This window comes from Hyphomonas sp. (assembly GCF_041398385.1).
Lineage (GTDB): Bacteria > Pseudomonadota > Alphaproteobacteria > Caulobacterales > Hyphomonadaceae > Hyphomonas.
In genome coordinates this window covers 1-46384 of record NZ_JAWKUW010000010.1, presented here as the reverse complement: position 1 = coordinate 46384, position 46384 = coordinate 1, and the positions used below count along the sequence as shown (strand labels likewise).

Genomic DNA, 46384 nt, shown 5'->3' with positions numbered 1-46384 from the left:
GCTCTCCACCGTGCCGACGCCTTCATACAGCGCATACACGGCCTCATTGATCATCGGCACCAGGATGCGGTTCACGATGAACGCCGGATAATCCTCGGCATTGGTCGTCGTCTTTTCCAGCCGTTTGGCGAAGACGATCGTTGCCTCATAGGTTTCCTGGCTGGTCGCGAGGCCCCGGATGATCTCGACCAGCTTCATCAGCGGCACCGGGTTCATGAAGTGCATGCCGATGAACTTCTCGGGCCGGTCGGTGACCGAAGCGAGGCGGGTGATGGAAATGGAAGAGGTGTTGGTTGCGAGCAGGGTCTTGGCGGGCACGATCTCGCAGATCGAACGGAAGATCTGTTCCTTGACCTCGCGCTTCTCGGTCGCCGCCTCGATGACGAGGTCGTCCTTTTCGTGCAGCTTGATCGAGGTGGACGTCTCGATGCGCGCCAGCGCGGTCTTCATTTCATCCAGGCTGAATTGCTCCCGGGCGACCTGGCGCGCCATGTTCTTTTCGATCATTTCCATGCCGTGCTTCAGGGCATTGTCGGAAATATCGGTCATCACGACATCATAACCGGCCAGCGCGCAGACATGCGCGATACCGTTGCCCATCTGGCCGGCGCCGATCACGCCGATGGTCTGAAGAGTGGTCATCCAGTCTGGTCCTGAACCTTGCGTCAAACGAGTGACATACCCTGTTTGTGCAGTGCGTCAAAGATCAAGCGCGGACTTCATTGCCGCTGGGGTTATTGCTGGAGAGCATTGCCGGTTGTGGTTTTCGGACAACAAAAAGCCCGGCGGGGGGCCGGGCTTTCGTATTTCAATTGGCAGCTCTCGATCAGAGCGCGCCGGTGAGTTCCGGAACGGCCACGAAGAGGTCCGCCACCAGGCCATAATCGGCGACCTGGAAGATTGGGGCTTCCTCGTCCTTGTTGATGGCGACGATGACCTTGGAGTCTTTCATGCCGGCGAGGTGCTGGATGGCGCCGGAAATGCCGATGGCGACATAGAGTTCCGGGGCGACGATCTTGCCGGTCTGGCCGACCTGGTAGTCGTTGGGGGCGTAGCCTGCGTCCACGGCGGCGCGCGAGGCACCGACGGCAGCGCCGAGCTTGTCAGCGAGCGGGAAGATGACTTCCTGGAACTTCTCGGCCGAGCCGAGGGCGCGGCCACCGGAAACGACGCGCTTCGCGCCGACGAGTTCCGGGCGGTCAGACTTCACCATTTCTTCCGAGACGAATTCCGACTTGAACGGGCCGGCCGGGGGCGCGACGTCCTCGACCGATGCCGAACCGTCATTGCCGGCGGCCTCGAAGGAGGTGCCGCGCACGGTGACGACTTTCTTGGCGTCAGAGGACTTCACCGTCAGGATGGCGTTGCCGGCATAGATCGGGCGCTCGAAGGTCGAGCTGTCGATCACGGCGGTGACTTCGGAGAGCTGCATCACGTCGAGCTTGGCGGCGATACGCGGGGCGATGTTCTTGCCCGTAGTGGTCGCAGCGATGAAGACGGCGTCATAGTTCGCCATCAGCGGCACGACGAGGGCTTCCATGGCTTCGGCGGTCTGCTTGCGCAGGCCTTCGCCTTCGGCCTTCAGTACCTTGCGCACGCCGGAGACCTTGGCGGCTTCCGGGGCAACTGCGCCAGCATTCTCACCGGCGACCAGCACGTCGACATCGCCGCCGAATTTCGACGCAGCCGTTACGACCTTGTGGGTCGCATCGGACAGGGCGCCATGATGATGTTCTGCAATAACGAGGACAGCCATATCAGATCACTCCTGCAGTCTTGAGTTTCGACACGAGCGTGGCGACGTCTTCTACTTTCTCGCCAGCCTGGCGCACCGGCGGTTCGGTAACCTGAACCACGCTGAGGCGCGGGGAGATGTCGACGCCATAGTCGGCAGGCGACTTCTCGGCGATTTCCTTCTTCTTGGCCTTCATGATGTTCGGCAGGGACGCATAGCGCGGCTCGTTGAGGCGCAGGTCCACCGTCACGATGGCGGGCAGGGCGAGCTTGACGGTCTGCAGTCCGCCATCGACTTCGCGGGTGACCGTCAGGGCGTCGCCGTCCTTCTCGATCTTGTAGGCGAAGGTGCCTTGCGGCCAGTCCAGCAGGGCGGCCAGCATCTGGCCGGTCTGGTTGGAATCGTCGTCGATGGCCTGCTTGCCGACGATCACGAGGTCCGGGCTTTCTTCGGCCACGACCTTGGCGAGCAGTTTGGCCACGCCCAGCGGCTCGACGGCTTCATCGGTCTTGATCAGGATGCCGCGGTCGCCGCCCATGGCGAGGGCGGTGCGGATGGTTTCCTGGGCCTGCTGCGGGCCGATCGAGACGATGACCACTTCGGTCGCCGTGCCGGCTTCCTTCATGCGGACGGCCTCTTCGACGGAAATCTCGTCAAAGGGGTTCATCGACATTTTGACATTGGCGAGATCGACACCCGTTTTGTCCGGCTTCACACGGACTTTCACGTTATAATCGATCACGCGTTTTACGGGCACGAGGACCTTCATGAGCTGCGCTCCACACGTTTCGAGGATTGGACTAAAGTCGGCTGCGCCCGTGCCTACAGGGACTGCAAAAAATGCGCAAGGTTGACGTTGACGTAAGTGTTATACTGGTGCGCATTTTGCCGCACCCTCCCTTCCGGCCCGTTTCATGCGATAGGGGAGGCATGCGGTTCCTGATTCCCCTGATGGCGTGCCTTGCGGCGATGCCGGCGTCCGCGCAGGTGACCGCGCGCCTGATGCCCGGATCCTATATGCAGGAACTGATTGTCGACGTCGAAATCGTGTCTTCGGAAACCGGGACGATCCTCGATTCCTGGACCGATCGGGACCGTTATGCGGAATGCCGCGATGCGGATGCCGCGCTGGCCCTCACTGTCTGGCTCGATCATGACCCGCGCTGCTCCTATGAGGAAACGGCCCGGTCCGGCGGGCATGTCGAATTTGAGGTCACCTGCAACTATGAAGAGATGCTGATGACCGGGAGCGGGACGCTCGACTATCCGCGCGCCGACCTCACAGGGTTCGAGCAAGCCGTTAGCCTGTTTGGCTATTCCGGCGGTGAGGAGCGCCGGATGACCCTGCGCCAGACGGCCCGGCGCACCGGCTCTTGCCCGGCAGACCTCAACTAGGCGCTGCCGGCCTTCATCAGCGCCGCAATGTCGGACCCTTTCGGCGCCACCGTGAGAAAGTCCAGCGTGCCCTCCTGCATCAATTCCTTTGCCGCCAAGATCAGCGCTCCATAGGCCGTGTTGGAAAAGGCCGACCCCATCGACACGCGCTTGACGCCGGCGGATTCCAGTTTGGCCATCGACACAAAGCCGGAGAAGGGGCCCATCAGCACATTGACTGGCCGGTCGACAGAAGAGACGACGGACCTGATCTGGTCCATCGTCTGAAGGGCAGGCGCGTAGAGCACGTCGGCTCCAGCCTCCTGATAGGCCTGGAGGCGTGCGATCGTGTCGCCCAGATCGGGGTTGCCCCTCAGGAAATTTTCCGCCCGCGCCGTCAGCACGAAATCATGGGGCAGGGCCCGGGCAGCCTCTGCGGCGGCGCGGATCCGGTCCGCCGCTTCGGCGGCTTCATACAGTGGGTTCTGTGGGTCGGTGGTGTAATCCTCAATCGACCCGCCGACGAGGCCGGCTTCCGCGCCGAGCCGGATGGTTTCGGCGCAGTCTTCGGGCGCATGCCCGAAGCCGTTTTCGAGATCTGCCGCCAGAGGCAGGGGCGTTGCCGGAGTAAGGGTCCGGATGTGAGCCAGCTTCATCTCGCGCGTAACATGATAGTCCGCCACCCCCATTGAAGCCGCGAATCCGCTGCTGGTGGTGGCCAGTGCCTCGAAGCCGAGCCCGGCCAGCATGCGGGCAGACCCCACATCCCAGGGATTCGGAAACAGGAACATGCCGGGGCGTTCGTGGAGCTGCCTGAAGGCGTGGGCTTTGTCTGCCTGAGAGGTCATGAGGGTCTTCCTTGAAATCCGGGCATACCGAAGCCTCCCGTATTGTGGACGTCCACCCGTTTCTTGCGTATTCGCCGCCCTGGGGCCGCAGGCAGACAAAAAGCGGCAACTACGTAGTTTCCGTAATTTGCATTTGCCGTGCGGCGTCCAACATGCAGAAAAGACAACAGCATCAATCAGGGAGCCTGACTCTATGTCCCATACGCCGCACGAGCTGACCGAGGAATTTCCGGAAGCCACCGACAAGATCCATGAGTTGAAGACCTCGAATGCGCACTTCGCAAAGCTCGCCGATGAATACCATGAGCTGAACCGCGAGATTCATCGCATGGAGACCGATGTGGAGCCGGCGAGCGATGAGCACCAGACCGAACTCCGCAAGAAACGCATGGCGCTGAAGGATGAGATCTACGCGATGCTCAAGGCCTGACGGCCGGGTTAGAAGCCTGAACAGGCCGGGCGCCTCCGGGAAGGGAAGGCGCCCGGCTTTTCTGTTCAGAAGTGGGCGAACGTCACCTGATTGATCACGTCTTTGCCGAGCTGTCTTGCGAGCCGATCTTCAAGCGCGCTCATGTAAACCCCAACATCCTGGTCGGTCCTGCAATAGACGCGAAGGGCGGTCCATTCGGGCAGGTCGTCGCCATCCGGCACGCAATAGTGTCGCCCGCTTTCTTCCACGATTTCGGTGATGTCCGGCTCGGCGGCGAGCGCGCGCTCGATCGCATATAGTGCTGATGTGCCGCCCGTCTGGTGGATGGTAAAACGCTGTTCCGCCATACTGGGAATCTGCCTGAAGATGCGGCCCGCGGCAAGGCGTGACGCCGGCGGCGAAGCTGACTAGGGTGTCCTCATACAGACGGGGAGACATGCAATGAAACCGATCCTGAAGGGCCTCGCCCTTGCCGCGTTCTTCGCCCTCGCCGTGGGCAACGCCGCGGCTGACCTTCTGTTCGTCAAGACGCTGACCGGCAAGGCGATCACGCTGGAGGTCGAGGGCTCGGAGACGGTGCTTGATGTAAAGGAGCTGGTCGAGGACAAAGAAGGCATCCCCACCGAGCAGCAGCGCCTTATCTTCGCCGGCAAGCAACTGGAAGATGCCCGCGCGCTGTCCGACTACAACATCCAGAACGAGAGCACGTTGCACCTCGTCCTGCGCCTGCGCGGGAACTGAGGATGGCCCTGACACACGAAGATCTGTTGGCATCGGCCGAGGCGGAAGTCACATCCATCGAGGCGGCCGACGCAGCGCCGCTGCGCACGGATCCGGATACGGTGTTTGTCGACATCCGGGACGTCCGCGAGCTTGACCGCGACGGAATGATTCCCGGCGCGCGCCATGCCCCGCGCGGCATGCTGGAATTCTGGATCAGCAAGGCGAGCCCTTATCACAAGCCGTGGCTGGCCGAGGACAAGACCTACATCTTCTATTGCGCGTCCGGCTGGCGCTCTCTGCTCGCGGCTCAGGTGGCCCAGAAAATGGGCCTCAGATCGATGAGCCTGCGGGGCGGCTATTCCGGCTGGAAAAAATCCGGACTCGAAACCGGTGAGCGCGAGAAGACGCCGGAGCTCTGACGCGCGCTTCAGCTCCACAGTTGCGGCTGCGCCGCCTTCACGCCTTCGCGGCAACCCTCGTCCCACGGATACAGCCCGCGCAGCCAGTCGGGCCAGATCAGTTGCACGAGGCCGGGATGGCCCTTGTGCCCGCCGCGCTGCCAGAACCAGTCCGCCATGACGGCATATTTAGAAAACACGTCCGGGTGCGAGACATTGCGCGCGACGCAGGACACGTCTTCATAAAGGTTCCGCCAGTCCTGATTGTCCTTCAGCTTGCGGCCGGCCTTGATCTCCTGGAACACGGCTTCCAGCATGTCGAACATGATGTCGCGGTGCAGGCCGAAGACGATGAATTCCGGCGCGTTCAGCGTCTGCGAAAAGCCGACCGTGTAGGTGAAATTCGGCACCACCAGTTCGGGGTCGTACATGTGCACGCCATACCATCCGTATACCTCGATACTTTCGAGGATGCGGCGTTCTTCGTCGATGACTATGCCTCCAGCCATGCGCCCATTCACGCGGTGTGCCGCGCGGCGGGTCAAGCCGGAACTGCCCTGATGACGGAGATTTAACGGGCGCGGCCGGGGCCTTTGTGGCATGATCATTATGCGGAGGACCGGCCATCTCGCAGGGCCTTCCGCCTGATAGCGCTGCCCGGAAAAATCCCTCTTGCGCGGCGGCCCGGCCGGGCGTAGATCGCGCTGCCGCCGACCGCTGCGATGGGCACAAACGGGCGGTGGAGCCGTTCCGGCAAACCCCTATGTCAGACCAGTCGTTCGATTGCGTGTCGTGCGGCGCGTGCTGTTTCAGCACCAACCCCCGCTATCTTCAGCTGCTGCCCTGGGACGCTTCCCGCGCCCTGCCGCCAGAAAGCCTGTTCACCGAAAACGGCGCCACTTATGTGAAGTTCGACTGCGGACATTGCGTCCATCTCGACCTGTCGCAAGGCAAGGCCGCCTGCCAGGTCTATGAAGACCGGCCCGAGGCCTGCCGCGCCTTCCGGGCCGGCAGTTTCGAATGCGTGAAGGCACGGCGCGCCAACGGCATCATGGGCGCCAATGTGCGCCGCCGGGAAGGGGAGCCGGCCTGACCGCCAGCACGTGCGGCCGGCGCGGCGGGTGCCGTCCGGTGGGGTTTTGTGGATTGCTGCTTATTTCCCGCAGACCCCTGCGAAGCTGCCGAAGATCAGAAATCGGTCCAGTGGATCGATTTCCTGAGGCAGGGGTCCATCTCCCGCAATTGCCCCACGTGCATGAGGATGTTTCAGGAGATGGATACCTGCTTTCGCAGGTATCTGCGGAGAGTGGGATGCAGAGCGGCGACGCGCGTGCGGGCGGCAAGGCTCCGGTAAATCCTACGGTAAGGCTCCGGGAAGGCTCCGGAGGGGCGCGGGGTGCAAAGCCCCTCTCCCTCGGGAGAGGGGTTGGGGTGAGGGGACGCGGCGTTTCAGCACGTTCTGCACTTGCCGCAATGCCGTGACCCCTCATCCCCAACCCCTTCTCCCCAAGGAGAAGGGGCTCAACTGCCAGCCGTTCCCAGCGCGCCACGATGGGCGCGTCATACACATAAAGATCCTCCGCAGGCGGCGGATCGCAGAGCATGGTGATGCGGATGTTGCCGAAACAGTCGACGGCGAGCAGCGCATTGAGGCCCGTGCGCTCATGCCATCTGGCGAAGCGGACAAGGTTCCAGATCAGCCAGGGCCAGAACAGTGGCCAGACATGATCGAAATAGGGGCGAAGGCCGGGATGCATGCGGGGGAGTGTGGCACGGGCGAACGGCCTGCCGGAAAACGCGCCTCCCTGACGTTTCATCCCGGCCGGCGCGCAGCGGAGCGCCGCGGCCTTGTTCCTGTCGTGTGCGCACCAGCCACAGGGCCCCAGATATTTGCTCACGCAAATTCCGGGATGACAGGGGCGGGCGGGGATAGGGCGTCCGTCTTTCCCCTCGTTACGCCCGACGATGCCAACGCGCCCCACATCGCTTTCTGATCCCCGGCCGCTGCGCAGGGGGCATTGGGTGGCACGCCTCGCCAACACCGCAGCTCATCCTGAACGAAGTCGAAGGATGAACTGGCCTGGAGCCGCAATCACCCGGCGCCGACGCCCCTCCATCGACGTCGCTCAGGACGCCCTAATAATGCGTCCTAGTAGTGAGGAGGCGGCCGCTCCACGGGGGCGGCCTGGCCGGCGGACTGTTCGGCCTCGGCGACACGCTCGGCGAGGCGCGCAACCTGCCGCTCCAGCCGGTCGATCAGCTTCCATTGCGCCGTGACGGCCGCGTTCAGGTCCTCGATCGTCTGGTCCTGATGGACCACACGCATTTCAAGCTCGTCGAGGCGGGATGAGTCTGTCATGTAGTTTCCGTATGTGTTCGAGTGCACCCGTTTCCTCAGGGCCAGCCGTAGGGTGGGTTGAGGTAACGCCGATACCCACCATGCAGCGCTTGCCGCGAGCCCGAACGGTGGGTATCGCTCCGCTCAACCCACCCTACGCTTACTGTGGCCTCATTTCCCCACTACGAGCTTGATTTCTTGCCATTGCAGTCAGCACAAAGCGCTTGAGCGTTTTCCAGAGTCGTAGTCCCCCCTTTAACCCATGCTTTCACATGATCCGCATGCATGTCAGCCAGATCGGGAAGCGCCTTGCTGCATCCTTGATTTTGACACTGCTTCCCTGACCTGATCCAGATCACGTATCGCTCTTCGCTAGAGAACTGACGTTTTGGATCCTTGATGGAAACGTCTGGATTGTCCTGCAGAAAATAGCGTGTCAACAATGTTGACCGCTCAACCATCGACTGAAGATCATTGGTTCCTTGTTGAGTAAGTCGTCCGTACTCAATCAAATATGGGTCTCGCTCATCTTCCGGCTTTTGCAGGTTTTCAATTCGTCGGGCATGAAAATCTTCCAAAAATGACCTCAGGCGTTGGGAGATGCCGTCGCCGCTATATCGCGCTGACATTTCTTTGATCCAACCGTAATACAATTGTGGATATGACTGCTTATTCAGCAGTGGGTCGTTTTTGGAGAATACCTTATTCATTACCTTCAAGTTCTTCAGCACTCGTGATTTGAGTCCTTCCAACTCGGCTTCAGTGGTGCCCTTATTCTTCTCCACCATTTGGTCCAAAAATTTCTTCTTCAAGTCACAAAATATGCCGTGGCCGTCCTTTTCCGAAATCTCCATCTTGACGAGTTTGGCCGACACCTCGTGGAACGACATCCTCTTATCTTTGAAGGACAGGCTCTGTTTCAGCTCTGGTGATTTCGCGAGTTCACGAACGAGTTTGATCATATTCCCGCCCATTGCGTTTCGCTTTTCGGCGGCATTGAGAGGCTCTCCATTGTTGAGCCTTGAAAATAGCTCTTCGATGTCATCCTCGTCGGCGTCCAGTATTGTGACGACATCAATGGTTTGTCCTCGAAAATACTCCTTCTGCTCTTCGGAGAACTCAGAATATTTTTGATTTGGCGACGGCAACGAGCCTTCAAAGAACGACTTGTCGCCCGAAAATTCGAAGTCCGAGGCAAGAGGGAATCCATCTTCCATGAAAGCCCAGATAGAGGACAGGCGCTGCTTTCCGTCGACAACTGAATCGGAATACGGGCCTTTTTCTCCTGTCCGATCATGGAAATACAGCTTTGGCACGTCAAAGCCGTTCAGGATGCTATCCATGAACAGTTGTTGTTTGTCTTCGGACCAGATCCCCGCCTCGCGCTGATAAGGCGGATTGAGATCAATTCGGTTCTTCTTTACCCAAAGCTTGCCGATAGGTACTGCGTCGGAACTACATTTCATGGGCGGATTCCCTGCGCTCGCAATCTAACGATTATGCTACTCTTGTAGATAGATTTCACTGCCCTTGTCGACAAACTCGCGGCTCTTCTCCTCCATCCCTTTCCGCGCCTCGGCGGCCTGCTTTTCCAGGTCCAGCCGTTCGTTCTCGGACATCCCCGCCGCGTATTCCCGCACTTCGGCGGTGATCTTCATGCTGCAGAATTTGGGGCCGCACATGGAGCAGAAGTGGGCGACCTTGTGGGCTTCCTTGGGAAGGGTCTGGTCGTGGAAGTCGCGGGCGGTTTCGGGGTCGAGCGAGAGGTTGAACTGGTCTTCCCAGCGGAATTCGAACCGGGCGCGTGAGAGGGCGTCGTCGCGCACCTGCGCGGCGGGGTGGCCCTTGGCAAGGTCTGCCGCGTGGGCGGCGAGCCGGTAGGTGACGACGCCGACTTTCACATCGTCACGGTCGGGCAGGCCGAGATGTTCCTTGGGCGTCACATAGCAGAGCATGGCCGTGCCGAACCAGCCGATCATCGCCGCGCCGATGCCGGACGTGATGTGGTCATAGCCCGGCGCGATATCGGTGGTGAGCGGCCCCAGCGTATAGAAGGGGGCCTCGCCGCATTCGCGCAGCTGCTTCTCCATGTTCACCTTGATCTTGTGCATCGGCACATGGCCGGGGCCTTCGATCATTACCTGGCAGCCTTTCGCCCAGGCGATCTTCGTCAGTTCACCAAGGGTTTCCAGTTCCGCGAACTGGGCCGCGTCGTTGGCGTCTGCGATGGCGCCGGGGCGCAGGCCGTCTCCCAATGAGAAGGAGACATCATAGGCGCGCATGATGTCGCAGATGTCCTCGAAATGTGTGTACAGGAAGCTTTCCGTGTGGTGGGCCAGCATCCATTTCGCCATGATCGAGCCGCCGCGGCTGACGATGCCGCAGACACGATTGGCGGTGAGGTGGATATAGGCGAGGCGCACGCCGGCATGGATGGTGAAATAGTCGACGCCTTGTTCGGCCTGCTCGATCAGCGTGTCGCGGAAGACTTCCCAGGTGAGGTCTTCGGCGACGCCGTTCACCTTCTCCAGCGCCTGATAGATCGGCACGGTGCCGATGGGCACGGGGCTGTTGCGGATGATCCATTCGCGCGTGTTGTGGATGTTGCGGCCGGTGGAGAGGTCCATGACATTGTCGGCGCCCCAGCGGATCGCCCACACCATCTTGTCGACTTCCTCCTCCACGGAGGACGCGACGGCGGAGTTGCCGATATTGGCATTGATCTTTACAAGGAAGTTCCGCCCGATGATCTGCGGCTCCAGCTCGGCATGGTTGATGTTGGAGGGGATGATGGCGCGGCCGGCGGCGATTTCGTCACGCACGAATTCCGGCGTGATGAATTCGGGGATATGGGCGCCGAAGCTTTCGCCCTGCGCGATTCGCTCGGCGGCGCCCTCGACGGCCTTGCTGCGGCCGAGGTTTTCGCGGGTGGCGACGTAGACCATCTCTTTCGTGATGATGCCGGCCTTTGCGTATTCGTACTGGGTGACGGGGCCCGTGCCCGTGCCGCGCAGGGGGCGGTGGCGGACGGGGAATTCGCGGGCGAGGTGCTTGCCGGTGGCGCCGCCATTGTCTTCGGGCTTCACGTCGCGGCCGTCATATTCCTCGACATGGCCGCGCTCCAGCACCCAGTCGCGCCGTGTACGGGCAAGGCCTTTTTCGACGTCGACGGTGACGGAGGGGTCTGTGTAAGGGCCGGACGTGTCGTAGACCGGCACCGGCGGCTCATTGGCGGAGGGGTGCAGGTCGATCTCGCGGTGCGGCACGGCGAGATCGGGCAGGGGATGGGAATAGACCTTGCGGGACGAGGGCAGCGGCCCGGTGGTGACCTTCGGGGTTTCGAACTCGGACTGGCTGGCGGGCTTGTTCATGGCGGGTCTCCACAAGGGCAACCCGGATGATGCGGCGCGTTTCCGGCTGGCGGCGATGCCGCAGTGGTTCCGTCCCTCGCGCCGGCATGACCCGGATCAGGTTCAAAGGGTAAAGTCTCAGCCCGCCCGGCTCATTCCGGTTCAGGCACCCCTCGGATAGAGACTTGATGCCCCAAAACCGGGCGGGCCTCAATCCCGGAATGATGCAGCCTGCGGTTCAGCAGGGGCCGGGGCCCTGCCATTTGGCGCTGCCACGGAGCCGGACGATCTCGCGGCCGCCCATGCCGTCGGTGTCGATGGTGGCGCTGCCGTACCAGCTGAGGGAGGTGTCGCTCTGGCTGATGAAGAAGTCACCCTCGATCAGCTGCTGGGTGCAGGTGAAGCTGAAGGCGCCGGTGTCGGCCATGCTGCCGAAGCAGGCGGCGCCTTCGGCGGTCATCTCGGCGGCAATGGCGCCGGCCGGCTCGTCGCCGTCGCGCGGATCGAGGCAAAAGCTGGAGGTGAAGGATTGGCCGTCCGGATTGGCGTAGGAGGTCGAATAGCGCCCGGCGCGCAGGCCGTTGGCCAGAGGGGGCGGACGGTTTGCGGCAAGTCCGCGCTCGACCTCGTCCACTTCGAATTCGAAAGCGGCGATGTTGGCGATCAGGTTCTCGCGGGAAATGCCGCCGGCGACATGAATCGTGTGACGCAGCCAGAGGGTGGGCGGCGAGAATCGCTTATCGGCGGACGCGCGCAGGAAGAAGGTTTCCCTGTTCAGCCCGCGGGCAATCGAGACCGCGTTCGGTTGATCCGTCTCATATTCCAGGATGATGGCCTGGCAGTCTTCCGGCTTTCCTGCTGGCGCGCACATCGAGCCTGAAAACCGGTACACGCGCCCGTCTGCCCGGCGAAGCGTCACGGCCGGCGATTCGCTGGAATAGACGTTGAGCCAGGTCCAGCCGCGTTCCTCGATGATGTCGCGCAAGGCCGGCAGGTCGAAGCTGGAGATGAGGCGCGGGCTTTCGGGTGTGGCGTTCGGCGCCCCGAGGCAAAGCGCGGCGAAAAGAGTGGCGGCGGTACGGCCGATCATGGGGCAACCAGCCAGCGAAGGGAATCGGTGTTGGAGTCGATCCGGTCGAGCAGCGCGCTGAGATTGGCGCGCGTCACGCCGCCCGTGAAGATGATCTGGTAGTGCAGCGTATAATTCTCGCCGGTCCAGGCGGCGCTGACCGGGCCGGAATTGGAGCTCCAGTAGTCGGGCATTTCATTCGGCGCATCCGGGACGGTCTTTGGCGTGAGACGCGCGCGCACAAGGGCCTGACGGCAGGTGCCGGTCTCGCAGTCATGGCCCTGCATCATGAAGGAGATGCCGCTGGGGCCTGTGAGGCGCACACGAATTGTGCCGGACACGGCCGGGAGTGTCTCTGCGGCCCATCCCTTTTCCGCCGCGATGGCCGTGACGATGGCCGGGTCGAACCGGTCGATGAGGGCTGTTTCGGCGGACGCCGGCGCGGTCCCGCAAACGAGGAGAAGCGCTGCGGCCAGCAGGCCGGACAAACCTGGATTGTTCAGCATGATTGGGTCCTGAATGGTCATTGGGAGGCGCTGTCGGGTGGCGGTTTCGGGTCGTTTCGAAAGAGCGGATCCGGATACGCCCTGTTCTTGCAGCAGGACGCACCCGTGCCGGGCTGGGATCAGGATGGATTTCGGCGGGGGAGCGGACACGCTTCAAAGGACAGGCGGGCGAATGCCGGGACCAGAACCGGCAGGGGGGCAAGACGCATGAAATCTCCGGAAAGCAGACCGTCCCCCTTTCTCTAGACCGTTCACCGGGTTCCGGACAATCGGGTGTATACGAATATTATCGGGGATGGCGCTGTGCACCGGATACCCGCCCCAGGCGGGACAGGGGCCGGACTTGTTCAGGCTCCTCCCGCTTGACCGCTTTGTCCCAGATCCTGACCTCCTGGAACCGCTGATCGTCCCTCTCGCGCATGATGCCGGGCGGATGGGGCCGGCCGCAGGTGCCGGTGCACGCGCTCTGTCCCGGCGGGGCGCGCGACAGCGCCAAGGTGCGCGCCTTCGTGGATGCGCTGACGGATGCGTTCCCGGGCGGTCTCGCTGGCTGATTAACGAAACGCGCAGCTCCATTAACCTTCTGGCGATACGATTGGTCCAGATGTGGGGGTGAACCGGAACATTTGTACGGGAGAGATGCGCCATGGCCTTCGACGCCGCGCTTGCCTCAGCTGAGAAAACCGCGGCGACGCCCACCAAGTGGCGCCGCTTCAAGGTCGACCTCTGGGCAACGGACCTCAACACGACCGAAATCGGCATCCTGCAGCATACCCAGCACGAAGCCGCCTCCGATCAGTTCACCAAGGACATGGAGATCATCGGCCAGATCCGCGACGGCAAGGAACGCTCCGGCATCGTCGCCTATCGCAAGGAGCTGTGGAAGGACGGGGAAGGGATGAAGCGCCGCCTGGTGCTGAAGCTGTTTTCCGAGGGCATGCACTGGCGCGGCACAATGGAACTTCTGATGGGCCGCTCGCTGCAGCTTTCCATCGGCGCGAAGGGCGTGCCCGTCACCGCCTATTCGATGAACCTTGCCCGGCAGGACCAGTTGATCCAGCTCGAACGCTCGGCGCAGAAGTGGCCACTCTTCCCGGAGAAATTCTCCTTCTTCATCGAGACGTCCAAGGGCCCGCGCTTCTATCGCCTGCGCCGCAATGTGTTCGCCATCGGGGCGGATTACAGCCTCTACAATGACCGCGGCCGCAAGATCGGCTCGCTCGATCATCGCGTCATCAATCTCGGCGGCAGCTGGATGGTGAAGCTGGATGCGTCGGAATCCTATGCCAAGCTGGAAACGGTGCTGCAGATGTTCTGCACCATGTTGCGCTTCAATGGCGCCGCGCGCCGGCATGTGCGCCGTGAGCTGGAGCAGGTGCATCTGGGCAAGTCGGCCCGCGCGCTCGACAAGCAGGAACGCGACCTCTACCTCAACCCGCGCCGCCGGCGCTGAGGCTCAGTCGAGGAAGCCGAGCTCGCGCTGTAGCTTTTTGGTGAGGCCTGCGGCGACGAGCCGGTAGGAGGCTTCGAGATAGGCCTTGAGGTCTGCGTCTTTCAGCGTCTCGGCGCTGTAGCGCTGAATCCAGTTCATGCCGCGTGAGGCAAGGTAGGGCGCCGGCTGGCAGCCCGGTTGTTCCTTCAATATGTCGAAGCTCATCTCCGAGACCTTGAAGGAGCAAACCATCTCGCCGTCTTCCTCGCGGCCCATCACGAAGACCTTGCCGCCGATCTTCCAGACGTCCGCATCGCCCCACTGGCGCACATGCGTCGTATGCGGAAGGCTCTGGCAGAAGGCGTTGTAGGCTTTGAGTTTCATGAGCGGGCTCCCCTTTGCGCAGATTAGGCGTCGCGGCGAGCGCGGTCAAAGTCAGCCTTCATAGCGTGCGTTCAGCATCTCGAAGATCTGGTCGAAATTGCCGGCGGCCTCGGCAGCCCGGAGCATCTTCGCCCGCTGGACGATGACTTCATCGGGCGTGTCTTCGCGGCCGAAGCTCTCCATCGTCTCGGCGATGAAATCGGCGAGTGGCATATAGGTCTCGCGCGCCGACTGGCCGGGGGTCAGGTCTGTCTGCACACCCGGCGGGGCAAGCTCGATCACGTCGACCGATGTGTCGCGAAGCTGCCAGCGCAGCGATTGCGACCAGGCATGCATCGCCGCTTTCGAGGCACTGTAGGCCGGCGTGTGCGCGAGCGGCACGAAGGCGAGGCCCGACGTGACGTTGACGACGCGCGCCGCGGCCTGCTTGCACAGGTGCGGCAGGAAGGCTGCGGTTAGCCGGATCGGGCCGAGAATGTTGGTCGCCACCGTCGCTTCGGCCACGGCAAGGTCTACCGGGTCCGCCTTCCAGTCTTCCCTGGCCATGATCCCCGCATTGTTGAAGACGACATTGAGCGAAGGGAAGTCGGCCAGCAGCTTCGCCGCGAAGGATGCAATGTCCGCCGCATCGCTCACATCCAGTGTGCGTGCCTGCATGGCCGCGCGCCCGCCAATGGTCTCTTCCAGGGCCTCCGCGCGGCGGCCCGCGACAATCACCATATTTCCCCGCGCCTGGAATTCGCGGGCGAGTTCGCGGCCGATGCCAGACCCGCCACCGGTCATCAGGATCGTGTTTCCGGAAGTCTTCATGGCAGGTCTCCATTTTGCCTGCGGGGCTTTACGGCCCGCTCCGGACAAGATGGGCCTATGGGCGCCTGAAAGAAGAAGGCGTCGGAAAGAAATATGCCTGCGCGGGAGGACGGTGCGGTTCTAGAGCGGCTTTTCGAGGAAGAGGGCGGTGCCCATTTCCGGATCGAGCGCATAGGCGCGATAGCCGGCCGCCTCATATACGCCGCGGGCGCGCGTGTTGCCGGAAAGGACTTCCAGCGTCAGCTTGCAGCAGCCGCGCTTTCGCGCCTCGGCTTCGGCTGCATCCAGCAGCGCTTGGGCGATCCCCTTGCCGCGATGATCCGGATGGACCGAGATGTCATGTACATTGACCAGCGGCTTGCAGGCAAAGGTCGAGAAGCCTTCGAAGCCGATCAGCAGGCCGACCGGCAGCGGGCCGTCAAAGGCGAGCAGCACGATGGCGTTGGCGCGCGCGTCGAGTTCATGCGGCAGGTTGCGCCGGGCAAAGTCGCCGAGCGGCTTGCCGCCGCCCATCGGGTCGCGTGCATAGGCGTCGAGCAGGTCGATCATGGCTGCAGCGTGCAGCGGCTCTGCAAGGTCAGCGGGAAGGATGGTGAGAGACATGGCCCGGATTATTTCAGCAGGGCGCCCTGGACGTCCTTGCCCCAGCCGACATGCACGGCGCGACCGGCCTCGATCACCGGGCGCTTGATCAGCGTCGGGTATTTGATGAGCAGCTGGAACTCGCCCTGTGTGCCGACCTTTGCCTTGTCGCCATTAGTGAGGTTGCGCCAGGTGGTCGAGCTCTTGTTGACGAGTTTCTCCGGCGCCGCCTTCAGCCAGACGGGCACCTTGGCGGCAAGGTCCGTCTCGTCGCGGATGTCGACAAATTGGACCGTGTCGCCGGCCTCTTCCAGTGCACGTTTCGCCTTCTTGCAGGTGTCGCAATTCTTGAGGCCGTAGAGGACGAGTTTTTGTCCGGGCATGTTCTGTCTCCGGTGCGAAAGAGGCGAGTCCCTAAGGGCAAACCGGAAGGGGGGCAACCGGCCAAACGCGGTGCACTGCAACAAGTTTCACTTTGTTACAGAACGGCGCACGACACCGACGATGGGGCCCATATCTGCGCCACCATCGTCACGTGCAAGCTCCGGTGCATAAAGGCGCGAAACGACGCCGTCGAAATACAGCGCATCGCTGGTGCCGAGTTCATCGCGGAAGAGACGGGCGAAGGTGTGAAAGTTTACCGGCGCGTCGCTGATGGCGAACCATACGGTCCGTCCGTCGGCACTGATGCCCGCGCCATTGCGGCGCTTGCGGCTGGTGCCGTCTTCATTGAAGGAGGGATGCAGCGCGCCGCCGATCACCAGCATCGGGCCCGACTGGCTGGCATAGCGCGCGGCGGGCGACACTTCCTCATAGGCCAGCGTTTCGCTGATGTGCGCGGCGCCGTTCTCGTCGATCCAGAAGACGCCATTGGGCAGCATGCCGAAATTGCCCGGCCCCGCGCGGGTGACGAGACCGGCGGCCTGTTCGCCGTCTTCGACGTAAAGACCGACCGGGCGGCGGTCTTCATGGTACATGCCGGCATTCATGGCGAAGACAAGCGTGCCGCCTGTGCTGCTGACCTCCTCGGCTAGCCGGTCGAAATCGCCATAGGGCGCGCCGTCCGGATGGGTGTGGAAGAGGGCGAGGCCCGGATCGCCGGCATCGAAATGGCAGACGGTGAAAGGCTGGTCCTCGAACCGGATCGCGGCGCACGAGGGTTCCGCTTCCTCCCGGCATCCGGCAAGGAAAGCGACGATAATCAAGGCGAAGGCAATGCGGCGCATGGCCAAGGCTAGCGTGGCGCGGGCCGGGCCGCCAGCCGCTTCCTGCTCAGTGCGTGCCGGCCCGGCTGCGATAGGATGTGATCAGGGTACCAACGATATTGGTGTAATCGTCGGTCCAGGGCCGCTGCCCGTCTGCAGCGAGGGCGTGCCAGCGCGGATCTGCTGCAAACCGGGCGAGCGCGCCGGGCGACTTCGCGAGGATCACGACCTGGCTCGAATCCGCCCCCGTTTCGAGGCGCTGTTCGGGCGGGCCGGCATCATAGGTCTGAACCAGCATGGTCGCGCCTTCGGCTGCGCCGATCCGGGCAACGACGGGCGCAAGGTCCATGTGCCGGTTGGAGATGTGGAACACGAGGACGCCGTCTTCCGACAGGCGGGAGAGGTAGAGCGCCATGGCCTCCCGCGTCAGCAGGTGTGCCGGCACCGTGTCGGACGAGAAGGCATCGAGCAGCAGGAGATCGAACCCGCCCGCCGGTTCGGCGCCCAGCGTGATGCGGGCGTCGCCAAGAACGATGCGTTCTTCCGGCGCGCATTCGGACAGGAATGTGAACCGCGCGGGGTCCGCTGCCGTCTTCACCACGATCGGATCGATTTCGAAGAAGGTGTACGCCTGACTGTCCTGACGGTAGCAGGCGACCGAGCCGACGCCGAGGCCCACGACCCCGACGGTGCGGACGTCCGGCGCCATGGCGCTGAACACCTGGCCGATGGGGGCGTCGGAATAATAGTAGGACCGCGGCACCGGGCGGCCTGTCGTGCTGAGGCGCTGGGCGCCGTGCTTGGTCGTGCCGTGCACCATCAGGCGCAAATCCGCATCTTTTGAATCGATCACCCGCACCACGCCGAAGAAGCCGCGCTCGGTGGAGATCAACGCATCCGGCAGCGCGGTTGCGCCGATCACGAAAGCTGCGGCGAGGGCGGCGACCGGCACCAGACGCCGCGACGCAAAGACAATGGAGATGACCACCAGCAGGAGCAGGGCGACCTGGTAGGCCTTGGAATGCACCTGGACGCCGCCGGCATAGGCGAGGATCGCAGCGGCCGCGAAAGCGAAGAGGGCGCCGGCAAGAACCCGGTCGCGGGAGAGCCCCGTCTTCCAGCCATCTTTCGCCGGATACAGCAGGATGGCCGCCAGCAGCAGCACCGGGTATTCGTAGATACTGCTGAAAATGACCGGTGCCAGCAGGCCGCAGAAGGCCGAGCCGACGACACCGCCTGCCGACATGATGAGATAGTATTCGGTCAGGCGGCTCGCGTCAGGCCGCCGCGCGGCGAGTTCACCATGCAGGGCGAGCGCCACCACGAACAGCGCGAGGACGTGTCCGACAAGGCTGAGCCAGAGCGGGAAGGGTGAGGCGCCCGGATACCCGACCATGAACGCGGCAGCCGCCACGGCATACGGCATGAGCCGCAGCGCCGAACTGTGCCGGATCGCAGGTTTCGACGAGAAGACGATGATGAAGGTGGCGATATAGGCCATCAGCGGCGGCGCCCACAGGAAGGGCGCGGCAGCGACATCTGTCGAGATGTGCGAGGTCGCCGCGACGAGCAGGCCGGACGGCACTGCGGCGAGCATCAGCCAGGTGAGGCGCTGGCGCCAGATGTTGCCTTCAGGCGTTGCCGTCTCGGCCGCCACGGCCTGCGGCGCGTCGGCCCTGCCGCGCAGGCTGACAAGGCCGCTGGCGATCAGCAGCACGGCCAGCAGGACATAGCCACCGGTCCACAGCTGGGTCTGTGTGCCAAGCCGCGTGAACGGCTCCATCAGCAGCGGATACGCCGCGAGACCGATCAGGGATCCGGCATTCGAGGCGGCGTAGAGATGGTAGGGGTCGGCGGCGTCGTGGCGGCCGGACCGGGCATACCAGCTCTGGATCAGGGGCGCTGTCGCAGAGATCACGGCAAAGGGCGGTGCAATAGAGACGGCAAAGGTTGCGACCAGCCAGAGCGTCGGCCGGGTCGTGTCCGGCTGTCCGAAGAGGCCCGAAATGGACAGGGGCAGGCAGGCCGCTGCCAGCAGGAGAAGGACGGCGTGCACGCCGACCTGCACGCCAACGCGCGGGATGCGCGCCAGGAGGTGGGCATAGGCATATCCGGCAAGCAGCGCTGCCTGGAAGCAGACCAGCGACACATTCCAGACCGACGGCGAGCCGCCCAGCAGCGGCAGCGCCATCTTGGCGAACATCGGCTGGACCAGGAAGACCATGGCCGCTGACAGGAAGACCGTCGCCACATAAGGCGCCGCACTGACAGGCTTCTGAACTGGCCGTTCGCCGGCCGGCGCCCCGAAGACGCCTTCTCCCACCACGCTCATCGCAATCGCCCTTCAGGGTCTGCTGCTTCACCGCTCTCGAGTGTGGCGCAACAGGGTTAAGGCGGCCTGTCGAAATCTGCCGAACTTATTGAGGCGGAACAGGCTGCGGTTAAGCCTTCCGGCCCTTGTCATACAATTTAGATATATCGGAACTTGAATTTTCGATATATCTAATCCATATGTCGTTCAGATATATCGAAAGGAGACAAACTGATGTATCGGAACAGACATTCAAAACGCGGTGCCGGGGTGCATATCTTCGTCGATCAGGGCGAAGGCGACTTTGGCGGCCGTGGTCGCGGAGGATGGGGCATGCGTAAGGGCATGGGACGAGGACAGGGCAGGGGTCACGGGCGTGGCGAAGGCCGGGGGCGTGGACGCCGCCGTCCGCTCGACCATGGCGACCTGCGGCTCCTCATCCTGAAGCTCATCGCGGAAGCGCCGCGCCACGGCTACGACCTGATCCGCGAGATCGAGGCGCGCACGGGCGGGGCCTATGTGCCGAGCCCGGGCGTCATCTATCCGGCGCTGGAAGCCCTGCAGGATCTTGGCTGGGTCGAGGTGGAAGCCGACGGCTCGAAACGCTCCTTCCGCCTGACGGAAGACGGCGCGGCCGAACTGGAGGCGAATGCCGAGGCGCTCGACCGGATCGAGGCGCGCCTCGCGGACCTGCTCGACAGCGACCGGCCGGAAGACCCCTCCGATGTGCGCGGGGCGATGTGGCGCCTGCGCCATGCGGTGATTACGGCGGTTCGTTCGAGCCCGGACGATCCGGAGCGGCGCAAGGCCGTGGCGGACATTCTGGCCGAAGCGCAGGAAAAGATTGCCGGTCTCGGCGACGACTGATCGCAAAACGGGAAAGGGAGGCTCCGGCCTCCCTTTTTTTCGTCAGGTCAGCATTCGACCTGGTCGAACGCGGTATCCAACTGGACGTCCTGCCCGGACACATAGCCAAACTTCGGGGACAGGACAAACATCCACGGGCTGCCTTCCGACGACAGATCGCCCTGGCCGCCGAAAATCATGGACAAGGGAGTCCCGGACGGAACCGATCCGGCGGCGTCGAATGAGAGTCCCGGCCCTTTTCGAAGCGGGGTGGCGGACGTCGTACAACCGAAGACGGTGTCCAGTTCCGATTTTGCCGGTTCGACATAGCCCGCCTTAAGCATTTCCGCTGAGAAGACCAGCTGCTCCGGTGGCGACTCCGCGGCTTTCGCGGCTTCCGTGATATGGTTCCAGAAGAACCAGCCACCGGCGAAGACTAAGAGCGTTATTATAAGGAGCGCGGTCCCCGAAATCGGTGCCGACGTGCCGGAGGCGGATTGCTGGTTGCCGCCGGACCATGCCTTCGCGGCCTGGTCGTGCTGGTCCTTGCCCATTCTCCATGCGACGTACTCGTGGGGTCCGCCTCCGGAAGGCGGCGTCATGCCGCCGCGCAGGCCATGCAGATAGGGATCCTTGTCGTTGCCGCTCAAAGCCTGCCGGTCCTCTTCTGGGCGAATACTCATCCCCTGAAGTCTAGGAGACCCGTGGAAGTTTTCCAAGTCTCTTTCCCGAGCGGGTCAGTCGCCCGCGGCTTCAGCCTCACGGCGGCGTTCGGCGGCGGACTTCTTGACGCTTTCGGAGCGCAGCTGGCCGCAGGCGGCGAGGATGTCGCGGCCGCGCGGGGTGCGGATGGGGCTGGCATAGCCGGCCCGGTTCACCACCTCGGCAAAGGCTTCGATGGTTTCCCAGTCGGAGCATTCATACGGGCTGCCCGGCCAGGGATTGAACGGGATCAGATTGATCTTCGCCGGCACGCCCTTCAGCAGGCGGACGAGATCGCGCGCCTCGGCCAGCGTATCGTTGACGCCCTTCAGCATGACATATTCGAACGTCACGCGCTTGGAATTGCCAAGGTCCGGATAGGCGCGGATCGCGTCGAAGAGTTCCTTCAGATTGTACTTGCGGTTGATCGGCACGAGTTCGTTGCGCAGGTCGTCATGCGTCGCGTGCAGCGAGATCGCCAGCATCGCGCCGGTGCGTGCGCCGAGCTCCGGGATCTTCGGCGCGACCCCGGCGGTCGACACGGTGATACGGCGCCGGCCGATGGAAATGCCGTCGCCGTCGGAAATCGTGTCGATGGCTTCGGCGACATTGTCGAGATTGTAGAGCGGCTCGCCCATGCCCATGAAGACAATGTTTGTCAGCAGACGGTCTTCATTGCTGCTCGGCCATTCGGCGAGCTGGTCGCGCGCGATCAGCACCTGCGCGACGATTTCCTGTGCCGTCAGGTTGCGCACAAGTTTCTGCGTGCCGGTATGGCAGAAGGTACAGTTGAGCGTACAGCCGACCTGGCTGGAGACGCACAGGGCGCCTGCCTTGCCGACGCCCGGAATGTAGACGCTCTCGCCTTCAACGCCCGGCCCGAAGCGGGTCAGCCATTTCTGGGTGCCGTCGCGGCTGACCTGGTGATCGGAGACGTCGGGGCGCGCCAGCACGTATTTTTCGGCGAGCTGCGCGCGCAATTCCTTCGCCACATCGGTCATGTCGGCGAAGTCCTGCACGCCGAAATGGTGAATCCAGCGGCGCAGCTGTTTGGCGCGCATGTTCGCCTTTTTCGGGTCGACGCCCATCGCCTCGACCTCGGCCTTCAGCGCAGCAAGGCTCATCCCCGCCAGCGAGGGCAGGGCCGTTACCGCTGGCGATCCGGCGCCGCGGGAGAGATCGAGTTCGACTTTCATCAGGCGCGGCCTATATCACGTCGCGGGCGCGGGCGGAATTGGTGCGCGCAGCCCATTATGGTAAAGATGACAAGAGCTTAATCCGGCCGCCTTCAATTTGCCACGAGTACGGAAAACGCTCCGCCTCCCAATCACGGGCTGATCGAAATGGAGCTGAGATCATGAAACGCCTTACCCTTGCGCTGTGCGCGCTTTCGATGGCTGTGCTGCCTGCCTGTCAGGAAGGGCCCAGCCGCAATGTCTGGACGGGTGCCGCTGCGGGCGCGATCCTTGGCGCAGGTGCCGGCACGATGGCCGGCGGTGACGACAAGCGCAATGCGGCCATCGGCGCGGCTGTCGGCGCTATCGCCGGCGCGGCTGCCGGCAAGTATATGGACGAGCAGGAGCGCAAGCTGCGCGAGCAGACCGCAAACACCGGCATCGGTGTCGAGCGCGTCGGCGACCAGATTGCCCTGACCATGCCGTCGAACATCACTTTCGATGTCGACAGCGCCGCCATCAAGCCGGGCTTTTACACGGCCCTCAACGATGTCGCTGCCACGCTGGTCGAATATCCGTCCACGGCGGTCGACATCATCGGCCATGCGAGTTCCGACGGTCCGGACGATTACAACATGACCCTGTCGCAGAAGCGCGCTGCCTCGGTGCGCGACTATCTGACCGGCCAGGGCGTCGATCCGGTCCGCATGATCGCCACCGGCATGGGCGAGACCCAGCCGATTGCCGACAACGCGACCCAGGCCGGCCGTGAGGCCAACCGCCGCGTCGAGATTATCCTGACGCCGGTGACCGAAGGCGGCACCGGCTACTAGGCTTCCAGCGCGGCCCGCATGTCCGCCACAGGTTTCTGGTAGCGCCGATCCATCGCGGCGAGGAGTTTCTCGCTGGCCCTGGACGGTTGGCCGGTATCGAAAGGCGGGGCGGGATCGTATTCCACGGCCAGCTGGATCGCTTCGGCGACCGGCTGGCCGCTTGTTTCTGCGGCGATGGTGAAGGCGAAGTCGATGCCCGCCGTCACGCCGCCCCCGGTGAACACATTGCCGTCCCGCACGCACCGGCCCGGCGTATACGCCGCCCCGACCAGAGGCAGCAGGCTCGTATAGGCCCAGTGCGTCGTCGCCTTCCTGCCCTTGAGATGTCCCGCGGCCCCCAGAACGAACGCGCCGGTGCAGACCGAGGTTACATATTCCGCCTTCGCGCCCGCCTCGCGCACGAACGTCATCGTCTCCTCATCCCGGATCGCCCCGATGACACCGAACCCGCCCGGCACGACGATCATGTCGAGGGCAGGGGCCTCGGCAAAGGTGCCGGTCGGCACCAGCGACAGGCCGCAATCGCTTGGCACCGGCTCCATCGTCTTTGCAAGAATGTGCGTCTCCGCGCCCGGCAGCCGGTGCAGCACCTGAAGCGGGCCGGTAAAGTCCAGCTGCGTGACATCGGGGAACAGGACAAAGCCGATTTTCATGGAGGTATCCTCATATGGGCAAAGCGGGGCGACGGGCCGCCCCGGCCATGCTTATAGTTACGAATCGGCCACCGCCACAGAGCAGGATGGCGACAGGGAGGGGATGAGGATGCAGGCGCCTCGCGGCCGGTTTGGCCGTCCGTCAGCCTATCACGGCATATTCTCGGAAATGCTCCGGGGCGGGGCCTGGCTGTTCCTGAAAGTGAATCGCTGGCACGTCGCCGACGACTGGCCGGGCGTCAGCAAATCCGTGATCGTCGCCGCACCGCACACATCCAATCTCGATGGCCTGCTGATGCTGGCGATTGCCGCCTGGTACCGCCAGAAGCTCAGCTGGATGGGCAAGGCCTCCCTCGTGCAGGGGCCGTTCGGCGGCCTTGTGCGCCGGGCCGGCTGCGTGCCGGTCGACCGGTCGAAATCCGCCGATGTGGTCGCCCAGATGCGCGAGGCATTCGAGGCAGTGGACACGCTGCACCTCGCCGTCTCGCCCGAAGGCACGCGCAACGCCAATCCCAACTGGAAGAGCGGCTTCTGGCACATCGCCCATGGCGCAAGCGTGCCGCTGATGATGGCAGTGCTGGACTATGGCACCCGCCAGATGCGGTTTGTCGGTCCGATGCAGACCAGCGGCGATTATGAGACCGACCTTGCTGAGGTCGTCAGCCATTATCGCGACGCCAAAGGGCGTGTTCCGGAAAACTTCGTCCTACCTGTCTGAGGCTTAGCGGCAGGCGGCCGCGGCCTTGTCGATCGCAGCGGCCGAACCGCTCAGCGAGAAATGATAGGTCACCTGCGTGTTGCGCTTGGACACTGCCTCGATCCGCAGTTCAGAGCCCTTCTTCAGCGCGCTCACGATACGCGGATCATCGGCATCGTCGGCAAAGGCTTCGCGCGCCGAACTGAACAGCGACCAGCTGGAGCGCCCGACGCGCAGTTTCGGCGCAAGATCCTCGCGCAGCTCGAAGCCCACTTTCAGGCTCGGCTGGTTGCGCGCCCGGCCGGACTTCCAGTTCGTCACATAGAACCACACTTCGCCATGGTCGGCCGCTTTCGGCGCCTTGTCGGTTGCGGCCGTCGCGGCATAGCAGATCGTCTCGCCGCCGCTCGTGTCGGTGAACACGGCCCAGTCCTTGTAGCGGCCGACAGCGACCGGCTCGGCCGTTGCCGATTGAGGGGCTAGCGGCGCGGCGAAGGCGATGGCCGCCAGCAGGCCGGCAAAGCGTGTCATGTGCATGATATTCTGTCGCATGTTAAATACAGAACCCCGTGGCCCGTCGCTGCACCATATAGAATTCATAGAGTTAAGGCCAAACTTCGGCAAAGGGTGCATAAGGGCTGGATCGTGAATCTTTCAGGCCGGTTGGTTGAAAATGTGACGCCGGTGCCGATAGTAGGAGCAGGAAGTCTGGGAAAGGCCGGTCGTGACGCAGGCACTCGCGCACCTTGCTGATGGCGCGCTGCGCGCGCGGCACGCCGAATGTATGGAGGCGATTGCGCAGAATCAGTCGCGCGAAGCCTTTGCCGAACTGTTCGATTTCTTCGCCCCGCGCCTGAAAAGCTTTCTCCTGCGCCTCGGTGCCACCGATGGCGAGGCCGAAGACCTCGTGCAGGAAGTGATGGTGACGGTGTGGAAGAAGGCGGGCCTTTATGACCGCCGGCAGGCGTCCGTCTCGACCTGGATTTTCCGCGTGGCACGCAACCGGCGGATCGACCTGCAACGGCGCAGCGCCAGCCGTCCGGAGCTGGAGGCAGACGATCCGATGCTGCTGCCGCAGGCGGAGGAACAGCCTGATGAGCGCGTCGAGCGGTCTCAGATGGAAGAGTCCGTGCGGGCCGGCCTTGCACGCCTGCCGGAGGAACAGCTCGTCCTGCTGCAGGCAGCCTTCTATGAGGGCCTGTCGCATTCCGAAATCGCAGAAAAGTTCAACCTGCCGCTTGGCACGGTGAAGTCGCGCATCCGGCTTGCCTTCGGGCGCCTGCGCGGCAGCCTTGAGGAGCCAGACTGATATGGACGGAACCCGGTTCAGCGAACTCTACAGCGCCTATGCGGCCGGCCGGCTCGATCCGGCCTTCGCCCTGATGGTGGAGACGCAAGGCGCGCTGCGCGGCGATGTGCGCCGCTCTGTTGCCGCCAGCGAGATGATCGCCGGGGCGCTGCTGGAACACGAATCGCGCGCGCCGCTGAGTGCCGGGGCGCTCGACCGGGCGTTCGCCGCCATCGATGCGCTGGCGGAAGATGACATCCGTGTCCCGGCGGGCGACGCGGAAATCAGCGCACTGCCCGAACCATTGCGTGCACTGGCGCTTGAAGCGGCCGGGCAGGGGGGCTGGAAACTGGCGACGCCCGGCATCCGCCGTCTGCCGCTGATGTCCGGCGGCGACCTCGAAATGGAGCTGTACCGGATCGAGCCCGGCGCCCGCGTGCCCCGGCACACGCATTCCGGCGCGGAATACACGCTCGTCGTCTCCGGCGGCTTCAGCGACGAGGCGGGCGGCTATGGGCCGGGCGACATGATCGTCAAAGGGCCGGACGATGTGCACCAGCCGGTCGGCGATGCCGACGGCGTCTGCTTCGCGCTCGCCATCCGCGACGGTGGCCTCAAATTCACCGGCATGATGGGCGTCGTCCAGCGCCTGCTCGGCGGATGACATTCAGGGGACAGATTATTTCTTGCGGTCCTTGCCGGGCACGTGGGCGCCGGCCTTTCCGTCGCCGGGAATGCCGCCCGGCATGATCGGGCGGGGCGCATAGCCGCCGAGGGACAGGTGCCGGTCATACATGACCAGCGCGCCGGCAAGGCTGACATTGATGCAGAACTTGGTCGGAATTTTCACGACATGGTCGCAGCGCGCGAGGATCGCGTCCGACAAATTGCCCTTTTCCGGCCCCAGGATATAGGCCGCCTGCATCGGGTGCTTGAAGGTCGGCAGCATGACCGCATCGTCGGTCAGTTCTATCCCGACCAGCTGGCAGCCGCGCGGCAGGTTCAGTTCGTCCACGGAATCATACTGGTAGTAGGGTATCTGCCCGGCCGTCTTCGACGTGTCCGCCGCATAGGCCTTGCGCAGTTCGTGCTCGGCATCGATCGAGAAGACGAAGCTTGCGCCAAAAGCGTTCGCGGTGCGCATCAGCGCGCCCAGATTCATGGCCTTGGAAATCCGCTCCGACCCAATGGCGAAATAGCCGCGCATCAGAACATCCTGAGGCCGAAGCGCATGAAGGCGAGGAGCAGGAAGAGGCCCATCGGCGCGGTATAGGACACCCGGCGGGCGAGACGCAAATAGGCGAGCGGCTGCGGATATTTCCCGGCAAGCCAGTCGGCGCCCCGGTCGCCGGACGTCGCGTTGCGTGTCGCCTGCACCGAGGCGATGTGTTCCGGCGCGCGGTAATCGCCGCCGAATTCCGCCGCCAGCGCCCGGCGCAGCGACACGGAGATGAGAAACCGCATCTGCACCGCCAGCAGGAAGGCGAAGCCGACAACACCGAACAGGATCCAGGCCATCAGGGTCATCAGAACGTCCCCACGTCGAACCGGCCTTCGGAGTCCATCAGGCCGCGCTTCAGGCCACCGGAATTGAAATTCGCGATCAGCGTGCCGTCGGCGCCGACGGCGATCATGCCGCCTTCGCCGCCAAGGTGTTTCACATCGTCGAGCGCGCCCTGCACGGCCTCCTCCAGCGTCGACCCGCCGTAGCGGATCCGCGCAGAGACATCGGCGGCAGCGGCGGCGCGGATGAAATACTCGCCGAGGCCTGTGCACGAAACCGCGCAGCGCTCGTCCGCCCATGTGCCGGCCCCGATCAGCGGCGTGTCGCCCACCCGGCCGGGCGTCTTCGAGAGGACGCCCCCGGTGGAGGTCGCGGCGGCGAGGTCGCCATAAGTGTCCAGCGCCACAGCGCCAACCGTGCCCATCGTGCGCGCCGGCAGCAGGCAGCGTTCTTCGATTGGCTTGTAATAGGCGGCCGGGTCGACCACTTCGTCGAGGCCGCAATTGCGGGCCAGCATCCGCGCGCCTTCGCCCGCGATCAGCACATGCGGCGTGCGCTCCATCACCGCCCGGGCGGCGGCGATCGGGCTGAGAAAGCCACTGAGGGCCGCGACGGCGCCGGCATTGCGCGTGCGGCCATCCATGATTGCGGCATCGAGTTCGAACCGGCCCTCGCTGTTCGGTGCGGCGCCCTTTCCGGCAAGGTGCAGGCCGGAATCCTCAAGGTCCGCCACCATCGCCTCCACCACGTCCAGCGCAGCGACACCGGCGGCGAGGCGCCGCCCGGCTTCCTTCAGGAGGCCCGTCATGTGCGCCTCCTCGCGGGAATAGTCCCGCCCGAAAATGGGGCCTGCACCTCCGTGCAGGGCGATGGCCCATTTCTTCGACATGGCTGCGGCGGCTCCCTTACGTCAGGCTTGGAATGTGACGGCCACACCGCTACCGTCCCGGACAGCAAACAACAAGACAGGAAGGACGTGGCACCGATGAAGGCAGTGCTGTCGAAAGAAGTGGGCGGGCCGGAGAAGCTGGTGGTCGAGGATGTGCCCTCGCCCTCCTATGGCAAGGGCCAGGTGCTGATCCGGGTGAAGGCCTGCGGGGTCAATTTCCCTGACTCGCTCATCATCCAGGACATGTACCAGTTCAAGCCGCCGCGTCCGTTCAGCCCCGGCGGCGAGATTGCCGGCATCGTCGAGGCGCTGGGGGAGGGTGTCCACCATGTGAAGGTCGGCGACAAGGTGCTCGCCTCCATCGGCAATGGCGGCATGGCGGAACTCGCCGTCGCCAGCCAGCATACGGTGATGCCGATTCCGGAGGGCATGCCCTTCGAGGAGGCGGCCGCCTTCCTGATGACCTATGGCACCTCCTATTACGCCCTGAAGGACCGGGCAGACCCGAAGCCGGGCGAGAAGCTGCTCGTTCTCGGCGCGGCCGGCGGCGTCGGCATCGCGGCGGTCGAGCTTGGCAAGGCCATGGGCCTCGAAGTGATCGCCGCCTGTTCCAGCCAGGACAAGGTGGATTTCTGCCTCGGCAAAGGCGCCGACAAGGGCCTCGTCTATGCGCGCGAACTGGACAAGGACGCCCAGAAGAAATTTTCCGACGACATCAAGGACGTGTCCGGCGGCGGCGTCGACATCATCTATGACGGCGTCGGCGGCGCCTATGCCGAGCCGGCCCTGCGCGCCATGAACTGGGAAGGCCGCTTCCTGGTCATCGGCTTCCCGGCCGGCATCCCGAAGCTGCCGCTGAACCTCACCCTGCTGAAAAGCTGCGATGTGCGCGGCGTGTTCTGGGGGGCGGCCGTCGCCCGCGACCCGAAGGGGCACCAGCAGAATGTCGCGGAACTTTTCCGTCTCTACAAGGACGGCCTCATCCGCCCGCATGTCTCCAACACCTATCCGCTGGAGCAGTCGGCCGATGCGATCCGGGAGCTGATGGACCGCCGGGCGACCGGAAAGGTCGTTGTTCTGGTCGATTGAGCCAATTGGTTAACAGGGGCACGCCTCCTGTTAACCAAGCCGATCTGAACGAATCTGCCGCTTCGTGTATTATTTGCTACATGAGTGCGGACTTTATCCACAGCCCTGAAGATGGCGGCAAAGGTGACGACCACCGGTCTGCGCCCCGACACCGCGTGCTGAAGGGGGCCCGGATCGTCTACAATGGCGGCAGTTCATCGGGCGAGGTTGTCATCCGCGATCTCTCGGACACGGGCGCGAAGGTGAAACTGTCCGACGTCTGGATCGTTCCGTCTCGTGTCGACCTGCTCATCCTCAATCCGAACACGGGCCATTCGGAAAGGCGTGCATGCGAAAGGCGCTGGCAGCGCGGCGTCATGGTCGGCCTGCGGTTCCTCGACGCTGCCCAAACGGACACGCGCGGGGCCTGAACCGTCAGCACAGAAATGAAAAGGCCCGCCGGATCGTTCCGGCGGGCCTTCGCGTTTCGGGAGGAGATGTGAAGATCAGGCGCTCTTGGCGTCGCCGTCGACTTCCTCGAAGTCGGCGTCCACGACATCGTCGCCATCGGCGGCCGCGTCAGCGGCTGCGTCGGCATGGGCTGCCGCTTCCTGCTGGCTCGCATAGATCGCTTCGCCGAGCTTCATGGCGGCCGCCATCAGGGCCTGGTGCTTGGCCTGGATGTCGGCAAGGTTCTCGGTCTCGCGGGCGGCTTTCAGGTCTTCGACCGCCTTGGAGATCTCGCCCTTCACGGTGTCATTGACCTTGTCGCCATGCTCGGCGACCTGCTTCTCGGTCTGATGGATCAGCGCTTCGGCATGGTTCTTCGCCTCGACCAGTTCGCGGCGCGCCTTGTCGGCGCCGGCATTGGCTTCGGCTTCGGCCATCATTTTCCTGATGTCGTCTTCCGACAGGCCGCCATCCGCCTGGATGGTGATGGCCTGCTCCTTGCCGGTGGCCTTGTCCTTGGCGGACACCGACACGATGCCGTTGGCGTCGATGTCGAAGGTCACTTCGATCTGCGGCAGGCCGCGCGGGGCAGGGGCGATGCCTTCGAGGTTGAACTGGCCGAGCTGCTTGTTGTCAGCCGCCATTTCGCGCTCGCCCTGGGCCACCTTGATCGTCACGGCCGGCTGGTTGTCTTCAGCGGTCGAGAAAACCTGGCTCTTCTTGGTCGGGATGGTCGTGTTGCGGTCGATCAGGCGGGTGAACACGCCGCCCAGTGTCTCGATCCCCAGCGACAGCGGGGTCACGTCCAGCAGCACGACGTCTTTCACGTCGCCCTGCAGCACGCCGCCCTGGATGGCCGCGCCGATGGCCACGACTTCATCCGGGTTCACGCCCTTGTGGGGCTCGCGGCCAAAGAACTTTTTGACAGCTTCCTGCACGGCCGGCATGCGGGTCATGCCGCCGACGAGAACCACCTCATCGATCTGCGCGGCGGTCTTGCCGGCATCCTTGAGGGCCTTCTCGCACGGGCTGATGGTGCGCTTGACGAGGTCTTCGACCAGGCTTTCGAACTTGGCGCGCGTCAGCTTGATGTTGAGGTGCTTCGGTCCGGTGGCATCCGCCGTGATGAAGGGCAGGTTCACTTCGTACTGAGACGTCGAAGAGAGTTCCTTCTTGGCCTTCTCGGCTTCTTCCTTGAGGCGCTGCAGGGCCAGCTTGTCGGCCTTGAGGTCGATGCCCTGATCCTTCTTGAACTCGGATGCCAGGAAGTCGACGATGCGCAGGTCGAAGTCCTCGCCGCCGAGGAAGGTGTCGCCGTTCGTGGACAGGACTTCGAACACGCCGTCGCCGATTTCCAGCAGCGAGACGTCAAACGTACCGCCGCCGAGGTCGTAGACCGCGATCGTCTTGTTGGTGTCCTTGTCGAGGCCGTAGGCAAGCGCCGCAGCGGTCGGCTCGTTGATGATGCGCAGCACTTCGAGGCCCGCGATCTTGCCGGCGTCTTTGGTTGCCTGGCGCTGGGCGTCGTTGAAGTAGGCGGGCACCGTGATCACGGCCTGTGTCACGGTCTGGCCGAGATAGGCTTCGGCCGTTTCCTTCATCTTGGTCAGGATGAAGGCGGAGATTTCCTGCGGGGCGTAGTCCTTGTCGCGGCCTTTCACCCAGGCGTCACCGTTCGGGCCACGCACGATCTCGAAGGGCGAGATTTCCTTGTCCTTCTGCGCGGTCGGGTCGTCGAACTGACGGCCGATCAGGCGCTTGATGGCATAGAAGGTGAAATCCGGGTTAGTCACGGCCTGGCGGCGGGCTGGCATGCCGATGAGGCGTTCGCCGCTTTCCGTAAAGGCGACGACAGACGGGGTCGTGCGCGCGCCTTCAGAATTCTCGATCACTTTCGCTTCACCGCCTTCCATGACGGCGACGCAGGAGTTGGTTGTGCCGAGGTCGATTCCGATGATCTTGCTCATGGTGTGTCTCTTTCTTCGCTAGCCGCCACCGGCTTTGGTTTCTTCGGTCTGCTCAGCAGCCCCGCAAGGCAGGTGGCTCTCTAAGTTTCACATTTGAGTGGGTGAGGATGGGGGTTGAGCCCAGTCACCCGTTCGGTCTGCGATATGGGGAAATTTCGGCAGGGCTCAAGGGGCCTGCGACGCCTTTTCCATGTCTGGCTGCGGTTTGCGGCCATAGATCGCCTCTATCGCAGCCAGGCGCAGGATCAATTTGAAAATCATTCTCAATAAGAGCACATTCCAGAGTGTTCCGGAGCCTTCCCGTAGCCCCGGCGTAGGATTTTCCGGAGTGTTTTTCCGGCCTTCTGGAGAGTGAAAATGTCCCTGCAGGCGTTCAAGACCATGACCTACAGCCTGATGCATCTCAGTGTGGCGATGACGGTTGCCTTCCTGCTGACCGGCAGCTGGCCTGCCGCCCTCGCCATCGGCCTGATCGAGCCCCTGGTGCAGACGGTGGCCTACACGCTGCACGAACGCGCCTGGGCAAGGGCAGGGGGCCTCGGCGCAGTTCGCCACGCGCACTGATCCATGCTGGACAGGCCCCTGCGGCCGGCCGCATAGTTCCCTGCAAAGAGGGGGGCGATCATGCGTGCACTGGCTGTTCCTGTCCTGGCGATTGCAGGTCTGGTCGCCTGCGCCGGGGTGCCCGATCCGGTCGGGCCGCCCTTGCTTGAGCCGCTCTGGGTTGCCGAAGGCTTCGCGGCGCCTGAAGGCGTCGCCCTCGCGCCGGATGGCAATTATCTCATCTCGAACGTCGTGGGCGAGGGCGGCGAAAAGGACGGCAATGGCTATGTCTCGAAAGTCTCCCCGCAGGGCGACCTGATCGAGCGCTATTGGGCGGCTAAACTCAACGGGCCCAAGGGCATGGCCGTCCATGACGGCAAGCTCTATGTCGCCGATATCGATGCCGTGTTGGTCATCGATGCGGAAAAGGGCGGGCTCGGCGACAAGATCCGGGTCGATAGTGCGAAGTTCCTGAACGATGTGACCGTCTGGGACGGCAAGGTGCTGGTCTCCGATTCCGGAACCGGCAACATCATCGAAATCGTCGATGGCGCCGCGAAACTCTGGTTCCATGACGACGCCCGTTTCGGCGGCATCAACGGCCTGCTGGGGGATGGCGACCGGCTGCTGATCTCCACCATGACAACCGGCTCGCTCTACGCCCTGACGGCGGACAAGGTGTTCACCGACATCGCCACAGGCATGGAGAATGCGGACGGTATCGGCCTCGTGCCGGGCGGCGGCTATCTGGTCTCCTCCTGGCCGGGGGAAATTCACTATGCAGCTGAGGACGGCACTGTCACGACGCTTCTCGACACAACGGAAGCAGGCGTTTTGCAGAACGACCTCACGGTCTTCGGCGATGTCGTCATCGTGCCCAACTGGGAGCCGGGCACGGTCACGGCCTGGAAAATCGTCCGCTAGTTCGTCGAACCTGCGCTGACGGCCACCATGGCGGCGCGCAGGACCCGGTCGCCGATCTTCCAGCCGCTCTGGAACACGTCATGGATCGTGCCGCTGGCGTGCGGGGAGGGCACCTGCGCCACGGCCTGATGCAGGTTCGGGTCGAAGGCATCGCCCGGCAGGGCCGCGATCACCGTGACGCCGTTGCGGGCGAGGACCGTGTGCAGTTCCTTCTCCGTCATCTCGATGCCGTTGAGCAGGTTCTTGCCGGGCTCCGAGAGGGCGTCCCGGTCATCTTCCTTGAGGGCGCCCAGCGCGCGGGCGAGATTATCCGAGACGTTCAGCAACTCCCCGGCAAATTTTTCGATGGCGTAGATACGCGCATCGGAAGCCTCTTTCTGGGCCCGCTTGCGCGTGTTTTCGAGGTCAGCCAACGCCCGCAGCAGCTGGCCCCGCATCTCTTCCTTCTCGGTTTCGAGGCGGAGGATAGTGTCTTCCTGCGTTGCTTCCGCAGCAGTTTCGGGGGCTTCAGCGGCTTCCGTCTCGTCGATCCTGGTTTCGTCGCTCATCATTTTCCGTCCTTGTCGCGGCGGCGGGTGAGAATTTCGCCCACCACTTTCGCGGTATAGTCCACCATGGGGATCACCCTGGCATAGTTCAGCCGCGTTGGGCCGATCACGCCGAGGGCACCGATCACCTGCTTTCCGCCTCCCATATAGGGAGCCACAATCACACTTGAACCAGATAGCGGGAAAAGCTGGTTTTCGGAGCCGATGAAGAGTCGCACCCCGCCAGCCTCCCGCGTCGTGTCGAGGATATCCAGCACGTTCTGCTGGTGCTCCAGTTCGTTGAACAGCTGGCGCACGCGGTCGAGATCCTCGGCCGCCTTGGCATCCTCGATGAGGTTCGCGCGCCCCCGTACGATCAGCGAGCGGCCCTGACCGGGCGCGTCGCCGCTCCACTGGGCAAGCCCCTGTTCGACCAGCGAAGCGGCCGCCGCATCGAGCTGGGCCCGGCGGCTGGAGAGTTCCTCGCGCACATCCTGCGCCGCTTCGGCAAGGGTGCGGCCCTTCATGCGGGTCGAGAGGTAATTGCCCGCCTCCATCAGCACGGTCGCCGGCAAGCCCTCTGGCAGGCGGATGATGCGATTTTCGACGTCGCCGTCTTCCGTCAGCAGGATGCAGAGCGCGTCGCGATTGGCCAGCGGCACGAATTCGACATGCCGCACCGCCGCTTCGCGCTTCGGTGAGGAGACGAGCCCGGCCCCGCCCGTCAGGCCCGACAGGATGTCCGACGCTTCGGCCAGCACCTTGCCAAGGTCGGTTCCCGCCGATTTCAGCCGTTCGTCAATCGCCTCGCGGTCGCCGCGAGCGGGCTCGCCGATTTCAAGAAAGCCATCGACGAAGAGGCGCAGGCCCATATGTGTCGGGGCGCGGCCGGCCGAGATATGCGGCGCGTCGAGCAGGCCGAGGTCCGTCAGGTCGGCCATGACATTGCGGATCGAGGCAGGGGAGAGGGCGATGCCGCTGCGCGACAAGGTGCGGGAGCCGACCGGTTCGCCCGTCTCCAGATACCCCTCGACAATCTCGCGGAAAATGTCCCGCGAGCGCTGGTCGAGACGCTGCATCAGCGACTTTGTATCCGTCGGCCCAATCATGCCTGAATGGATAGGGGCGCCCCGGCGCCGGTTCAATAGGCCTCAGACCGTGAGATTGGTGCCATGGTCCCTGTCCGGCGCACTGCGCCAGGCAAAGTAGGAGTAGACGACGGATATCAGCGCTGCCGCCAGCACGAGGACTGTCATCTGCAAGGCGAGCCAGAGACCGCTGAACACAAAGGCGCCGATGAAGCCCAGCACGCCGGCGAGGATGAACAACGGGCCGGCCAGCCGGTGGGTCTTTTCCCATGCCATGTCAGAAGACAGGGTCCAGGGTGTGCGCACCCCGAAGATGAAGCTCGACCGGGTCTTGGGCAGGTAATTGCCGATGAGAATGAACTGGACGGCAACGGCGGCGATGATGAAGCGCACCAGCTCCGGGCCGTGCCAGTCGGGATTGAGGCTGCGGATCATGGAGAAGGCGATGCCCGCCGTCAGCGCCGCCATCAGGGTGGTGACGCTGATCCATGTCGCAATATAGGCGCGACGGCCGATAATGAGGTTTTCCCGGCGCGGATCGAGGAAGGGCGCCGCAGCCAGGATGACAGATATGACCGCAGAAATAGCGGGCAATATCCAGAGGACGACCATCGCCTCCTGTCGGCTGCCATAGCGGTCGGGCGATCCGTCGGCGCCGAAATGGACGCCCACTTCGCTGTCCAGCGGGATCTGGGTTCCGGCATAAAGCACGATGGCGACCATCAGGGCGAGCATGAGAGCCGACCAGGCCAGACCAATCCGGATGTGTGATGTCATTCTGCGGCCTCCTTGAGGGTGTCGTCGCCATTGTCCCGGCCGATCAGGCCGAGCAGGGCGCTGGCTGCGTCTTCGAGGACGCTGGTGTTGACGCGGTAGAGGATCTGGTTGCCCTGCCGCTCGGCGGTGATGAGCTCAGCCTCCTTCAGCACCGCGAGGTGCCGGCTCATGGTCGGCCAGCTGGTGTCGAACTCGGCGGCAAGGTCGCCGGCCAGCCGGGGGCCCTTGCGCAATAGCGCCAGGATCTGCCGGCGGGCAGGATGGGAGAGTGCCTTGAAGACCGCGTTTTGCATTTCTGCTAATTAGCAATTACGCTAAACTGAGTCAAGCACCGTGCGAGAAAGGGAAAGAGTGGCAGCGTGAAGGCCCTTAGTAGAGGCCTTCAATCTCCCCATCGGAATTGAGATAGATGCCCTCGGCGGCTGGCTGTCGCGGCAGGCCGGGCATGGTCATGATGTCCCCGCAGATGCCGACGACGAAACCGGCGCCGGCAGCGAGGCGCACATCACGGAGGTTCACGACATGGCCTTCCGGAGCGCCGAGGAGCTTGGGATCAGCTGAAAAGCTGTACTGCGTCTTGGCCATGCAGACAGGCAGCTTGCCATATCCAGCCTCTTCCATGCGGGCGAGAGCTGCCCGGACGTTGGGCGGCGCCTCGACGCGGTCAGCGCGATAGATCTTGCGGGCGACCGTCTGCATCTTTTCGAACAGGGGCAGTTCGTCGCGGTAAAGCGGCTGGAAATTGGCCGGTACCGTCTCGATGGAATGAACCACCTTGCGGGCGAGGTCTTCGGCGCCATGGCTGCCTTCGGCCCAGTGCGTGCAGATCGAAACCGGGACGCCGGCAGCCTTGCAATAGGATTCGACCGCGGCAAGCTCGCCGGACGTGTCGGTGGTGAAGCGATTGAGGGCGACAACCACCGGCAGGCCGAATTGCTGCAGGTTCTCGATATGGCGGCCGAGATTGGCAAGGCCGGCTTCGAGCGATCCATAGCTGACCGATCCGGAGTCCTTCAGCGACATGCCGCCATGCATTTTCAGGGCGCGCACGGTTGCCACGAGCGCCGCGGCACTGGGGACGAGCCCGGCCTGGCGGCACTTGATGTTGAGGAATTTCTCGGCCCCAAGATCGGCGCCGAAACCGGCTTCGGTGACGACGTAATCCGCCATCTTGAGCGCCGACTTCGTCGCGATCACCGAATTGCAGCCATGGGCAATATTGGCGAACGGGCCGCCATGCACGAGGACTGGATTGTTCTCCAGCGTCTGGACCAGGTTTGGCAGGGCGGCATCGCGCAGCAGCGCCATCATGGCACCGGTCGCCTTGATATCCTTCGCGGTCACTTCCACGCCGCCGCGCTTGTGACCGACCACGATCCGGTCCAGCCGGTCCTGCATGTCGTGCGTGTCTTTTGCCAGGCAGAGGATGGCCATGATCTCGGAAGCGACCGTGATGTCGAAGCCCGATTCCATCGGCGTGCCGTTGCCCGATCCACCGAGGCCGGTGACCACATTGCGCAGGTTGCGGTCGTTCATGTCCATAACGCGGCGCCAGGTGACGCGCGTCGGCTCCAGCCCGGTTTCGGCGCCCCAGTGCAAATGGTTGTCCACCATGGCGGCGAGAAGATTGTGCGCCGACGTGATGGCGTGGAAATCGCCGGTGAAGTGCAGGTTGATGTCTTCCATCGGCACGATTTGTGCCCGTCCGCCGCCCGTGGCGCCGCCCTTCATGCCGAAACATGGGCCGAGCGACGGTTCGCGCAGGCACAGCAGGGCATTCTTGCCGATCCGGGCCATCGCATCGGAAAGGCCGATCGATGTGGTGGTCTTGCCTTTGCCGGCGGGTGTCGGGTTGATGGCGGTGACGAGGATCAGCTTGCCGTCCTTCTTCGGGCGCAGGCTTGCGAGGTGGTGGGCGCTGATCTTGGCCTTGTCGTGGCCGTAGGGAATGACATCGCCCGGCGCGATGCCGAGTTTCGCAGCGATTTCCGCAATCGGCAGTTTTTTCGCCGCTCGTGCGACGTCGATATCGCTCGCCATGGTTCCCCGCCTTCGATTCCCTTTGTGTTTCCGGTGTAGACAGCGGAGACAAAACCCGCAATCAGGCAGCTCAGATAAGAGGAGCCCGCTATGACGCAGCTGATCCGTCCGTCAGGCCGCGCGTTCGACCAGATGCGCGACATCACGCTGGAAACCAATGTAACCCGCTATGCCGAAGGCTCATGCCTTGCGAAGTTCGGCAACACGCACGTGCTGTGCACGGCCAGCTGGGACAGGGGCGTGCCGGGCTGGCTGAAAGGGCAGGGGCGCGGCTGGGTCACCGGTGAATATGGCATGCTGCCGCGCGCGACGCATACGCGCGGGCGCCGCGAGGCCGCCGCCGGCAAGCAATCCGGCCGCACGCAGGAGATCCAGCGCCTGATTGGCCGGTCGCTGCGTTCGGTGTGCGACCTGACGGCGCTCGGCGAGAACCAGATCACGATTGACTGCGACGTGCTGCAGGCTGATGGCGGCACACGGACTGCCTCGATTACCGGGGGTTTCGTCGCACTGTCGCTTGCCTGCAAATACCTCGTTTCGGAAGGCGTGATCCCGGCAAACCCGATCCGGAAGCAGGCTGCGGCGATCTCCGTCGGTGTCTACAAGGACCATCCGGTGCTTGACGTCGACTATCCCGAGGACTCCGAGGGCGAAGCCGACATGAACGTCGTGATGAGCTCCGACGGCGGCTTCATCGAAGTGCAGGGCACGGGCGAGGAACGCCCGCTGACCCGCGCCGAACTCGACGAAATGCTGCGCCTTGCGGAAAAGGGGTGTACGGAGCTTTTCGCCGCACAGCGGGCCGCAATCGGCTAGTAGCGCCGCTTCGGCCCGGCCAACATGTCGCCAAACGTGCGCACGGTTGCCGCCGCGACCTGCATGGCTGTGGGCTTGCGCCGGTGGGCGTGGCGCACGAAGTGGCCGCAATTCGATCCGAACAGGTCGTAATCCTTGCCGAGATGGCGGCGGGCGCGCAGCTCCACATGGTAGGAGTCGAGCGAACTGTAGCGGCCGTGCAGGCGGACATCGCGGCCAGCCGCGAACGCTTCATAGGTCTGTTCGACAACGCCATCATGCAGGCGTGAATTTGAAATGATCGTGCCACGGGCGGTCACCACGCCATAATGGCGCAGGACGCCGCCGAAGCGGATAGAGACCACATCGCCTGCGTCGAAATCATGTTCCCGCATCAGTCCTACTCCGCAGCGACGCGCTCGGCGCCGTCTTCGTCTTCATCGAAGATGAGGATGTCGCCGGGCTGGCACTGGAGCTCGCGGCACAGCGCCTCCAGCGTCGAGAAGCGGATCGCCTTGGCCTTGCCGGTCTTGAGGATGGAGAGGTTGGCGAGGGTCACGCCGACGCGCTCGGACAGTTCCGTCAGCGACATGCGGCGGTCAAGCAGGACTCGATCGAGGGTAACACGAATGGACATGGTGCCCTCCTATATGGTCATCTTTTCTTCGTCGCGAAGGCGCGTACCTTCACGGAAGACCTGACTGAGAATGAAAAGGGCCGCGACGGACGCCCAGGCGATCAGGTCCACCGACAGTTCGAGGCGCGCGCCGTGCACGACAAATCCCATGATGATGGCGATGGCGTAGCGCATCAGTTGCGTGATCGCGATGGCAATGGCAATCCGCGTCAGCCGTGCCGCATTCTCCGGCACGAACGGGTCTCCATCTGCCAGCGTGGCCAGGATCCGGCGCAGCTCCAGGCAGACGAAAACCACCGCCGCTACCACGACGGCTACACCGGCAAGGCCGGCGATGAGTTCCGGTAGGGTGATTTCATGATCGTCGATCTTGATGGCGCCGAGATTCACTGCGCTTCCGGACAGCATCGAGACCAGTTCGACGGCGCCGGCGAGCAGGACGACCAGGCCGATGACTGCAGTCATCCACATGACGACCGTCACAAGGATTGTCATGATGGCCGCCATGGAATTGCGTGTCTTACCTGTCATGCCTTGGTCTCTTCACCCTTTCCGGTGGATGATCTATGTCGGCAGGATTCCTTGCAGAAAGCTGAACCCTTACCGAATAACGATATATGAATTTGTGACGAAAGCAAGAATGGAACCCTTACAGAAGGCTGGAAAATGACGCACCGCACGCTTTTGCCCGGCCGCTTGGTGGCTGCGACCCACAACAGGGGAAAAATCAGCGAACTCAAGGACTTGTTTGCTCCATTGGGGTTCGAAGTCGTCTCTGCACTGGATCTCGACCTCGAGGAGCCCGAGGAGACGGAAGGCAGTTTTGTCGGCAATGCGCTGCTGAAAGCGCGCGCTGCGGCAAAATCTACCGGGGCGCCGGCCCTGTCGGATGATTCCGGCCTTTCTGTTGCGGCGCTCGGCGGTTTGCCGGGTATCTATTCTGCCCGGTGGGCCGGTGAGCCGAGGGATTTCGGTGCCGCCATGGCAAAGGTCGAGCGCGAGTTGGAAGATGTCGGGGCGACCGATCGGTCGGCGAAATTCGTATGTGCCCTGGCGGTCGTCTGGCCGGACGGGCATGAGGAAGTGTTCGAGGGCGAGGTGCACGGCACGCTGGTCTGGCCGCCGAGAGGGGATAAGGGTTTTGGTTATGACCCCGTCTTCGTGGCCGAGGGCGAGACGATCACCTTCGGTGAAATGGATCCTGAAAGGAAACACGCCATGAGCCACCGTGCCCGCGCGTTCGACAAGCTGAAATCGACGCTGCTGCCATGAGCCAGCAGATCCACCCGTTCGGGCCGCATTTCGGATTTGGCCTCTATGTCCACTGGCCGTATTGCGCGCGGATCTGCCCGTATTGCGACTTCAACGTCTATGCCGCGAAGGACCGTGACCCCGAACTGCTGCTGGAAGCGATCTGTGCCGATATCAGGGTGCACCGTGAGCGGATGCCGGATCACGGCGCGCTCGACTCGGTGTATTTCGGCGGCGGAACGCCGTCATTGCTGACGCCGGCGCAGATCGCCCGCATCCTCGAAACGGCGAATGCGGTGTTCGGAATCAAGCCGGGCGCAGAGATCACGCTGGAGGCCAATCCCAACGATGTCATGCGAGCCGACCTGCCGGGGCTTGCGGCCGCCGGGATCGACCGCATGTCCGTAGGCGTACAATCCCTCCGCGACAGTTCGCTGGCATTCCTCGGCCGCGATCACGACGCCGAAGGGGCAAAGGCCAGCGTGCACCGCGCCATGCGTGCATTCCGGTCGGTCAATGTGGACATGATCTATGCCCGGCCAGGCCAGACGCCCGACGACTGGAAGGTCGAGCTGGAAGACCTGCTCTGGCTCGGCATGCCGCACCTGTCGCTCTATGAGCTGACGATCAAAGAGGGCACGCCCTTTGGCCTTGCGGTCGACCGGGGGCAGATCGTTCCGATGCCGGACGATGACCAGGCGGACCTGTTCGAGCTGACGCAGGAGATTCTCACGCAAGCGGGCCTGCCGGCATACGAAGTCTCCAATCATGCGTTGTCGCCGGACCATCAGTCCCGGCACAATCTGACCTATTGGAACGGCGGCGACTGGATCGGCGTCGGCCCCGGCGCGCATGGGCGCATCACGGTAGGTGGGCATCGCTACGCCTCAGAGGCGGAAAAGAAACCCGAAGCCTATATGGCAAATGTGCAGGCGCTCAACACGGGCTGGTCCGGTGCGCAGCGCCTCGACCACAAGGAGGTTGCGCGGGAGCTGCTCGTGATGGGGCTTCGCCCGGCCGCGGGCATCAATATCGAGCGTGTGGAATCAATCTCCGGGGCGGCTGTTCCGCGGGACAAGATCGCGGCCTTTGCGGAGCAGGGGTGGCTGCGGCTTGATGGGACGCAACTGTCCCTGACGCCCTCCGGACGGCTGCTGGCCGACGCGCTCACGGCACAGCTCGCGCCCTGAACATCAGGCGGGCGGCCAGCGTCCCATCCGCTCTTCCCAGTGCTTGCGGCAGAGTGAGACATAAGTCGACTTGCCAATCGAGACCTGATCGCCTTCTGTCAGCGCTTTTCCGTCCGGACCCAGACGAACCACCATGGTTGCCTTGCGGCCGCATTCGCAGATCGTGCGCACCTCGCGCAGGGAATCGGCGATAGCGAGGAGCGCGGCGGAACCTTCGAACAATTCGCCGCGGAAATCCGTGCGCAGGCCATAGGCCAGCACCGGCACGTCCAGATGATCCGCGACACGTGCCAGCTGCCAGGCCTGATCCTTGGTCAGGAACTGGGCTTCGTCGACGAAGATCGCGCTCAGCTTTTCGTGCTTCAGCGTCCCACCTACCAGGGCAAACAGGTCCGTATCGCGATTATAGAATATGGCGTCAGCATTGATGCCGATTCGAGAGGAAATGTGCCCGGCCACATCGTCCCTGTAGAGGGACGAGGTGAGCAGCATCACTTCCATGCCGCGTTCGCGATAGTTGTATGCCGCCTGCAGCAGGATGGTCGACTTGCCTGCATTCATCGCGGCGTAGGAGAAGTACAGCTTGGCCACGTTGCGCCGCCCTATTCGAGCGCTTTGGCGATGCCTTCACGGCGGGGGTCGGCGGCGCCTTCGAGATGGTCGTCACGAACGACGATCACATGCAGGCCGGAATTTTCCCCGGTGCGTTCTTCGACCGTATAGCCCATGTCGCGCAGCGCCTCGGCGGCCTGCGGGCCGCCATCCCGGTCCACTTCGACGCCAATTGTGTCGCCGCGGGCGATGATGTTGGGCAGGTCCACGGCTTCCTGTGCGGTGTGGCCCCATTCGAGCACGCCGACCAGCGTCTTGGCGACATAAGCGACGATCGAGTTTCCGCCCGGCGAGCCGGTGACCATGAAGAGGTCACCATCCGGATCGAACACCAGCGTCGGCGACATCGAGGAGCGCGGCCGCTTGCCGCCGGCCGGGGCGTTGGCGACCGGTTTGCCACCCATTTCAGGCTGGCGCGAAAAATCCGTCAGCTGATTGTTGAGCAGGAAGCCCCCCGCCATGCGGGATGAGCCGAAGGCGGCTTCCACGGTCGTCGTCATCGAGACTGCATTGCCGTCCGCGTCGATGATGGAGATGTGCGTCGTGCCAGGCGCGTGTTCCGTCGCGTCCTCGCCCCACATCGGCCGGATCGGGTCGCGGCCAAGCGCTACGCCGGGGTCTCCGGGCACCGCATGCTCATTCGGCTCGAACACCTGTGCGGAGCGGGCTTTCAGGTAATCCGGATTGATCAGATCAGCCGCCGGCACTGGCACGACATCTGCGTCGGCGACATAATGGTCGCGGTCCGCATAGGCGAGGCGCTGGGCGTCAACGAATGTCTTGAGGAAGGCTTCGGGCGTTGCCTTCACATTCGGGCCGGGCTTCAGGAGCTCGTAGAGGCCCATGATTTCATTCTGGGCGACACCGCCGGAAGAGGGCGGCGGGGCCGAGCACAGCTTGTAGCCGGTCTGCAGGACACCACAGAGTGCAGGGCGCACTTTGACTTCGTAATTGGCCAGATCGTCCAGCGTCATGCTGCCGCCATCCGGACCTTCCTGAACAGCTTCCACAATCGCTTCAGCCAGCGCGCCCTTGTAGAAGGCCGACGGGCCTTCCGCCGCGACGGCTTTCAGCGTCGCGGCATAATCCGGATTGGTCCGGGTATCGCCGACCTGAAGCGGCGCGCCATCCGGATAGAAATAAGCCGCCGTCACCGGATTGTCGTCAAGCCGGACAGCGGCGCGCAGGCGCTCGTTTGCCAGAAGGTCTGCGATCCGCGGGGAAACGACCCAGCCGTCTTCGGCGAGCTTGATGGCCGGCTGGAACAGGCTGGCCCAGTCGGCTTGGCCAGCCGCATCGTGCGCCGTCTTGTAAAGCGCGACCTGTCCCGGCACGCCGACCGACCGGCCGGATTGCCAGGCCGGCACAAAGTCCATCACCTGACCATCCTTGATGAAAAGATCCCTGGTCGCCGCAGCCGGGGCGGTTTCACGCCCGTCGAACACGGTGATCTCGTCTTTCGCGCGGTCGTAATAGACCATGAAGGCACCGCCACCGAGACCGGAGCTTTGCGGTTCCACAAGGCCCAGAACGGCGTGAACGGCAATCGCGGCGTCAATGGCATTGCCGCCTTGCCGCAGGATTTCCAGTCCGGCTTCGACAGCGCGCGGGTCTGCAGCGGCGACCATGGCGCCCTTCGTCCAGGACAGGTCGCCCAGTGATTCCGGATCGGATGTTTCGGCCGGCAGGCTCGCAACGGCCTTGTCGGCGGCCTCCCGCGCTGCGTCTGCAGCCGAGGTGGGTGGGTCGTTGGCGGCGGTGCAGGCGGTCATCAGCAGGGCAGCAGCGAGAAGGGGAAGGGAGTGCTTCATCTCATATCCTCGGCTTGGCGGGACTCGCGCCGGACCTTAAGAGAGGGAAACACAAAGGGAAAGACAGGCGGGGCAGGTATCATGGCGTCAACCGGCAAGCGGAACCTGATCACGGATGTGGCTGGCATCCGCATCGGGCAGGCGGAAGACGCGAGCGTCTGCACAGGTGTGACCGTTATCGTACCGGATGCGCCGGTTATGGCCGCCGTCGCTGTCGCGGGCGGTGGCCCCGGCACGCGCGAAACGGATCTTCTGGCGGGCGGTACACTGGTCGATGCCGTCGATGCCGTCTTCCTGTCCGGCGGTAGCGCCTTTGGCCTCGGGGCCGGCGATGGCGTCATGGCGGGACTGAAGGCGCAGGGCCGCGGATTTTCCCTCGTCGACCGGCCGGGCGTGCCGCCGACGCCGATCGTGCCGGGGGCGATCCTCTACGATCTCGCCAATGGCGGCAACAAGGACTGGGGCGATCTCAGCCCCTATGCTGCGCTGGGCCGCAGGGCATTCGATACGGCATCGGACGAAGTGCGGCTTGGCCGGGCAGGGGCGGGTTTCGGCGCGCAGGCCGGACAGTTTCCCGGTGGCACCGGCTCAGCGAGCATTGTAACGCGAGACGGGTTGAGCCTCGGCGCTATCGCCTGCGTCAACTGTTTCGGCTCAGTCATGATGCCGGGAACGCAGGCCTATTGGGCGCACCCTCATGAAGTGAACAGCGAATTCGGCGGCGTTCGTCCGCCATCGGATTTTTTCATGGATGCCGACGACTGGGGCGCGGCCAAGGCCAATCCGGCGCTTGGCCAGAACACGACCATCGCCTGCATCGCGACGGATGTCGCTCTTACGGCGGACCAGGCCAAACGGGTCGCGCAGATGGCGCTGTCGGGCTTCTCCCGCGCCATCCGACCGGTATTTGCGCCTTTCGATGGAGATGCTGTATTCGTGGTGTCGACCGGCCGCGTCACTCTGCCTGAACCCGCACCGCTGAACCTGACGCGCATCGGCGAACTTGCCGCGTCTGTCCTCGCCCGGTCGATCGCCCGGGGCGTGCATGAGGCGCGGCGCCAGGAAGGGAGTCTCGTATGAACCGGAAACTGGCATGGGGTCTCGGCGTGGGCCTGCTCGCCCTGGCGACGGCCTGTGTCGTCGGCGGGCATGAAGCCGATCCGCAAGACTGGCCCGGCATCGTTTCCCTGCAGTCACAGCGCGGGGCAAACCTGTTCCATGAATGCGGCGCCTCGATGATTTCACCCGAATGGGCGCTGACGGCGGCGCATTGCGTCGATTCTATCCGCGTCGAACCGCCGGGCCGGGCGGTACAGTATTATCCGGACAAGACGGGCGCCCTTCGCCGGTTCGGGCCGATGATCGTGACCGTCGGCGCCGGCAACCTGCTCGACGTCCCGAAGGAGGCGACGTTCCAGATCGCTGAGGTTGTCGTCCATCCCGGCTACCAGCCCGGCCGGGCTGAACGGGGCAATGACCTCGCCCTTGTCCGCATCGACGGACATTGGGACGGTCCGCTGGCGCGCCTCGATGGCCTGACTGGTCTCGCCGCCATGGCGGGCGGCCCGAATGCGGGGACTTATGTCGCCGGCTACGGCAATCAGGAAGAGCAGGGCACACGGGAGGAGGGCTTCAGCCGGACGGGCCGGCATGTTGCCGCACCGAGCCTCATCCTTATGGAAGGCGAAGTGCCCCGCGTCGATCCGCTGACCTGCCAGCGGCAGATTGGCGATCTCATCCGGACCTATGGCATGGAAGCGGAGTTTGCCGGGGTCAGCGTCGATCCCCTCACGCAGCTGTGCGCCGGCACGGGCGGCACCGATTCCTGCCAGGGTGACAGCGGCGGACCGCTCAATGTCCGTTCCTATGACGGCGTTCCGGTGCAGGTTGGTGTCGTCAGCTGGGGGCTCGGTTGTGCGCGTGAAAACAGCCCCGGTGTCTATATGCGCGTAGCGGCCTATGCCGGCTGGATCGCCAGCGTGACCGGCCTCGAGCCGGATTTTACCCCGCCACCGCAGCCTGCCGCCGCCCCGCCGCCGCCCCTACCCGAAGGCGGGAACGGGCAGGGCAACTGAGTGCTGGCCGGGGGTTTATGCCGGGGCTGCAAAAGGCAGGGAAAACAGGCTTGCATCCCTTGGGGGCTGACTGTATGTGTCCGCCTTCCTTCGGCAGGCACCCGTAGCTCAGCTGGATAGAGCACCAGACTACGAATCTGGGGGTCAGGAGTTCGAATCTCTTCGGGTGCGCCATTCCTGTGCAAAATCGGGCTTGTTTCCGCCATTCTCCGCACATGACCTGATCTCATGCGCAGTCTGCTGACCGCGCGACAATTCATTGAAACTGTAGGAAAATGGCGCACCCAAGAGGATTTGAACCTCTGACCTCTGCCTTCGGAGTTTGACCCTACCATGTTTGCGAGAGTCAGCGGCACCTTGCGAGTTCTTGCGAAAAAACGTTCTACGACAAGTGCTTAGCGCGGTTTATGATGACTTTTGAGGGTCGCGGTTTTGCGAGACCTTGCGAGAAATTGGAGCCGTTTACGGCTCGCGGTGCTGACATGGTGCTGACTCAAATTCGGGCTCAATGGCCCGCAGTTGCTGGAGTTTTTGGATTTATTTGTCC

General features: G+C 63.6%; 55 protein-coding genes, 1 tRNA gene and 1 riboswitch. Of the genes, 21 read left to right on the top strand and 35 right to left on the bottom strand.

Annotation, left to right across the window (positions count from 1 at the left end):
- The 3 genes from R3C13_RS14650 to R3C13_RS14640 form a co-directional block, all read right to left on the bottom strand.
- Window positions 1-642 (bottom strand): 3-hydroxyacyl-CoA dehydrogenase NAD-binding domain-containing protein (locus tag R3C13_RS14650; RefSeq protein WP_371311585.1); only part of this gene is annotated, 642 nt, incomplete at its 3' end.
- Window positions 643-826: 184 nt separating this feature from the next.
- Window positions 827-1756, bottom strand: a complete 930-nt coding sequence (locus R3C13_RS14645; protein WP_371311584.1) for an electron transfer flavoprotein subunit alpha/FixB family protein — start codon at window positions 1754-1756, stop codon at window positions 827-829.
- 1 nt (window position 1757) lies between these two features.
- Complete coding sequence (locus R3C13_RS14640) at window positions 1758-2504, bottom strand: electron transfer flavoprotein subunit beta/FixA family protein (protein ID WP_371311583.1); 747 nt, start codon at window positions 2502-2504, stop codon at window positions 1758-1760.
- Window positions 2505-2665: 161 nt separating this feature from the next.
- Between R3C13_RS14640 and R3C13_RS14635 the strand changes: the two genes are divergently transcribed.
- Complete coding sequence (locus R3C13_RS14635; protein WP_371311582.1) at window positions 2666-3130, top strand: DUF3617 domain-containing protein; 465 nt, start codon at window positions 2666-2668, stop codon at window positions 3128-3130.
- Here the strand turns inward: R3C13_RS14635 and R3C13_RS14630 are convergent.
- Complete coding sequence (locus R3C13_RS14630; protein WP_371311581.1) at window positions 3127-3957, bottom strand: oxaloacetate decarboxylase; 831 nt, start codon at window positions 3955-3957, stop codon at window positions 3127-3129. The genes R3C13_RS14635 and R3C13_RS14630 overlap by 4 nt on opposite strands.
- Before the next feature lie 193 nt (window positions 3958-4150).
- On the opposite strand from R3C13_RS14630, the gene R3C13_RS14625 reads away from it, so the two are divergent.
- Window positions 4151-4387, top strand: coding sequence for a YdcH family protein (locus R3C13_RS14625; protein WP_371311580.1), 237 nt, complete (start codon window positions 4151-4153; stop codon window positions 4385-4387).
- 65 nt (window positions 4388-4452) lie between these two features.
- On the opposite strand, the gene R3C13_RS14620 is transcribed toward R3C13_RS14625, so the two are convergent.
- The gene (locus tag R3C13_RS14620; RefSeq protein WP_371311579.1) at window positions 4453-4734 is read right to left on the bottom strand and encodes a hypothetical protein; all 282 of its coding nucleotides are present in this window, start codon (window positions 4732-4734) and stop codon (window positions 4453-4455) included.
- 94 nt (window positions 4735-4828) lie between these two features.
- On the opposite strand from R3C13_RS14620, the gene R3C13_RS14615 reads away from it, so the two are divergent.
- On the top strand, window positions 4829-5128 hold the full coding sequence (locus R3C13_RS14615; RefSeq protein ID WP_371311578.1) for a ubiquitin-like protein: 300 nt from the start codon (window positions 4829-4831) through the stop codon (window positions 5126-5128).
- A gap of 2 nt (window positions 5129-5130) precedes the next feature.
- Window positions 5131-5529 carry a rhodanese-like domain-containing protein gene (locus tag R3C13_RS14610; protein ID WP_371311577.1) on the top strand — a complete coding sequence of 133 codons (399 nt, stop codon included), beginning with the start codon at window positions 5131-5133 and terminating at the stop codon, window positions 5527-5529.
- Between the two features lie 8 nt (window positions 5530-5537).
- On the opposite strand, the gene R3C13_RS14605 is transcribed toward R3C13_RS14610, so the two are convergent.
- Complete coding sequence (locus R3C13_RS14605) at window positions 5538-6017, bottom strand: DUF4262 domain-containing protein (protein ID WP_371311576.1); 480 nt, start codon at window positions 6015-6017, stop codon at window positions 5538-5540.
- Window positions 6018-6271: 254 nt separating this feature from the next.
- Between R3C13_RS14605 and R3C13_RS14600 the strand changes: the two genes are divergently transcribed.
- The gene (locus R3C13_RS14600) at window positions 6272-6601 is read left to right on the top strand and encodes a YkgJ family cysteine cluster protein (RefSeq protein WP_371311575.1); all 330 of its coding nucleotides are present in this window, start codon (window positions 6272-6274) and stop codon (window positions 6599-6601) included.
- A 1056-nt stretch (window positions 6602-7657) separates the two neighbouring features.
- On the opposite strand, the gene R3C13_RS14595 is transcribed toward R3C13_RS14600, so the two are convergent.
- The 5 genes from R3C13_RS14595 to R3C13_RS14575 all read right to left on the bottom strand — a co-directional run bounded on the left by R3C13_RS14595 (window position 7658) and on the right by R3C13_RS14575 (window position 12771).
- On the bottom strand, window positions 7658-7867 hold the full coding sequence (locus R3C13_RS14595; RefSeq protein ID WP_371311574.1) for a SlyX family protein: 210 nt from the start codon (window positions 7865-7867) through the stop codon (window positions 7658-7660).
- A gap of 161 nt (window positions 7868-8028) precedes the next feature.
- Window positions 8029-9312, bottom strand: a complete 1284-nt coding sequence (locus R3C13_RS14590) for an HNH endonuclease family protein (protein ID WP_371311573.1) — start codon at window positions 9310-9312, stop codon at window positions 8029-8031.
- Window positions 9313-9348: 36 nt separating this feature from the next.
- Complete coding sequence (thiC, locus tag R3C13_RS14585; RefSeq protein ID WP_371311572.1) at window positions 9349-11217, bottom strand: phosphomethylpyrimidine synthase ThiC; 1869 nt, start codon at window positions 11215-11217, stop codon at window positions 9349-9351.
- Between the two features lie 55 nt (window positions 11218-11272).
- A riboswitch (TPP riboswitch) is annotated at window positions 11273-11380 on the bottom strand.
- A gap of 54 nt (window positions 11381-11434) precedes the next feature.
- Window positions 11435-12286 carry a hypothetical protein gene (locus R3C13_RS14580; protein ID WP_371311571.1) on the bottom strand — a complete coding sequence of 284 codons (852 nt, stop codon included), beginning with the start codon at window positions 12284-12286 and terminating at the stop codon, window positions 11435-11437.
- The gene (locus tag R3C13_RS14575) at window positions 12283-12771 is read right to left on the bottom strand and encodes a hypothetical protein (protein WP_371311570.1); all 489 of its coding nucleotides are present in this window, start codon (window positions 12769-12771) and stop codon (window positions 12283-12285) included. The genes R3C13_RS14580 and R3C13_RS14575 overlap by 4 nt, the downstream gene beginning before the upstream one ends.
- A 646-nt stretch (window positions 12772-13417) precedes the next feature.
- On the opposite strand from R3C13_RS14575, the gene R3C13_RS14570 reads away from it, so the two are divergent.
- Window positions 13418-14224 (top strand): hypothetical protein, encoded by an 807-nt coding sequence (locus R3C13_RS14570; protein WP_371311569.1) that lies wholly within the window; start codon window positions 13418-13420, stop codon window positions 14222-14224.
- 3 nt (window positions 14225-14227) lie between these two features.
- On the opposite strand, the gene R3C13_RS14565 is transcribed toward R3C13_RS14570, so the two are convergent.
- The 6 genes from R3C13_RS14565 to R3C13_RS14540 form a co-directional block, all read right to left on the bottom strand.
- Window positions 14228-14587, bottom strand: a complete 360-nt coding sequence (locus R3C13_RS14565; protein WP_371311568.1) for an MmcQ/YjbR family DNA-binding protein — start codon at window positions 14585-14587, stop codon at window positions 14228-14230.
- 51 nt (window positions 14588-14638) lie between these two features.
- Window positions 14639-15397 (bottom strand): SDR family oxidoreductase, encoded by a 759-nt coding sequence (locus R3C13_RS14560; RefSeq protein ID WP_371311567.1) that lies wholly within the window; start codon window positions 15395-15397, stop codon window positions 14639-14641.
- A 120-nt stretch (window positions 15398-15517) separates the two neighbouring features.
- Entirely contained in the window at window positions 15518-16000 is a 483-nt protein-coding gene (locus R3C13_RS14555) for a GNAT family N-acetyltransferase (protein ID WP_371311566.1), read from the bottom strand.
- Window positions 16001-16008: 8 nt separating this feature from the next.
- Window positions 16009-16362, bottom strand: coding sequence for an ArsC/Spx/MgsR family protein (locus tag R3C13_RS14550; RefSeq protein ID WP_371311565.1), 354 nt, complete (start codon window positions 16360-16362; stop codon window positions 16009-16011).
- An 87-nt stretch (window positions 16363-16449) separates the two neighbouring features.
- Complete coding sequence (locus R3C13_RS14545; protein WP_371311564.1) at window positions 16450-17205, bottom strand: phosphodiester glycosidase family protein; 756 nt, start codon at window positions 17203-17205, stop codon at window positions 16450-16452.
- A 46-nt stretch (window positions 17206-17251) separates the two neighbouring features.
- The gene (locus tag R3C13_RS14540; RefSeq protein ID WP_371311563.1) at window positions 17252-19516 is read right to left on the bottom strand and encodes a spermidine synthase; all 2265 of its coding nucleotides are present in this window, start codon (window positions 19514-19516) and stop codon (window positions 17252-17254) included.
- A gap of 312 nt (window positions 19517-19828) precedes the next feature.
- On the opposite strand from R3C13_RS14540, the gene R3C13_RS14535 reads away from it, so the two are divergent.
- The gene (locus R3C13_RS14535) at window positions 19829-20362 is read left to right on the top strand and encodes a PadR family transcriptional regulator (RefSeq protein ID WP_371311562.1); all 534 of its coding nucleotides are present in this window, start codon (window positions 19829-19831) and stop codon (window positions 20360-20362) included.
- 47 nt (window positions 20363-20409) lie between these two features.
- On the opposite strand, the gene R3C13_RS14530 is transcribed toward R3C13_RS14535, so the two are convergent.
- Together R3C13_RS14530 and rlmN are read right to left on the bottom strand one after the other, a co-directional pair.
- Entirely contained in the window at window positions 20410-21060 is a 651-nt protein-coding gene (locus R3C13_RS14530; RefSeq protein WP_371311561.1) for a hypothetical protein, read from the bottom strand.
- An 18-nt stretch (window positions 21061-21078) separates the two neighbouring features.
- On the bottom strand, window positions 21079-22239 hold the full coding sequence (rlmN, locus tag R3C13_RS14525) for a 23S rRNA (adenine(2503)-C(2))-methyltransferase RlmN (RefSeq protein ID WP_371311560.1): 1161 nt from the start codon (window positions 22237-22239) through the stop codon (window positions 21079-21081).
- A gap of 161 nt (window positions 22240-22400) precedes the next feature.
- Between rlmN and R3C13_RS14520 the strand changes: the two genes are divergently transcribed.
- Window positions 22401-23051: an OmpA family protein gene (locus R3C13_RS14520; protein WP_371311559.1), complete on the top strand. Its 651-nt coding sequence runs from the start codon at window positions 22401-22403 to the stop codon at window positions 23049-23051.
- Here the strand turns inward: R3C13_RS14520 and R3C13_RS14515 are convergent.
- A complete protein-coding gene (locus tag R3C13_RS14515) occupies window positions 23048-23704 on the bottom strand; it encodes a DJ-1/PfpI family protein (RefSeq protein ID WP_371311558.1) in 657 nt (218 codons plus the stop codon). The genes R3C13_RS14520 and R3C13_RS14515 overlap by 4 nt on opposite strands.
- 109 nt (window positions 23705-23813) lie before the next feature.
- On the opposite strand from R3C13_RS14515, the gene R3C13_RS14510 reads away from it, so the two are divergent.
- Entirely contained in the window at window positions 23814-24422 is a 609-nt protein-coding gene (locus tag R3C13_RS14510) for a 1-acyl-sn-glycerol-3-phosphate acyltransferase (protein WP_371311557.1), read from the top strand.
- A gap of 3 nt (window positions 24423-24425) precedes the next feature.
- Here the strand turns inward: R3C13_RS14510 and R3C13_RS14505 are convergent, their stop codons facing one another.
- Complete coding sequence (locus R3C13_RS14505) at window positions 24426-24932, bottom strand: invasion associated locus B family protein (protein WP_371311556.1); 507 nt, start codon at window positions 24930-24932, stop codon at window positions 24426-24428.
- Between the two features lie 193 nt (window positions 24933-25125).
- Between R3C13_RS14505 and R3C13_RS14500 the strand changes: the two genes are divergently transcribed.
- On the top strand, window positions 25126-25710 hold the full coding sequence (locus R3C13_RS14500) for a sigma-70 family RNA polymerase sigma factor (RefSeq protein WP_371311555.1): 585 nt from the start codon (window positions 25126-25128) through the stop codon (window positions 25708-25710).
- A 1-nt stretch (window position 25711) separates the two neighbouring features.
- Window positions 25712-26353, top strand: a complete 642-nt coding sequence (locus R3C13_RS14495; protein WP_371311554.1) for a cupin domain-containing protein — start codon at window positions 25712-25714, stop codon at window positions 26351-26353.
- Between the two features lie 15 nt (window positions 26354-26368).
- Here the strand turns inward: R3C13_RS14495 and R3C13_RS14490 are convergent, their stop codons facing one another.
- Genes R3C13_RS14490 through R3C13_RS14480 form a run of 3 tightly spaced genes read right to left on the bottom strand, consistent with a single transcriptional unit; the run spans window position 26369 to window position 28082 of the window.
- Entirely contained in the window at window positions 26369-26896 is a 528-nt protein-coding gene (locus R3C13_RS14490) for an RNA methyltransferase (RefSeq protein WP_371311553.1), read from the bottom strand.
- Window positions 26896-27216: a hypothetical protein gene (locus R3C13_RS14485; RefSeq protein WP_371311552.1), complete on the bottom strand. Its 321-nt coding sequence runs from the start codon at window positions 27214-27216 to the stop codon at window positions 26896-26898. Before R3C13_RS14485 ends, R3C13_RS14490 begins: the two co-directional genes overlap by 1 nt.
- Window positions 27216-28082, bottom strand: coding sequence for an isoaspartyl peptidase/L-asparaginase family protein (locus tag R3C13_RS14480; protein WP_371311551.1), 867 nt, complete (start codon window positions 28080-28082; stop codon window positions 27216-27218). The genes R3C13_RS14485 and R3C13_RS14480 overlap by 1 nt, the downstream gene beginning before the upstream one ends.
- A gap of 96 nt (window positions 28083-28178) precedes the next feature.
- On the opposite strand from R3C13_RS14480, the gene R3C13_RS14475 reads away from it, so the two are divergent.
- Both R3C13_RS14475 and R3C13_RS14470 read left to right on the top strand, forming a co-directional pair.
- On the top strand, window positions 28179-29171 hold the full coding sequence (locus R3C13_RS14475) for an NADPH:quinone oxidoreductase family protein (RefSeq protein ID WP_371311550.1): 993 nt from the start codon (window positions 28179-28181) through the stop codon (window positions 29169-29171).
- An 80-nt stretch (window positions 29172-29251) separates the two neighbouring features.
- Window positions 29252-29581, top strand: a complete 330-nt coding sequence (locus R3C13_RS14470; RefSeq protein ID WP_371311549.1) for a PilZ domain-containing protein — start codon at window positions 29252-29254, stop codon at window positions 29579-29581.
- 75 nt (window positions 29582-29656) lie between these two features.
- Here R3C13_RS14470 and dnaK read toward each other — a convergent pair whose 3' ends face one another.
- On the bottom strand, window positions 29657-31567 hold the full coding sequence (gene dnaK, locus R3C13_RS14465; protein WP_371311548.1) for a molecular chaperone DnaK: 1911 nt from the start codon (window positions 31565-31567) through the stop codon (window positions 29657-29659).
- 357 nt (window positions 31568-31924) lie between these two features.
- Here dnaK and R3C13_RS14460 point away from each other — a divergent pair, with 357 nt between their 5' ends.
- Entirely contained in the window at window positions 31925-32131 is a 207-nt protein-coding gene (locus R3C13_RS14460) for a DUF2061 domain-containing protein (protein ID WP_371311547.1), read from the top strand.
- A 60-nt stretch (window positions 32132-32191) separates the two neighbouring features.
- The gene (locus R3C13_RS14455) at window positions 32192-33034 is read left to right on the top strand and encodes a hypothetical protein (RefSeq protein WP_371311546.1); all 843 of its coding nucleotides are present in this window, start codon (window positions 32192-32194) and stop codon (window positions 33032-33034) included.
- On the opposite strand, the gene grpE is transcribed toward R3C13_RS14455, so the two are convergent.
- The 5 genes from grpE to R3C13_RS14430 form a co-directional block, all read right to left on the bottom strand.
- The gene (grpE, locus tag R3C13_RS14450; RefSeq protein ID WP_371311545.1) at window positions 33031-33582 is read right to left on the bottom strand and encodes a nucleotide exchange factor GrpE; all 552 of its coding nucleotides are present in this window, start codon (window positions 33580-33582) and stop codon (window positions 33031-33033) included. The two genes, R3C13_RS14455 and grpE, sit on opposite strands and share 4 nt — an antisense overlap.
- Window positions 33582-34640: a heat-inducible transcriptional repressor HrcA gene (gene hrcA / locus R3C13_RS14445; RefSeq protein WP_371311544.1), complete on the bottom strand. Its 1059-nt coding sequence runs from the start codon at window positions 34638-34640 to the stop codon at window positions 33582-33584. The genes grpE and hrcA overlap by 1 nt, the downstream gene beginning before the upstream one ends.
- 72 nt (window positions 34641-34712) lie before the next feature.
- Window positions 34713-35426 (bottom strand): SdpI family protein, encoded by a 714-nt coding sequence (locus tag R3C13_RS14440; RefSeq protein WP_371311543.1) that lies wholly within the window; start codon window positions 35424-35426, stop codon window positions 34713-34715.
- Window positions 35423-35719, bottom strand: a complete 297-nt coding sequence (locus tag R3C13_RS14435; protein ID WP_371311542.1) for an autorepressor SdpR family transcription factor — start codon at window positions 35717-35719, stop codon at window positions 35423-35425. Before R3C13_RS14435 ends, R3C13_RS14440 begins: the two co-directional genes overlap by 4 nt.
- Before the next feature lie 76 nt (window positions 35720-35795).
- A complete protein-coding gene (locus tag R3C13_RS14430; protein WP_371311541.1) occupies window positions 35796-37466 on the bottom strand; it encodes a formate--tetrahydrofolate ligase in 1671 nt (556 codons plus the stop codon).
- Between the two features lie 90 nt (window positions 37467-37556).
- On the opposite strand from R3C13_RS14430, the gene rph reads away from it, so the two are divergent.
- Window positions 37557-38282 carry a ribonuclease PH gene (gene rph, locus R3C13_RS14425; protein WP_371311540.1) on the top strand — a complete coding sequence of 242 codons (726 nt, stop codon included), beginning with the start codon at window positions 37557-37559 and terminating at the stop codon, window positions 38280-38282.
- Here the strand turns inward: rph and R3C13_RS14420 are convergent.
- The 3 genes from R3C13_RS14420 to R3C13_RS14410 are packed head-to-tail and all read right to left on the bottom strand — an operon-like array spanning window position 38279 to window position 39429.
- Window positions 38279-38656 (bottom strand): hypothetical protein, encoded by a 378-nt coding sequence (locus tag R3C13_RS14420; protein WP_371311539.1) that lies wholly within the window; start codon window positions 38654-38656, stop codon window positions 38279-38281. The genes rph and R3C13_RS14420 overlap by 4 nt on opposite strands.
- Before the next feature lie 5 nt (window positions 38657-38661).
- Window positions 38662-38898, bottom strand: coding sequence for a helix-turn-helix domain-containing protein (locus R3C13_RS14415; protein WP_371311538.1), 237 nt, complete (start codon window positions 38896-38898; stop codon window positions 38662-38664).
- 9 nt (window positions 38899-38907) lie between these two features.
- A complete protein-coding gene (locus tag R3C13_RS14410) occupies window positions 38908-39429 on the bottom strand; it encodes a DUF2975 domain-containing protein (protein WP_371311537.1) in 522 nt (173 codons plus the stop codon).
- 135 nt (window positions 39430-39564) lie between these two features.
- On the opposite strand from R3C13_RS14410, the gene rdgB reads away from it, so the two are divergent.
- Window positions 39565-40170: an RdgB/HAM1 family non-canonical purine NTP pyrophosphatase gene (rdgB, locus tag R3C13_RS14405; RefSeq protein WP_371311536.1), complete on the top strand. Its 606-nt coding sequence runs from the start codon at window positions 39565-39567 to the stop codon at window positions 40168-40170.
- Window positions 40167-41339 carry a radical SAM family heme chaperone HemW gene (gene hemW / locus R3C13_RS14400; protein ID WP_371311535.1) on the top strand — a complete coding sequence of 391 codons (1173 nt, stop codon included), beginning with the start codon at window positions 40167-40169 and terminating at the stop codon, window positions 41337-41339. The genes rdgB and hemW overlap by 4 nt, the downstream gene beginning before the upstream one ends.
- A gap of 3 nt (window positions 41340-41342) precedes the next feature.
- Here the strand turns inward: hemW and R3C13_RS14395 are convergent, their stop codons facing one another.
- Window positions 41343-41930 carry a thymidine kinase gene (locus R3C13_RS14395; protein WP_371311534.1) on the bottom strand — a complete coding sequence of 196 codons (588 nt, stop codon included), beginning with the start codon at window positions 41928-41930 and terminating at the stop codon, window positions 41343-41345.
- 11 nt (window positions 41931-41941) lie between these two features.
- On the bottom strand, window positions 41942-43762 hold the full coding sequence (gene ggt, locus R3C13_RS14390; protein WP_371311533.1) for a gamma-glutamyltransferase: 1821 nt from the start codon (window positions 43760-43762) through the stop codon (window positions 41942-41944).
- Window positions 43763-43843: 81 nt separating this feature from the next.
- On the opposite strand from ggt, the gene R3C13_RS14385 reads away from it, so the two are divergent.
- The 3 genes from R3C13_RS14385 to R3C13_RS14375 all read left to right on the top strand — a co-directional run bounded on the left by R3C13_RS14385 (window position 43844) and on the right by R3C13_RS14375 (window position 46011).
- Window positions 43844-44842, top strand: a complete 999-nt coding sequence (locus R3C13_RS14385; RefSeq protein ID WP_371311532.1) for a P1 family peptidase — start codon at window positions 43844-43846, stop codon at window positions 44840-44842.
- Window positions 44839-45837: a serine protease gene (locus R3C13_RS14380; protein ID WP_371311531.1), complete on the top strand. Its 999-nt coding sequence runs from the start codon at window positions 44839-44841 to the stop codon at window positions 45835-45837. Before R3C13_RS14385 ends, R3C13_RS14380 begins: the two co-directional genes overlap by 4 nt.
- A gap of 97 nt (window positions 45838-45934) precedes the next feature.
- A tRNA-Arg gene (locus R3C13_RS14375) sits at window positions 45935-46011 on the top strand.
- Window positions 46012-46384: the final 373 nt, after the last annotated feature.

Excerpts from the sequence above, each read along its gene's own strand:
- R3C13_RS14645 (WP_371311584.1), bottom strand. The coding sequence starts at position 1,756 with ATGGCTGTCCTCGTTATTGCAGAACATCATCATGGCGCCCTGTCCGAT.
- R3C13_RS14640 (WP_371311583.1), bottom strand. The coding sequence starts at position 2,504 with ATGAAGGTCCTCGTGCCCGTAAAACGCGTGATCGATTATAACGTGAAA.
- R3C13_RS14635 (WP_371311582.1), top strand. The coding sequence starts at position 2,666 with ATGCGGTTCCTGATTCCCCTGATGGCGTGCCTTGCGGCGATGCCGGCG.
- R3C13_RS14630 (WP_371311581.1), bottom strand. The coding sequence starts at position 3,957 with ATGACCTCTCAGGCAGACAAAGCCCACGCCTTCAGGCAGCTCCACGAA.
- R3C13_RS14625 (WP_371311580.1), top strand. The coding sequence starts at position 4,151 with ATGTCCCATACGCCGCACGAGCTGACCGAGGAATTTCCGGAAGCCACC.
- R3C13_RS14620 (WP_371311579.1), bottom strand. The coding sequence starts at position 4,734 with ATGGCGGAACAGCGTTTTACCATCCACCAGACGGGCGGCACATCAGCA.
- R3C13_RS14615 (WP_371311578.1), top strand. The coding sequence starts at position 4,829 with ATGAAACCGATCCTGAAGGGCCTCGCCCTTGCCGCGTTCTTCGCCCTC.
- R3C13_RS14610 (WP_371311577.1), top strand. The coding sequence starts at position 5,131 with ATGGCCCTGACACACGAAGATCTGTTGGCATCGGCCGAGGCGGAAGTC.
- R3C13_RS14605 (WP_371311576.1), bottom strand. The coding sequence starts at position 6,017 with ATGGCTGGAGGCATAGTCATCGACGAAGAACGCCGCATCCTCGAAAGT.
- R3C13_RS14600 (WP_371311575.1), top strand. The coding sequence starts at position 6,272 with ATGTCAGACCAGTCGTTCGATTGCGTGTCGTGCGGCGCGTGCTGTTTC.
- R3C13_RS14595 (WP_371311574.1), bottom strand. The coding sequence starts at position 7,867 with ATGACAGACTCATCCCGCCTCGACGAGCTTGAAATGCGTGTGGTCCAT.
- R3C13_RS14590 (WP_371311573.1), bottom strand. The coding sequence starts at position 9,312 with ATGAAATGTAGTTCCGACGCAGTACCTATCGGCAAGCTTTGGGTAAAG.
- thiC (WP_371311572.1), bottom strand. The coding sequence starts at position 11,217 with ATGAACAAGCCCGCCAGCCAGTCCGAGTTCGAAACCCCGAAGGTCACC.
- R3C13_RS14580 (WP_371311571.1), bottom strand. The coding sequence starts at position 12,286 with ATGATCGGCCGTACCGCCGCCACTCTTTTCGCCGCGCTTTGCCTCGGG.
- R3C13_RS14575 (WP_371311570.1), bottom strand. The coding sequence starts at position 12,771 with ATGCTGAACAATCCAGGTTTGTCCGGCCTGCTGGCCGCAGCGCTTCTC.
- R3C13_RS14570 (WP_371311569.1), top strand. The coding sequence starts at position 13,418 with ATGGCCTTCGACGCCGCGCTTGCCTCAGCTGAGAAAACCGCGGCGACG.
- R3C13_RS14565 (WP_371311568.1), bottom strand. The coding sequence starts at position 14,587 with ATGAAACTCAAAGCCTACAACGCCTTCTGCCAGAGCCTTCCGCATACG.
- R3C13_RS14560 (WP_371311567.1), bottom strand. The coding sequence starts at position 15,397 with ATGAAGACTTCCGGAAACACGATCCTGATGACCGGTGGCGGGTCTGGC.
- R3C13_RS14555 (WP_371311566.1), bottom strand. The coding sequence starts at position 16,000 with ATGTCTCTCACCATCCTTCCCGCTGACCTTGCAGAGCCGCTGCACGCT.
- R3C13_RS14550 (WP_371311565.1), bottom strand. The coding sequence starts at position 16,362 with ATGCCCGGACAAAAACTCGTCCTCTACGGCCTCAAGAATTGCGACACC.
- R3C13_RS14545 (WP_371311564.1), bottom strand. The coding sequence starts at position 17,205 with ATGCGCCGCATTGCCTTCGCCTTGATTATCGTCGCTTTCCTTGCCGGA.
- R3C13_RS14540 (WP_371311563.1), bottom strand. The coding sequence starts at position 19,516 with ATGAGCGTGGTGGGAGAAGGCGTCTTCGGGGCGCCGGCCGGCGAACGG.
- R3C13_RS14535 (WP_371311562.1), top strand. The coding sequence starts at position 19,829 with ATGCGTAAGGGCATGGGACGAGGACAGGGCAGGGGTCACGGGCGTGGC.
- rlmN (WP_371311560.1), bottom strand. The coding sequence starts at position 22,239 with ATGAAAGTCGAACTCGATCTCTCCCGCGGCGCCGGATCGCCAGCGGTA.
- R3C13_RS14520 (WP_371311559.1), top strand. The coding sequence starts at position 22,401 with ATGAAACGCCTTACCCTTGCGCTGTGCGCGCTTTCGATGGCTGTGCTG.
- R3C13_RS14515 (WP_371311558.1), bottom strand. The coding sequence starts at position 23,704 with ATGAAAATCGGCTTTGTCCTGTTCCCCGATGTCACGCAGCTGGACTTT.
- R3C13_RS14510 (WP_371311557.1), top strand. The coding sequence starts at position 23,814 with ATGCAGGCGCCTCGCGGCCGGTTTGGCCGTCCGTCAGCCTATCACGGC.
- R3C13_RS14505 (WP_371311556.1), bottom strand. The coding sequence starts at position 24,932 with ATGACACGCTTTGCCGGCCTGCTGGCGGCCATCGCCTTCGCCGCGCCG.
- R3C13_RS14495 (WP_371311554.1), top strand. The coding sequence starts at position 25,712 with ATGGACGGAACCCGGTTCAGCGAACTCTACAGCGCCTATGCGGCCGGC.
- R3C13_RS14490 (WP_371311553.1), bottom strand. The coding sequence starts at position 26,896 with ATGCGCGGCTATTTCGCCATTGGGTCGGAGCGGATTTCCAAGGCCATG.
- R3C13_RS14485 (WP_371311552.1), bottom strand. The coding sequence starts at position 27,216 with ATGACCCTGATGGCCTGGATCCTGTTCGGTGTTGTCGGCTTCGCCTTC.
- R3C13_RS14480 (WP_371311551.1), bottom strand. The coding sequence starts at position 28,082 with ATGTCGAAGAAATGGGCCATCGCCCTGCACGGAGGTGCAGGCCCCATT.
- R3C13_RS14475 (WP_371311550.1), top strand. The coding sequence starts at position 28,179 with ATGAAGGCAGTGCTGTCGAAAGAAGTGGGCGGGCCGGAGAAGCTGGTG.
- R3C13_RS14470 (WP_371311549.1), top strand. The coding sequence starts at position 29,252 with ATGAGTGCGGACTTTATCCACAGCCCTGAAGATGGCGGCAAAGGTGAC.
- dnaK (WP_371311548.1), bottom strand. The coding sequence starts at position 31,567 with ATGAGCAAGATCATCGGAATCGACCTCGGCACAACCAACTCCTGCGTC.
- R3C13_RS14460 (WP_371311547.1), top strand. The coding sequence starts at position 31,925 with ATGTCCCTGCAGGCGTTCAAGACCATGACCTACAGCCTGATGCATCTC.
- R3C13_RS14455 (WP_371311546.1), top strand. The coding sequence starts at position 32,192 with ATGCGTGCACTGGCTGTTCCTGTCCTGGCGATTGCAGGTCTGGTCGCC.
- grpE (WP_371311545.1), bottom strand. The coding sequence starts at position 33,582 with ATGAGCGACGAAACCAGGATCGACGAGACGGAAGCCGCTGAAGCCCCC.
- hrcA (WP_371311544.1), bottom strand. The coding sequence starts at position 34,640 with ATGCAGCGTCTCGACCAGCGCTCGCGGGACATTTTCCGCGAGATTGTC.
- R3C13_RS14440 (WP_371311543.1), bottom strand. The coding sequence starts at position 35,426 with ATGACATCACACATCCGGATTGGTCTGGCCTGGTCGGCTCTCATGCTC.
- R3C13_RS14435 (WP_371311542.1), bottom strand. The coding sequence starts at position 35,719 with ATGCAAAACGCGGTCTTCAAGGCACTCTCCCATCCTGCCCGCCGGCAG.
- R3C13_RS14430 (WP_371311541.1), bottom strand. The coding sequence starts at position 37,466 with ATGGCGAGCGATATCGACGTCGCACGAGCGGCGAAAAAACTGCCGATT.
- rph (WP_371311540.1), top strand. The coding sequence starts at position 37,557 with ATGACGCAGCTGATCCGTCCGTCAGGCCGCGCGTTCGACCAGATGCGC.
- R3C13_RS14420 (WP_371311539.1), bottom strand. The coding sequence starts at position 38,656 with ATGCGGGAACATGATTTCGACGCAGGCGATGTGGTCTCTATCCGCTTC.
- R3C13_RS14415 (WP_371311538.1), bottom strand. The coding sequence starts at position 38,898 with ATGTCCATTCGTGTTACCCTCGATCGAGTCCTGCTTGACCGCCGCATG.
- R3C13_RS14410 (WP_371311537.1), bottom strand. The coding sequence starts at position 39,429 with ATGACAGGTAAGACACGCAATTCCATGGCGGCCATCATGACAATCCTT.
- rdgB (WP_371311536.1), top strand. The coding sequence starts at position 39,565 with ATGACGCACCGCACGCTTTTGCCCGGCCGCTTGGTGGCTGCGACCCAC.
- hemW (WP_371311535.1), top strand. The coding sequence starts at position 40,167 with ATGAGCCAGCAGATCCACCCGTTCGGGCCGCATTTCGGATTTGGCCTC.
- ggt (WP_371311533.1), bottom strand. The coding sequence starts at position 43,762 with ATGAAGCACTCCCTTCCCCTTCTCGCTGCTGCCCTGCTGATGACCGCC.
- R3C13_RS14385 (WP_371311532.1), top strand. The coding sequence starts at position 43,844 with ATGGCGTCAACCGGCAAGCGGAACCTGATCACGGATGTGGCTGGCATC.
- R3C13_RS14380 (WP_371311531.1), top strand. The coding sequence starts at position 44,839 with ATGAACCGGAAACTGGCATGGGGTCTCGGCGTGGGCCTGCTCGCCCTG.